The 57671-nt window shown below is 58.3% G+C and carries 52 protein-coding genes, 1 other RNA gene and 2 pseudogenes (2 of these 55 running past the window's edge); 40 read left to right on the top strand and 15 right to left on the bottom strand.

What is annotated here, in order from left to right; all coding sequences use genetic code 11:
• The 4 genes from KOSB73_RS18570 to selO form a co-directional block, all read left to right on the top strand.
• Positions 1-102 carry the final stretch of a glutathione peroxidase gene (locus tag KOSB73_RS18570; protein WP_004134072.1) on the top strand. It extends 450 nt beyond the left edge of the window, so the window shows 102 of its 552 coding nt (coding positions 451-552); its start codon lies off the left edge, out of view; its stop codon occupies positions 100-102.
• The gene (gene btuD, locus KOSB73_RS18565; RefSeq protein WP_049088741.1) at positions 102-851 is read left to right on the top strand and encodes a vitamin B12 ABC transporter ATP-binding protein BtuD; all 750 of its coding nucleotides are present in this window, start codon (positions 102-104) and stop codon (positions 849-851) included. The genes KOSB73_RS18570 and btuD overlap by 1 nt, the downstream gene beginning before the upstream one ends.
• 81 nt (positions 852-932) lie before the next feature.
• Positions 933-1397 carry an NlpC/P60 family protein gene (locus KOSB73_RS18560; protein WP_004134084.1) on the top strand — a complete coding sequence of 155 codons (465 nt, stop codon included), beginning with the start codon at positions 933-935 and terminating at the stop codon, positions 1395-1397.
• Positions 1398-1523: 126 nt separating this feature from the next.
• Positions 1524-2966, top strand: coding sequence for a protein adenylyltransferase SelO (gene selO / locus KOSB73_RS18555; protein ID WP_024357887.1), 1443 nt, complete (start codon positions 1524-1526; stop codon positions 2964-2966).
• A 34-nt stretch (positions 2967-3000) separates the two neighbouring features.
• Here selO and hemP read toward each other — a convergent pair whose 3' ends face one another.
• From hemP to ppsR, 3 genes are all read right to left on the bottom strand, one after another.
• Complete coding sequence (gene hemP, locus KOSB73_RS18550) at positions 3001-3180, bottom strand: hemin uptake protein HemP (protein WP_162685329.1); 180 nt, start codon at positions 3178-3180, stop codon at positions 3001-3003.
• Between the two features lie 165 nt (positions 3181-3345).
• Positions 3346-4392 (bottom strand): 3-deoxy-7-phosphoheptulonate synthase AroH, encoded by a 1047-nt coding sequence (gene aroH, locus KOSB73_RS18545; protein WP_098140817.1) that lies wholly within the window; start codon positions 4390-4392, stop codon positions 3346-3348.
• 154 nt (positions 4393-4546) lie between these two features.
• Positions 4547-5380, bottom strand: coding sequence for a posphoenolpyruvate synthetase regulatory kinase/phosphorylase PpsR (ppsR, locus tag KOSB73_RS18540; protein ID WP_004119141.1), 834 nt, complete (start codon positions 5378-5380; stop codon positions 4547-4549).
• 342 nt (positions 5381-5722) lie between these two features.
• On the opposite strand from ppsR, the gene ppsA reads away from it, so the two are divergent.
• Positions 5723-8101, top strand: a complete 2379-nt coding sequence (ppsA, locus tag KOSB73_RS18535; RefSeq protein ID WP_049088739.1) for a phosphoenolpyruvate synthase — start codon at positions 5723-5725, stop codon at positions 8099-8101.
• Between the two features lie 79 nt (positions 8102-8180).
• Here the strand turns inward: ppsA and rprA are convergent.
• Both rprA and ydiK read right to left on the bottom strand, forming a co-directional pair.
• Positions 8181-8288: antisense sRNA RprA (gene rprA / locus KOSB73_RS18530), an RNA gene on the bottom strand.
• Between the two features lie 213 nt (positions 8289-8501).
• Positions 8502-9623, bottom strand: a complete 1122-nt coding sequence (ydiK, locus tag KOSB73_RS18525; RefSeq protein ID WP_064342833.1) for an AI-2E family transporter YdiK — start codon at positions 9621-9623, stop codon at positions 8502-8504.
• Positions 9624-9826: 203 nt separating this feature from the next.
• Between ydiK and ydiJ the strand changes: the two genes are divergently transcribed.
• The 3 genes from ydiJ (at position 9827) to KOSB73_RS18510 (ending at position 13875) form a co-directional block, all read left to right on the top strand.
• Positions 9827-12883: a D-2-hydroxyglutarate dehydrogenase YdiJ gene (gene ydiJ / locus KOSB73_RS18520; protein WP_098140787.1), complete on the top strand. Its 3057-nt coding sequence runs from the start codon at positions 9827-9829 to the stop codon at positions 12881-12883.
• The gene (gene menI, locus KOSB73_RS18515; protein WP_064342832.1) at positions 12880-13290 is read left to right on the top strand and encodes a 1,4-dihydroxy-2-naphthoyl-CoA hydrolase; all 411 of its coding nucleotides are present in this window, start codon (positions 12880-12882) and stop codon (positions 13288-13290) included. Before ydiJ ends, menI begins: the two co-directional genes overlap by 4 nt.
• A gap of 336 nt (positions 13291-13626) precedes the next feature.
• Positions 13627-13875, top strand: coding sequence for a GlsB/YeaQ/YmgE family stress response membrane protein (locus KOSB73_RS18510; RefSeq protein WP_004102935.1), 249 nt, complete (start codon positions 13627-13629; stop codon positions 13873-13875).
• Between the two features lie 516 nt (positions 13876-14391).
• Here the strand turns inward: KOSB73_RS18510 and KOSB73_RS18505 are convergent.
• Both KOSB73_RS18505 and KOSB73_RS18500 read right to left on the bottom strand, forming a co-directional pair.
• Positions 14392-15021, bottom strand: coding sequence for a helix-turn-helix domain-containing protein (locus KOSB73_RS18505; protein ID WP_004132907.1), 630 nt, complete (start codon positions 15019-15021; stop codon positions 14392-14394).
• A 79-nt stretch (positions 15022-15100) separates the two neighbouring features.
• Positions 15101-15760 carry a winged helix-turn-helix transcriptional regulator gene (locus tag KOSB73_RS18500; protein WP_004132909.1) on the bottom strand — a complete coding sequence of 220 codons (660 nt, stop codon included), beginning with the start codon at positions 15758-15760 and terminating at the stop codon, positions 15101-15103.
• A gap of 432 nt (positions 15761-16192) precedes the next feature.
• Between KOSB73_RS18500 and KOSB73_RS18495 the strand changes: the two genes are divergently transcribed.
• The 12 genes from KOSB73_RS18495 (at position 16193) to ldtE (ending at position 28582) form a co-directional block, all read left to right on the top strand.
• On the top strand, positions 16193-16723 hold the full coding sequence (locus tag KOSB73_RS18495; RefSeq protein WP_082237049.1) for a fimbrial protein: 531 nt from the start codon (positions 16193-16195) through the stop codon (positions 16721-16723).
• A gap of 58 nt (positions 16724-16781) precedes the next feature.
• Positions 16782-17459, top strand: a complete 678-nt coding sequence (locus KOSB73_RS18490; protein ID WP_098140786.1) for a fimbrial biogenesis chaperone — start codon at positions 16782-16784, stop codon at positions 17457-17459.
• Positions 17460-17503: 44 nt separating this feature from the next.
• The gene (locus tag KOSB73_RS18485) at positions 17504-20047 is read left to right on the top strand and encodes a fimbria/pilus outer membrane usher protein (protein WP_098140784.1); all 2544 of its coding nucleotides are present in this window, start codon (positions 17504-17506) and stop codon (positions 20045-20047) included.
• 2 nt (positions 20048-20049) lie between these two features.
• Entirely contained in the window at positions 20050-20997 is a 948-nt protein-coding gene (locus KOSB73_RS18480; RefSeq protein WP_049130945.1) for a fimbrial protein, read from the top strand.
• An 11-nt stretch (positions 20998-21008) separates the two neighbouring features.
• Positions 21009-21521: a fimbrial protein gene (locus tag KOSB73_RS18475; protein ID WP_098065645.1), complete on the top strand. Its 513-nt coding sequence runs from the start codon at positions 21009-21011 to the stop codon at positions 21519-21521.
• Positions 21522-21963: 442 nt separating this feature from the next.
• Positions 21964-22341 carry a Fe-S cluster assembly scaffold SufA gene (gene sufA, locus KOSB73_RS18470; RefSeq protein WP_004119171.1) on the top strand — a complete coding sequence of 126 codons (378 nt, stop codon included), beginning with the start codon at positions 21964-21966 and terminating at the stop codon, positions 22339-22341.
• Positions 22342-22343: 2 nt separating this feature from the next.
• Entirely contained in the window at positions 22344-23831 is a 1488-nt protein-coding gene (sufB, locus tag KOSB73_RS18465; protein WP_024357897.1) for a Fe-S cluster assembly protein SufB, read from the top strand.
• Between the two features lie 16 nt (positions 23832-23847).
• Positions 23848-24594, top strand: coding sequence for a Fe-S cluster assembly ATPase SufC (sufC, locus tag KOSB73_RS18460; RefSeq protein ID WP_004132414.1), 747 nt, complete (start codon positions 23848-23850; stop codon positions 24592-24594).
• Entirely contained in the window at positions 24569-25843 is a 1275-nt protein-coding gene (gene sufD, locus KOSB73_RS18455; protein ID WP_064371817.1) for a Fe-S cluster assembly protein SufD, read from the top strand. The genes sufC and sufD overlap by 26 nt, the downstream gene beginning before the upstream one ends.
• Positions 25840-27069 (top strand): cysteine desulfurase SufS, encoded by a 1230-nt coding sequence (gene sufS, locus KOSB73_RS18450; protein WP_098140783.1) that lies wholly within the window; start codon positions 25840-25842, stop codon positions 27067-27069. Before sufD ends, sufS begins: the two co-directional genes overlap by 4 nt.
• Before the next feature lie 11 nt (positions 27070-27080).
• Entirely contained in the window at positions 27081-27497 is a 417-nt protein-coding gene (sufE, locus tag KOSB73_RS18445; RefSeq protein ID WP_098140782.1) for a cysteine desulfuration protein SufE, read from the top strand.
• Positions 27498-27598: 101 nt separating this feature from the next.
• Positions 27599-28582 carry a L,D-transpeptidase LdtE gene (gene ldtE / locus KOSB73_RS18440; protein ID WP_049086017.1) on the top strand — a complete coding sequence of 328 codons (984 nt, stop codon included), beginning with the start codon at positions 27599-27601 and terminating at the stop codon, positions 28580-28582.
• A gap of 64 nt (positions 28583-28646) precedes the next feature.
• Here ldtE and lpp read toward each other — a convergent pair whose 3' ends face one another.
• The 3 genes from lpp to ynhH form a co-directional block, all read right to left on the bottom strand.
• Complete coding sequence (lpp, locus tag KOSB73_RS18435; protein ID WP_003029373.1) at positions 28647-28883, bottom strand: murein lipoprotein Lpp; 237 nt, start codon at positions 28881-28883, stop codon at positions 28647-28649.
• A 311-nt stretch (positions 28884-29194) separates the two neighbouring features.
• A complete protein-coding gene (pykF, locus tag KOSB73_RS18430) occupies positions 29195-30607 on the bottom strand; it encodes a pyruvate kinase PykF (RefSeq protein WP_004119183.1) in 1413 nt (470 codons plus the stop codon).
• On the bottom strand, positions 30604-30804 hold the full coding sequence (ynhH, locus tag KOSB73_RS31505; protein WP_418772212.1) for a protein YnhH: 201 nt from the start codon (positions 30802-30804) through the stop codon (positions 30604-30606). The genes pykF and ynhH overlap by 4 nt, the downstream gene beginning before the upstream one ends.
• A 312-nt stretch (positions 30805-31116) precedes the next feature.
• Between ynhH and fumD the strand changes: the two genes are divergently transcribed.
• Positions 31117-31329: a fumarate hydratase FumD gene (gene fumD / locus KOSB73_RS18425; RefSeq protein WP_004132406.1), complete on the top strand. Its 213-nt coding sequence runs from the start codon at positions 31117-31119 to the stop codon at positions 31327-31329.
• A 26-nt stretch (positions 31330-31355) separates the two neighbouring features.
• Here the strand turns inward: fumD and KOSB73_RS18420 are convergent, their stop codons facing one another.
• A complete protein-coding gene (locus KOSB73_RS18420; protein ID WP_004132404.1) occupies positions 31356-31994 on the bottom strand; it encodes a TetR/AcrR family transcriptional regulator in 639 nt (212 codons plus the stop codon).
• A gap of 126 nt (positions 31995-32120) precedes the next feature.
• On the opposite strand from KOSB73_RS18420, the gene KOSB73_RS18415 reads away from it, so the two are divergent.
• The 3 genes from KOSB73_RS18415 to KOSB73_RS18405 all read left to right on the top strand — a co-directional run bounded on the left by KOSB73_RS18415 (position 32121) and on the right by KOSB73_RS18405 (position 36233).
• On the top strand, positions 32121-33974 hold the full coding sequence (locus KOSB73_RS18415; RefSeq protein WP_098140781.1) for a bifunctional sugar phosphate isomerase/epimerase/4-hydroxyphenylpyruvate dioxygenase family protein: 1854 nt from the start codon (positions 32121-32123) through the stop codon (positions 33972-33974).
• Between the two features lie 79 nt (positions 33975-34053).
• Positions 34054-35373 (top strand): MFS transporter, encoded by a 1320-nt coding sequence (locus tag KOSB73_RS18410; protein ID WP_024357903.1) that lies wholly within the window; start codon positions 34054-34056, stop codon positions 35371-35373.
• Between the two features lie 23 nt (positions 35374-35396).
• Entirely contained in the window at positions 35397-36233 is an 837-nt protein-coding gene (locus KOSB73_RS18405; protein WP_024357904.1) for a shikimate dehydrogenase family protein, read from the top strand.
• A 63-nt stretch (positions 36234-36296) separates the two neighbouring features.
• Here the strand turns inward: KOSB73_RS18405 and KOSB73_RS18400 are convergent, their stop codons facing one another.
• Positions 36297-37103 (bottom strand): DNA-binding transcriptional regulator, encoded by an 807-nt coding sequence (locus KOSB73_RS18400; RefSeq protein ID WP_098140780.1) that lies wholly within the window; start codon positions 37101-37103, stop codon positions 36297-36299.
• Positions 37104-37293: 190 nt separating this feature from the next.
• Here KOSB73_RS18400 and KOSB73_RS18395 point away from each other — a divergent pair, with 190 nt between their 5' ends.
• The 9 genes and pseudogenes from KOSB73_RS18395 to KOSB73_RS30685 form a co-directional block, all read left to right on the top strand.
• On the top strand, positions 37294-38961 hold the full coding sequence (locus KOSB73_RS18395) for a bifunctional 3-(3-hydroxy-phenyl)propionate/3-hydroxycinnamic acid hydroxylase (RefSeq protein ID WP_098140815.1): 1668 nt from the start codon (positions 37294-37296) through the stop codon (positions 38959-38961).
• Position 38962: 1 nt separating this feature from the next.
• Positions 38963-39907, top strand: a complete 945-nt coding sequence (mhpB, locus tag KOSB73_RS18390; protein WP_098140779.1) for a 2,3-dihydroxyphenylpropionate/2,3-dihydroxicinnamic acid 1,2-dioxygenase — start codon at positions 38963-38965, stop codon at positions 39905-39907.
• A 17-nt stretch (positions 39908-39924) separates the two neighbouring features.
• Complete coding sequence (mhpC, locus tag KOSB73_RS18385) at positions 39925-40791, top strand: 2-hydroxy-6-oxonona-2,4-dienedioate hydrolase (RefSeq protein ID WP_024357907.1); 867 nt, start codon at positions 39925-39927, stop codon at positions 40789-40791.
• Between the two features lie 9 nt (positions 40792-40800).
• On the top strand, positions 40801-41607 hold the full coding sequence (gene mhpD, locus KOSB73_RS18380) for a 2-keto-4-pentenoate hydratase (protein WP_098140778.1): 807 nt from the start codon (positions 40801-40803) through the stop codon (positions 41605-41607).
• The gene (gene mhpF, locus KOSB73_RS18375; protein WP_098140777.1) at positions 41600-42550 is read left to right on the top strand and encodes an acetaldehyde dehydrogenase; all 951 of its coding nucleotides are present in this window, start codon (positions 41600-41602) and stop codon (positions 42548-42550) included. Before mhpD ends, mhpF begins: the two co-directional genes overlap by 8 nt.
• A complete protein-coding gene (gene mhpE / locus KOSB73_RS18370) occupies positions 42547-43563 on the top strand; it encodes a 4-hydroxy-2-oxovalerate aldolase (protein ID WP_024357910.1) in 1017 nt (338 codons plus the stop codon). Before mhpF ends, mhpE begins: the two co-directional genes overlap by 4 nt.
• A gap of 74 nt (positions 43564-43637) precedes the next feature.
• Positions 43638-44834, top strand: a complete 1197-nt coding sequence (gene mhpT, locus KOSB73_RS18365; RefSeq protein WP_004132387.1) for a 3-(3-hydroxy-phenyl)propionate transporter MhpT — start codon at positions 43638-43640, stop codon at positions 44832-44834.
• Between the two features lie 177 nt (positions 44835-45011).
• Entirely contained in the window at positions 45012-45746 is a 735-nt protein-coding gene (locus KOSB73_RS18360) for a purine nucleoside phosphorylase YfiH/LACC1 family protein (protein WP_098140776.1), read from the top strand.
• A gap of 6 nt (positions 45747-45752) precedes the next feature.
• A pseudogene (locus KOSB73_RS30685) lies at positions 45753-46005 on the top strand (hypothetical protein); the annotation flags it as partial.
• A 259-nt stretch (positions 46006-46264) separates the two neighbouring features.
• Here the strand turns inward: KOSB73_RS30685 and KOSB73_RS18350 are convergent.
• Both KOSB73_RS18350 and KOSB73_RS18345 read right to left on the bottom strand, forming a co-directional pair.
• Positions 46265-47845 carry a rhodanese homology domain-containing protein gene (locus KOSB73_RS18350; protein ID WP_098140775.1) on the bottom strand — a complete coding sequence of 527 codons (1581 nt, stop codon included), beginning with the start codon at positions 47843-47845 and terminating at the stop codon, positions 46265-46267.
• A gap of 1 nt (position 47846) precedes the next feature.
• On the bottom strand, positions 47847-48443 hold the full coding sequence (locus KOSB73_RS18345) for a cysteine dioxygenase family protein (protein ID WP_098140774.1): 597 nt from the start codon (positions 48441-48443) through the stop codon (positions 47847-47849).
• A gap of 107 nt (positions 48444-48550) precedes the next feature.
• On the opposite strand from KOSB73_RS18345, the gene KOSB73_RS18340 reads away from it, so the two are divergent.
• From KOSB73_RS18340 to KOSB73_RS18310, 7 genes and pseudogenes are all read left to right on the top strand, one after another.
• A complete protein-coding gene (locus KOSB73_RS18340) occupies positions 48551-49444 on the top strand; it encodes a LysR family transcriptional regulator (RefSeq protein WP_004139949.1) in 894 nt (297 codons plus the stop codon).
• A 145-nt stretch (positions 49445-49589) separates the two neighbouring features.
• Positions 49590-50694, top strand: a pseudogene (locus tag KOSB73_RS18335) (LLM class flavin-dependent oxidoreductase).
• A 34-nt stretch (positions 50695-50728) separates the two neighbouring features.
• Positions 50729-51817 (top strand): acyl-CoA dehydrogenase family protein, encoded by a 1089-nt coding sequence (locus tag KOSB73_RS18330; RefSeq protein ID WP_049088745.1) that lies wholly within the window; start codon positions 50729-50731, stop codon positions 51815-51817.
• A gap of 11 nt (positions 51818-51828) precedes the next feature.
• Positions 51829-52803: an ABC transporter substrate-binding protein gene (locus tag KOSB73_RS18325; RefSeq protein WP_064342819.1), complete on the top strand. Its 975-nt coding sequence runs from the start codon at positions 51829-51831 to the stop codon at positions 52801-52803.
• Positions 52800-53837, top strand: coding sequence for an ABC transporter substrate-binding protein (locus KOSB73_RS18320; protein ID WP_004119236.1), 1038 nt, complete (start codon positions 52800-52802; stop codon positions 53835-53837). The genes KOSB73_RS18325 and KOSB73_RS18320 overlap by 4 nt, the downstream gene beginning before the upstream one ends.
• A complete protein-coding gene (locus tag KOSB73_RS18315) occupies positions 53818-54813 on the top strand; it encodes an ABC transporter permease (RefSeq protein WP_024357917.1) in 996 nt (331 codons plus the stop codon). Before KOSB73_RS18320 ends, KOSB73_RS18315 begins: the two co-directional genes overlap by 20 nt.
• Positions 54807-55595 carry an ABC transporter ATP-binding protein gene (locus KOSB73_RS18310; RefSeq protein ID WP_049088723.1) on the top strand — a complete coding sequence of 263 codons (789 nt, stop codon included), beginning with the start codon at positions 54807-54809 and terminating at the stop codon, positions 55593-55595. Before KOSB73_RS18315 ends, KOSB73_RS18310 begins: the two co-directional genes overlap by 7 nt.
• 195 nt (positions 55596-55790) lie before the next feature.
• On the opposite strand, the gene KOSB73_RS18305 is transcribed toward KOSB73_RS18310, so the two are convergent.
• Positions 55791-57671: the 3' portion of a TonB-dependent siderophore receptor gene (locus KOSB73_RS18305; protein ID WP_165775016.1), read on the bottom strand. The gene runs 141 nt beyond the window's last position; only the last 1881 of its 2022 coding nucleotides appear in the window; its start codon lies off the right edge, out of view — the gene reads right to left on this strand; the stop codon is at positions 55791-55793.

Raw genomic sequence — 57671 nt, 5'->3', positions numbered from 1 at the left:
CTCATTGGCCGGGACGGACAGGTTATCGGTCGTTTCTCACCGGATATGACGCCGGATGACCCCCAACTGGTGGCCGCCATTAAAGGAGCTTTAGCGAAATAATGCCGTTTTTGATGCAGCTACAGGACGTAGAAGAGGCGGGGCGGCTGGCGCCGTTTTCAGCGGATATCCGGCCGGGAGAGATTATTCATCTGGTGGGGCCAAACGGCGCGGGGAAAAGCACGCTGCTGGCGCGTATGGCGGGACTTTCTACCGGACCGGGGCGGGTCAAACTGAATGAACGCCCTCTGAAGGATTGGCCTGCTCAGGAGCTGGCGCGTCATCGGGCCTATTTAAGCCAACACCAGATGCCGCCTTTCGCGATGCCGGTCTGGCATTATCTGTCGCTGCATCTGCATAACGACGCGCAAAACGCCCTGCTGACGGCTATCGCGGAGAAACTGGGCTTAGGCGATAAGCTTGGGCGCCAGGTGAATCACATCTCTGGTGGGGAGTGGCAGCGCGTGCGGCTGGCGGCGGTAATACTGCAGATTCATCGGCAGGCTAATCCGGTCGGGCAATTGCTCTTGCTGGATGAACCAATGAACAGCCTGGACGTGGCGCAGCAGTCCGCGCTCGATCGCGTATTAAATGAGCTCTGCGCATCCGGGGTTGCTATTGTGATGAGCAGCCACGACCTTAATCATACCCTCCGGCATGCCCATCGCGCCTGGCTTATCTGCCGGGGGAAAACCATCGCCTGCGGTAGTACCGCTGAAGTCCTTAACGAAGAAAACTTAACCGCCGCCTACGCCATGGACTTCCAGAGAGTCGAGGTGGCTGGTCATCTTATGCTCGTTCCGTCACAGTAGCACTCAGTCAGCTTGCCAGCGAATTGATAAACAAGCTAAATTATTCTGCTAACAGGATAAGGAACAGAGGATTCGTCTGAGATGCGTTTCTGGCTCGTTTTGTGTGTTGCGTTATTTCTGGCGGGTTGTAGCAGTCACCGGGCGCCGCCGCCAAATCCACGGCTGGCTGATTCGATTACCGTTGTGGCCAACCTGAATGAGCAGTTAAGGAACTGGCGGGGAGCGCCTTATCGCTACGGCGGCATGTCGCCGCGCGGCGTTGATTGCTCCGGGTTTGTGTTAATGACCTTTCGCGATAAGTTCGCGCTGCAGCTACCGCGTGAGACACGCGAGCAGGCGGAGATCGGCACCAAAATTGATAAGAGCGAACTGCTGCCCGGCGATCTGGTCTTTTTCAAGACCGGCTCCGGAGAGAGCGGTCTGCACGTCGGTATTTACGACACGGACAACCAGTTTATCCACGCCTCCACCAGCCAGGGCGTGACGCGCTCATCGCTGGATAATGTCTACTGGCATAAAAAATTCTGGCAGGCGCGAAGGATCTAACGTCAGCCGCCACCGGGCAATGGCAGAAGCGCGCACAATCCCCGTGCGGCTTATTATGGCAATAACCCCGTACTCGCCCCGTGTTAATAATTTGTTGAAAGCACTACACTGAAGGCAGGAGGAACCATGACCCTGTCTTTTACTACCCACTGGCGTGATGAACTGCCGGATTTTTACACTGCTTTAGCCCCCACGCCGCTGGAGAATGCGCGGCTTGTCTGGCACAACGCGCCGCTGGCGCGATCGCTGGGCGTCGCCGAGTCGTTATTTAGCCCGGAGAAGGGCGCTGGCGTATGGGGCGGCGAAACGCTGCTGCCGGGAATGTCGCCGCTGGCGCAGGTCTACAGCGGCCACCAGTTCGGCTCCTGGGCCGGGCAGCTCGGCGACGGGCGCGGCATTCTGCTCGGCGAACAGCAGCTCGCGGACGGTCGTCGCTTTGACTGGCACCTGAAAGGCGCCGGGCTCACTCCCTATTCACGGATGGGGGACGGACGGGCGGTGCTGCGCTCAACGATCCGCGAGGGGCTGGCCTCGGAAGCAATGCATGCGCTGGGCATTCCCACCACTCGCGCGCTGGCGATAGTGGCCAGCGACACCCCGGTATACCGTGAAACCGTTGAACGCGGGGCGATGCTGATGCGGCTGGCGGAAAGCCACGTACGGTTTGGCCATTTTGAGCACTTCTACTACCGCCGCGAGCCGCTCAAAGTGCAGCAGCTGGCGGATTACGTGATCCGTCACCACTGGCCGCATCTGCAAAATGAAGCGGATAAGTACATTGCCTGGTACAGCGACGTGGTCGCCCGAACGGCTGAAATGATTGCCAGCTGGCAAACGGTCGGCTTTGCGCACGGGGTAATGAATACCGATAACATGTCGATCCTCGGCCTGACGATGGACTACGGTCCATACGGTTTCCTTGACGATTTCCAGCCGGGATTTATCTGTAACCATTCCGATTATCAGGGGCGCTATAGCTTTGATAATCAGCCGGCGGTAGGGCTATGGAATCTGCAACGGCTGGCGCAGACGCTGTCGCCGTTTATCAGCGCGGAGTTATTGAACGGCGCGCTGGATAGTTACCAGCACGCGCTGCTCACGGCATATGGCCGCCGCATGCGCGACAAGCTTGGCCTGTTTACCCAGCAAAAAGGGGATAACGAGCTGCTGGACGGTCTGTTTGCCTTAATGGCGCGCGAAGGCAGCGACTATACGCGGACCTTCCGAATGCTCAGCGCCAGCGAGCAAGAGAGCGCCGCTTCGCCGCTACGCGATGAGTTTATCGACCGCGAGACCTTCGATAGCTGGTTTGCCGATTATCGCGCGCGCCTGCGTGATGAACAGGTTGACGATGCGCAAAGGCAGGCGCGGATGCGCAGCGTGAATCCGGCGCTGGTGCTGCGCAACTGGCTGGCGCAGCGGGCAATTGAACTGGCGGAGCAGGGAGATATGAGCGAGCTGGAACGTCTGCATAATGCGCTATCCCAGCCTTTTATCGACAGGACGGATGATTATGTCAATCGTCCTCCTGACTGGGGAAGGCGTCTTGAGGTGAGCTGTTCCAGCTAGTCGTTATTATCCCTGCCTTAATCGGCGGGGATAATTATTTGGTCAGGATCAGCTTACCTGAATGAGTCTGGCGCAGCAGGTAGCGCTGACCGCCGTGTTCAATCACTACCCGTCCCTCGCTGCCTAATAATGTGCGGCTGCTTATCTCTCTGTCCGTTGGAACAGGGTACGGGGCATTGTCTTTAGTTTTTTCTGCTGTGGCAGTGTTATCCATACGCGTCATAGCACTAAAAATAAAAATCAAGGTAACAATGATAATCATTATCAATAATGTTGTTTTTCACGGCAAGCATTATTTATCGAAATAGCCGATTTAGCCGGTGAACGAGCGGACGAGGGCGGGAAATAACCCCGCCGCGGAGACGGCGGGGAGGGGGAACTACAGGCGAGTGGCGGTTGCGGCGGCTAATTCATCCAGCAGCCGTTCGCTATCGTCCCAGCTCAGGCAGGGATCGGTAATCGACTGCCCCCAGGTCAGCGGCTGGCCTGCGACCACCTTCTGCGTGCCTTCCTGAAGGAAACTCTCGGCCATGATCCCGGCGATAGCGGTCGAGCCGGCGCGGATCTGCTGGCAGATATCGGCGCACACCTCCAGCTGACGGCGGTGCTGTTTCTGGCAATTGCCGTGGCTAAAATCCACCACCAGCTGTTCCGGCAGGTCGAACTCAGCCAGCGCTTGACCGGCTGCGGCGATATCGGCAGCGTGGTAATTTGGTTTTTTGCCGCCGCGCATAATGATATGGCCGTACGGATTACCGCTGGTCTGATAGATCGTCATTTGCCCCTGCTTATCCGGCGACAGGAACATATGGCTGGCGCGGGAAGCGCGGATAGCGTCTACGGCGATACGGGTATTGCCATCGGTACCGTTCTTAAAGCCCACCGGGCAAGAGAGCGCCGAGGCCATTTCGCGGTGGATTTGGCTCTCGGTCGTACGCGCGCCGATAGCGCCCCAGCTTATCAAGTCGGCAATAAACTGCCCGGTCACCATATCGAGAAACTCGGTGGCGGTCGGTACGCCCAGTTCATTGACCTGCAGCAGCAGGCTACGCGCCAGCTCGAGGCCGTGATTCACCCGATAGCTGCCGTTGAGGTCGGGGTCGGAGATCAGCCCCTTCCAGCCGACCACCGTGCGCGGCTTCTCAAAATAGGTGCGCATCACGATTTCCAGCTGCGGCTGGTAACGTTCGCGCATGCCCTGCAGGCGGCGCGCATACTCCATCGCCGCATCAATGTCGTGGATGGAGCACGGACCGATCACCACCAGCAGGCGACGGTCCTCACCGTTGAGGATTCTCTCAATGCGGCGGCGCGAAGCGGAGACGTGAGCTGCTACTTCGGCAGACACAGGATGCCGTTGCGCCAGTTCCGCGGGCGTTACCAGGCTTTCAATGCGCGCGGTACGCAATTCGTCTGTTTTATTCATTGGGGTCTCAAAAATCTGTTTCTTCCGCGGCGAAAATGCCGGGAAGTGATGCGCATCACGATAAACCAATCCCCGCTTATTGCAAGAGCAGGGCATGATCCTGTATAGGCCACGGGTGATAGCATAAACAAATTTTCAATAATGTACTAGTGTGTTAGTACATCCTGCGGCTTAACCCCATAATATCCATGATTTTGGTGGCGATCTCTTCCACGGAATAGTTGGTACTGTTCAGGCAAGGTATCTTGTTTTTGCGGTAAAGCGCTTCGACTTCGGTCACTTCCATCCGGCACTGACGCATAGAAGCATAGCGGCTGTTTTCGCGTCGCTCTTCGCGGATGGCCGCCAGGCGCTCTGGATTGATCGTTAAGCCGAAGAGCTTGTGCTGTAGCGGCTTGAGGGAGGCCGGAAGAATCAGATTGTCCATATCATCGGCGATAAACGGGTAGTTGGCGGCGCGGATACCGTACTGCATCGCCAGGTACAGGCTGGTAGGGGTTTTCCCGCAGCGCGAAACGCCGAGGAGGATCACCTGGGCCTGGTCGAGGTTGCGCAGCGAAATGCCGTCATCGTGGGCAAGGGTATAATCGATAGCGGCGATGCGCGCGTCGTATTTGTTGAGGTTGCCCGGCGTCAGGCCGTGGGTTCGGTGAGCGATGGGCGTCGGGTCAAGGCGCAATTCCTGCTGCAGGGGGGCCACCAGCGCCTGAACGATATCCTGACAAAAGCCTTCGCTTTGTATGATGATGTCGCGGATTTCCGGCAGCACGATGGAGTAGAACACCAGTGGTCGAATGCCGGTCTGCTGGAAAATCGCGTCAATTTGCTCCTTCACGGCGCGCGCGCGGCTGATATTTTCGACAAACGGCAGGGTTACGCTGCTGGTGGCGACCGGGAATTGCGACATGACCGCATGACCCAGAACTTCCGCCGTAATAGCGGTACCGTCGGAAATATAAAAGACGTGGCGATCTACAGCACTTTCCATTTTGACCATCCGGTATAATGAGTTTAATTGTCTGAAAGCTGATATTAAATTTAAGCATAACGCTCCAGGCTTTGTCTCATATTTAAAAAATGAAACGCTATTTTTATTTTTAATGAAAAGGTGAGTTCATTTTTCGCAACCGCGTATCTTTTGTATCAAATTTCATCAGATTTCTGAAGAATCATTAGCTTAGCTATATCTGGCAAAGAATCCTAAAAACGAAAAAATAATTTGCTTGAACGATTCACCGTTTCTTTCAGCTGGATAAATATGTCAGGATAAATCTCGTAGTCGATCGTGAATTATTTATCACTGGTATTAAATCACAAAAGGATTGTCTCGATGTCCAACAATGGCTCGTCACCGCTGGTGCTTTGGTATAACCAACTCGGCATGAATGATGTAGACAGGGTTGGGGGCAAAAATGCCTCCCTTGGTGAAATGATTACAAATCTGTCGGGTATGGGCGTTTCCGTACCGAACGGGTTTGCCACCACCGCTGATGCCTTTAATCAGTTTTTGGACCAAAGCGGTGTTAACCAGCGCATTTATGAACTGCTGGATGAAACCGACATTGACGACGTTTCCGCATTAGCGAAAGCGGGCGCACAGATCCGTCAGTGGATCATCGATACGCCGTTCCAGAGCGAACTGGAAAATGCGATTCGTGATGCCTATACCCAGCTCTCCGCCGATGACGCTGAGGCCTCTTTTGCCGTGCGCTCCTCGGCGACGGCGGAAGATATGCCGGACGCTTCCTTCGCCGGTCAGCAAGAGACATTCCTTAACGTGCAGGGCTTTGACGCCGTGCTCGTCGCGGTGAAGCACGTGTTTGCTTCGCTGTTTAACGATCGCGCCATTTCCTACCGCGTGCATCAGGGGTACGATCATCGCGGGGTGGCGCTTTCCGCCGGGGTGCAGAGGATGGTCCGTTCCGATCTGGCCTCGTCCGGCGTGATGTTCTCCATCGATACCGAATCCGGTTTTGACCAGGTGGTGTTTATCACCTCCGCCTGGGGACTCGGCGAAATGGTGGTGCAGGGGGCGGTCAACCCCGATGAGTTCTACGTCCATAAACCGACGCTGGAAGCGGGCCGTCCGGCCATCGTCCGCCGCACCATGGGGTCGAAAAAGATCCGCATGGTTTACGCCCCTACCCAGGAGCACGGCAAGCAGGTGCGTATCGAAGACGTGCCGCAGGCGCAGCGCGACGTTTTCTCGTTGACCGATGCGGAAGTGCAGGAGCTGGCGCAGCAGGCGCTACAAATCGAAAAACACTACAACCGCCCAATGGATATCGAGTGGGCGAAGGATGGTCATACCGGTAAGCTATTTATCGTGCAGGCCCGTCCAGAAACCGTCCGTTCGCGCGGCCAGGTCATGGAGCGTTATACCCTCCATGCGCAAGGACAGATTATTTCGGAAGGGCGCGCTATCGGCCATCGCATCGGCGCGGGTCCGGTAAAGGTCATTCACGATATCAGCGAAATGAACCGCATCGAGCCCGGCGACGTGCTGGTGACCGACATGACCGACCCGGACTGGGAACCGATCATGAAAAAAGCGGCGGCGATCGTCACCAACCGCGGCGGGCGTACCTGTCATGCGGCGATTATCGCGCGTGAGCTGGGGATCCCGGCGGTGGTTGGCTGCGGCAACGCCACCGATCGCATCCAGGAAAACCAGAACGTGACCGTCTCCTGCGCGGAAGGTGATACCGGCTACGTGTATGCCGAAATCCTCGACTTCAGCGTGAAGAGCTCCAGCGTTGGCACGATGCCGGATCTGCCGCTGAAGATCATGATGAACGTCGGCAACCCGGACCGCGCCTTTGACTTTGCCTGCCTGCCGAACGAAGGCGTAGGCCTGGCGCGACTGGAGTTCATCATCAACCGTATGATCGGCGTCCACCCGCGCGCGTTGCTGGAGTTTGACGATCAGGAGCCGGGTTTGCAGAACGAAATCCGCGAGCTGATGAAAGGCTACGACTCGCCGAGAGAGTTTTACGTCGGTCGCCTGACGGAAGGGATCTCGACGCTGGGCGCGGCATTCTTCCCGAAACGAGTGATTGTGCGTCTTTCCGACTTTAAATCTAACGAATACGCCAATCTGGTCGGCGGCGAACGTTATGAGCCGGAAGAGGAGAACCCGATGCTGGGCTTCCGCGGGGCCGGCCGCTATGTGTCCGAAAGCTTCCGCGACTGCTTCGCGTTGGAATGTGAAGCGGTTAAACGGGTGCGTAACGACATGGGGCTGACCAACGTCGAAATCATGGTGCCGTTTGTCCGCACCGTCGCGCAGGCAAAAGCGGTAGTTGAAGAGCTGGAACGCCAGGGCCTCAAGCGCGGCGAAAACGGCCTGAAGCTGATTATGATGTGTGAAATCCCATCGAATGCGCTGCTGGCTGAACAGTTCCTCGAATACTTCGACGGCTTCTCTATCGGATCTAACGATATGACGCAGCTGGCGCTGGGCCTGGACCGTGACTCCGGCGTGGTCTCCGAACTGTTCGATGAGCGTAACGATGCGGTGAAAGCGCTGCTGTCGATGGCCATTCGCGCGGCGAAGAAACAGGGCAAATATGTCGGTATCTGCGGGCAGGGTCCGTCCGACCACGAAGATTTTGCCGCCTGGCTGATGGAAGAGGGGATCGATAGCCTGTCTCTGAACCCGGATACGGTCGTGCAAACCTGGCTCGGCCTGGCGGAATTGAATAAGTAAGTTCGCGCCGGATTCTCGCTAAAAAGACCATCCCCGTCAGCAGTGGCGGGGATTTTTTTTGGGGGGGAGCAGAAAACGGACAAAAAAAAGCCCATCGTGGGAGATGGGCAAAGACTACACACAGCAATTCGTTGTTTCACTCAGGGGATTTCCATGCTTATAAATCAATATGTTGATTTATAACCGTGAGCTAATACTAGGCACTGAGGCTTTTTGCGTCGATCGGATTCCTCTCAATAGTTAAATTAAGGTAAAGAATCTGTGCAGAAAATAGGGTTAGCAGGCAGAGGAATGCGGGATGCGGTGAGAGATAGATTAGTATTTCTTAATATTTTAGATTGTCCCGCTCGATGGCTATCACGGGCGCAATGGGGAAAGGCGGGTTTCCCCGCCTTTTCGCTTACTTCTCCTGCGAGGCTCGCGTATTCAGCTCGCTCAGTTCTTCAAGCACCAGATCGGGGTCTTTCGGCGGCGGCGGCGCTTCGTTAACCCACGCATCGTACAGCCGCCAGGAGACCGCCAGCAGTACCGGACCGATAAACAGTCCTATCATGCCGAACGCCACCAGACCGCCGATAACGCCGGAAAGAATCAGAATCATCGGCAGGTCGGCGCCCATGCGAATCAGCAGCGGACGAATAAAGTTATCCATGGTGCCGACGACGCAGCTCCAGACCAGCAGCACGGTGCCCCAGGTGGTATCGCCGCTCCAGTACAGCCAGATAATTGACGGTACCAGGACCAGCAGGGGTCCCAGCTGTACGAGGCAGGTGAAGATCATCACCACGGTGAGCAGCGCGGCGTAGGGCACGCCGCTGACTGCAAGGCCAATACCGCCAAGCACCGCCTGGGCCAGCGCGGTAACGACCACCCCCAGCGCTACGGCGCGAATCGCCTGTCCAGCGAGGATCACCGCCGCGTCGCCGCGTTTGGACGCCAGGCGGGTGGCAAAATGACGGAAGCCATAGGCGACCTGTTCGCCGCGCCAGTACAGCAGGGCGCTGAACAGCAGCATCAGTCCGCAATAGACCAACAGCTTGCCGATATGCGCCGCCTGGCCGACAAACCACGTGGTGGTGGTGCCAAGATAGGGGCGAATTTTGACCATAATCGCCGTTCCCCCCATCTCCAGTAAGTTATGCCAGCCGGTATACAGCTTATCGCCGATTAGCGGAACGCTATTTAGCCACGCCAGGTCCGGCGGCGTAAAGTTGCCGCTGGTAATCACTTTTATTAATGGCGTGCTGTTATCGACCAGGCTATTGACCAGCAGCGCAATGGGGATAACGAACAGTAAAAAGAGCAGTAGCGTCATCACCAGCACCGCCAGGGCGCGCTTGCCGAACAGCAGGCGCTGCAGGCGCAAAAGTACCGGCCAGGTGGCGATAACCACGGTACCGGCCCAGGCGAATGACAGGATAAAAGGCTGCACGACCCACAGACAGGAAATAATAATCAGGGACAAAAACAGCACCGACAGCAGAACTTGCGGTATGTCCCGGGGCTGATTGGGGTTAATCATAGTGAAGTTTTACCTTTGCAGTCGCGTCAAAAGGCTGACGCAGCGTAATTCCATGTACTGATAATAATATCAATATGTTCGCGCGCCTGATTTTGCCCTTAATTCTGGCGGGCGCATATGAAAAAAATGTGATAAAAAGTTGAGGGCACTACGCAAACGTTTAATCACTTACAACACAACATAGTCAGGCAGGGTCGAGCGTCATGATCCCACAGATTTCTCAAGCGCCAGGTGTCGTTCAACTGGTGCTGAATTTTTTGCAGGTACTGGAGCAACAAGGTTTTACCGGGGATACCGCCACCAGCTATGCCGACAGGCTAACGATGGCGACTGATAACAGTGTATATCAACTGTTGCCGGATGCGATTATATTCCCTCGTTCCACGGCGGACGTGGCTCTGCTGGCCAGGCTGGCGGCGGAAGAACGTTTTAAATCACTGATCTTTACCCCGCGCGGGGGCGGTACCGGCACCAACGGTCAGGCGCTGAACGCCGGGATCATCGTCGATATGTCCCGCTATATGAACCGCATTATAGAAATCAACCCGGAAGAAGGGTGGGTGCGGGTGGAAGCCGGGGTCATTAAAGACCAGCTTAATCAATTCCTTAAGCCATACGGTTACTTTTTCGCGCCGGAGCTGTCGACCAGCAACCGCGCCACGCTTGGCGGGATGATCAACACCGATGCTTCCGGGCAGGGCTCGCTGGTCTACGGCAAAACGTCCGACCACGTGCTGGGGGTGCGCTCGGTGCTGATCGGCGGCGACATTCTTGATACCCAGCCGATTCCGGTAGCGTTGGCGGAAACGCTAAGCGCTCAGCAGTCGGCTATCGGGCGTATTTACCGCACTGTCTATCAGCGCTGCAAAGCGCAGCGCCAGCTGGTTATCGATAAATTTCCCAAACTCAACCGCTTCCTCACGGGCTACGATCTGCGCCACGTCTTTAATGACGAGATGAGCGAATTCGATCTCACCCGCATTCTGACCGGTTCCGAAGGGACGCTGGCGTTTATCACCGAAGCGCGGCTGGATATCACCCGTTTGCCGAAAGTGCGTCGACTGGTCAACGTGAAGTACGACTCCTTTAACTCCGCGCTGCGTAACGCGCCGTTTATGGTTGAAGCCAGGGCGCTCTCGGTCGAAACCGTCGACTCGAAAGTGCTTAATCTGGCGCGCGAAGATATCGTCTGGCATTCGGTCAACGAGCTCATTACCGACGTGGCGGATAAAGAGATGCTGGGGCTGAATATCGTCGAATTCGCCGGTGACGACGTCGAGCTGATTGATAGCCAGGTGACGGCGCTGTGCCAGCGTCTGGATGAGTTGATATCGCGCAACGAAGCGGGCGTCATCGGCTGGCAGGTTTGTCACGATCTCGACGGCGTGGAGCGCATCTACGCGATGCGTAAAAAAGCGGTCGGCCTGCTGGGTAATGCCAAAGGGGCCGCCAAGCCGATACCGTTCGCCGAAGATACCTGCGTGCCGCCGGAGCATCTGGCCGACTATATTGCGGAATTTCGCGCGCTGCTCGACGGCCACGGGCTGAGCTACGGCATGTTTGGCCATGTGGATGCCGGCGTGCTGCACGTGCGTCCGGCGCTGGATATGTGCGATCCTCAGCAGGAGATGCTGATGAAGCGGATCTCCGATGACGTCGTAGCGTTAACCGCTAAGTATGGCGGCCTGCTGTGGGGGGAACACGGGAAAGGCTTCCGCGCCGAATATAGTCCGGCGTTCTTTGGCGAAGCGTTATTTGGCGAGTTGCGCAAGATTAAAGCCGCCTTTGACCCGGATAACCGCCTTAACCCGGGTAAAATCTGCCCGCCTGAAGGCGTTGACGCGCCGATGATGAAGGTGGATGCGGTTAAGCGCGGCACATTCGATCGGCAGATTCCCATCGCTGTGCGCAGCTCATGGCGCGGGGCGATGGAGTGTAACGGCAACGGCCTGTGCTTCAACTTTGATGCCAAAAGCCCGATGTGTCCGTCGATGAAGGTCAGCAATCACCGTATCCACTCGCCGAAAGGCCGGGCTACGCTGGTGCGCGAATGGCTGCGGCTGCTGGCGGACCGCGGTATCGACCCCAATCAGCTGGAAAAAGACCTGCCGGAAAAGCGCGCCAGCCTGCGTACCCTGGTGGAACGTACCCGCAATAGCTGGCACGCGCGGAAGGGAGAGTACGATTTCTCTCATGAGGTTAAGGAGGCGATGTCCGGCTGTTTGGCCTGTAAAGCCTGCTCGACCCAATGCCCGATTAAAATTGACGTCCCGGAGTTTCGTTCGCGTTTCCTCCAGCTTTACCACAGCCGCTATTTGCGCCCGGTCCGCGACCATCTGGTGGCGACGGTTGAATCCTACGCGCCGCTGATGGCGCATGCGCCGAAGACCTTTAACTTCTTTATTAACCAGCCGTGGATGCGCAAGCTGTCGGAAAAGCATATCGGTATGGTCGATCTCCCGCTGCTCTCCGTGCCGTCGCTGAAGCAGCAGATGGTTGGCCACCGTTCGGCGAATACCACGCTGGAGCAGTTGGAAGAACTGAGCGCAGAGCAGAAAGCGAAAATGGTGCTGGTAGTTCAGGATCCGTTTACCAGCTACTACGATGCGCAGGTGGTCGCCGATTTTGTTCGCCTGGTTGAGAAGGTGGGCTACCAGCCGGTATTGCTGCCGTTTTCGCCAAACGGTAAGGCGCAGCATATTAAGGGCTTCCTGACGCGATTCGCGCGCACCGCGCAGAAAACCGCCGATTTCCTTAACCGGGTGGCCGAGCTCGGCATGCCGATGGTGGGGGTCGATCCGGCGCTGGTGCTCTGCTACCGCGATGAATATAACCAGGTCCTCGGCGACAAGCGCGGCGATTTCCGCGTCATGCTGGTGCACGAGTGGCTGCCTCAGGCGCTGTCGGAAACCGCGGCCCAGGATAAAGGCGGCGAGTCGTGGTATCTGTTTGGCCACTGTACCGAGGTGACGGCGCTTCCCGCGTCCACCCGGCAGTGGGCGGATATCTTCGCCCGCTTTGGCGCGAAGCTGGAAAACGTTAGCGTGGGCTGCTGCGGCATGGCAGGTACCTACGGTCATGAAGTGAAGAACCACGCCAACTCGCTGGCGATCTACGCGCTCTCGTGGCAGCAGGCGATGGAGCGGTTGCCGCGCAATCGCTGCCTGGTCACCGGCTACTCCTGTCGTAGCCAGGTGAAGCGTATTGAAGGCAGCGGCGTACGCCACCCGCTGCAGGCGCTACTGGAGATTATGGGATGATTTGGAAACGTCACAGCACCCTGGAACAGCTGAACGCGATGGGCGAGGGGAACATGGTCGGTCTGCTGGATATCCGCTTCGAGGCGATAACCGACGACGCCATCATTGCCACCATGCCGGTAGATAGCCGCACCCATCAGCCGTTTGGCTTGTTGCACGGCGGCGCGTCGGTGGTTTTAGCGGAAACGTTAGGTTCGGTCGCGGGCTATCTGTGCAGCGAAGGCGAGCAGAAGGTGGTGGGGCTGGAGGTGAACGCCAACCACATTCGTTCGGTGCGCAGCGGCAGGGTTCGCGGCGTGTGCCGGGCGCTGCATATTGGCGCCCGTCACCAGGTGTGGCAAATCGAAATCTCTGATCAACAGGGGCGCCTTTGCTGTTCGTCACGGCTAACCACCGCCGTGATCTAAGTTAACCAGGGGGGATTCCCCCCCTTACAGCTTTTGTATCCCCGGAACAACTATCATCGAAACGCCCGGACGTTTTTACTAAGCCTCATTGCGTTGCCACTTCAACTATTCATACGAAAATTCCTGGTATATCTCCGTTCCGCGCAAGTTTAATAGCCCGCGGCGCGATGCCTACGCGTGCTGCTTATTTGGCCGCCACGCTCGCAGGGCGTAGACCATTATCTCTTCGATGGCAAGTATATAAATATCAAATATAAATTTCTCAAACATCACTAATAATTATGCTAATCTTTTATATACCAGAGATTTACAAGTAACGAGAGGATGGAGTTAGCTATGGGTATCATTTCATGGATCATTTTTGGCCTTATTGCCGGTATTTTAGCCAAGTGGATTATGCCGGGGAAAGACGGCGGCGGATTTATCGTTACCGTAATTCTCGGTGTCATCGGTGCAGTTGTCGGGGGTTGGATTAGTACTTTCTTCGGCTTTGGCCGTGTAGATGGTTTTAATTTCGGCAGCTTTGTCGTGGCGGTGATTGGCGCGCTGGTGGTCCTGTTTATCTACAGGAAGATCAGGAGCTAATTCGCGCACCGTATCAGCTATGCCATAAAGTGAAGAGGCTGCCGCCATTGTCGGCAGCCTTTTTAATATCCTGCCAATGCCTGTCCGGGCAATATCGCCTCTCTGAATCCTTGACCCAATATGCGCTCACCGGCCCGGTACGACGTCGGCCAGGGCCTGTTCCTTTATCAATATAAAGATCTGTCCGGCGACGGCGAGGCTCACGGATTTTTCGAGGGAAGAGGTTAATCGAGCAAAACGCTAATAATTAACAATACGACCATACACATCGACATGACATCTGTTTCTATTTCCATAATTCAGTACTACACAGGTTCCCGAACGGTCGCCGTTGCGACATTGCGTTAAAAGATGAAGGAAATTTAGCAGCGCATTCTACATGAGCCAGCCAGCAGTGAATAAATCTTTATTTTTGTGAAACGACAATACTTATAATGAAAACGAATAGAATTCGTTTCATGAATGCATTGGGCTGGCGACCGGATTGAGAGAAGAGCGCACGCTCAATCCTGTTAATCAGTACTTAGCAGGAAGCTTGTTGATTTTTATCAGTTTTCCCTCTTCCATTTCGATGAAGCCGCCGGTTTTTAGATCGGCCAGAATGCGCATAACGCCGCTACGGGAAAGCTGGGTTTTCTCCCGGATATAACGTTCAGCCGTCACGCTGTGCCGATAATCCGCTTCTTCCTCCATTAGCCTGAGCAACTGCTGGCGAATCATCTCGTAGGCCGTTGGCGCCCCCTGGGGCATGACGTTGTGATAGAGGCGGTTATAGACAAACATCAGCTGTTTAGAAAGTAATCCCCATAGCGCCTTCTCTTTAATAATTTCCTCGACGCGATCGGTGGTAAGAACGCCAATCAGGCACGGCGTGACGGTTTTAAAATAATCATTGAAGTAAATGTCCGTCAGGTTAGCGAGGCCGAAAATCGCGGGGCTGCGCGAAGTGGAAAGCATCATATCGTCACTTCTGCGGTATAACGCTATTGTCCCTTCAAGAATGAGATAACACATCCCTTGACCCTTCACCTGAAGGTCAAATCGCTCACCACGCCCTGTACTGTACGGAGTGCAGTATGGCTGTAAATGAGAAATAAACTCCTGTGCGTAAGGTGAGCCGCGAAATGCTTGCTTTGCCGATGACATAGTCAGAAATTCCTGAAGAGGATCGGACTTATTATAACCTTGCGCTTATCTCTTGCCACCCCCGCAGTTAATGGCACAATCAGTATTTCCGCGGTAGGTGGTGGATGTCGATCAGTACGCCGCGTTCCATCGTTATGTATTTACCCGTTCTTAGCTCCGCCAGAATGCGCATCACGCCGCTGCGGGAAAGATAGGTTCGGCTTTTGATATAGGCCGCCGCGGTGGTATTTTTCCTGATAGCTTCGGGCTCTTGCATTAATTCAACAAGTTGAAAGCGGATGATATCGTAGGCCGACATTTGCGATATCTGGGCGCAATGTTCATAGACCCGTGATGCGGTATAGATCAGCAGCTTTGAAAAATGCTCCCATAGATTTTGCTGCGCCACCACGCGATTAAAACAGTCCAGCGAAACGGCCGCGATTTCCGATGTTTCCAGAACTCTGACATACAGGCGTTCGGAGGAAAACTGGCTACATACGCCGAGAAGAAAGGGCGATGACTCGGAGTTTAAAACAATACCATCGCCACGACGATGCAAAGCAACGCTGCCGTGGATAAGTAAAAAACACTGCCGAACTTCATTATCGTAATAATGGACGATATCGCCTTTTGATACAATTCGCCTCTCGGCATGCGGCAGAATATTATCGATTAACCTTTCAATGTGCTTAAAGGGTTTTATACTCAGAACCTCAGCAGGCTCATTGCAGAGTTCAGGAATAATTCGCGTATTCATAAGATACCTCACTAACTTATGCGATCGTTTTTTGATCGATGCTGGGAATTATCTTAAAAAACATCATTTCAGGGAATGTTTACGTCAGGTCTATTAATAGACCGATCATGAATTCTCTCTTAACTAATTGATTTAATTGTTTTTGTGTTTTGGTCCAAAAATAGACTGGGAGACGTTTGATTAAGGAGTTCCTTAATTTAATTGTTTTATTTTTGTTAACTTTGAGTCTACGGGTAGACCGCGAAATAGATTGTGTGCTGAAAAATAGTTGTATAAATTTTGTCTCGTCGGCAGGGGTAATCCGGTTTGAATAAAGCGTTTCAGTGGTGAGTGATATACCACTGGTTCCCTGCAATATATTAAAGCAATGGCAAGATGCGGACATTAAGTGTTTTGCCTGAATGTCAATAAAGTAAAACAGGATATGGCGTTATGAAAAAGACAATTGTTATTGCTATGCTTGCAGCAGGTTCTGCATTATCTATGAGTCATGCTTTCGCAGCAGCGGGTACCGTTAATTTTAATGGCAATATTTTGGATGCCGCCTGCGACATCGATGTCGCGTCTAAAAATCAGGTCGTGGTGTTGGGCGATTATTATAAAACTGAATTCCCGGCAGCCGGTTCCAGAACCGCCGCGACGAAATTCGATATTATTTTGAAAAACTGTCCGGCAACTGTTATCAATGCCAAAGTGCGCTTCGATGGAACCCCCGATTTAAGCAATTCCAGCCTGCTGGCAATTGATTCGTCGGTTCCTGGCGCTGCCACCGGCGTCGCAATTAACCTAATGACGGCGGATAAAGCCGACCTGCCTCTGCACGGCAGCAACGGTTATTCTTATACTCTCAGCAGCACCGCTGATAATACGCTGAATTTTTATGCTCAGTATCAATCGACTAATGCGGCGGTGGTCGCCGGTCCAGCTAACTCGGTCGCTAACTTCTCCGTAGTTTATAACTAAGTTTTTTGCAGTAATCAGTAGGGGGCCGGCCCGGCCCCTTTGTTTTAAGAGGTATAAAATGCGTTTTATCAGAACATTTGGCCTGGCGATGACAATATTAACGCTGATGCAGGCGAGCGCTATCGCCGGAGTTATTATTGGCGGCACGCGGATCATTTTCGATGGTGCGAAAAAAGAAGCCTCCATCAGCGTTAATAATCCTGACCCGACGCCTTATTTAATTCAATCATGGATAGATGAGCGAGACGGGGGGGCTGGTAAAACGCCTTTTATTATTACGCCTCCGCTGTACCGTCTGGATAGCGGACAAAAAAATAATGAACGAATTGTCGCGACAGGTTCACTGCCTCAAACGCAAGAAAGCTTGTTCTGGGTGAATATTAAAGCAATTCCCTCGGCATCAAAGCAGATGAACTCCTTGCAAATTGCCGTGAAAACACGGATCAAACTGATTTACCGACCCGTCACTCTTCGTGGGTCAACGCCGGAAGAACAGGCGAATAAGCTCACCTGGCAAAGAAGCGGCGATGAACTTCAGGTGAATAACCCAACGCCTTACGTCATTAACTTCAATGAAATTAGCGTGGGCGGGAAAGCGCTGGCGCAGGTGTCGTATGTTTTGCCTGCTTCGACAGCCCGGTTCCCATTGCCGGAGGGGGCCGCCGGTAATGCCCTGACATTTAAAATCATTAATGACTATGGTAGCCCCGGAGCATCACATCAAGCCAACTTGTAACCCCTGAACACATGGCCCGTCCTGCGTTAAATAGGTTAATAGTGATGACAATAAAAAATAATAAATTGCGACCTGCGCGTCTGGCGACGCTTATCGCCTTCGCGTTTACCGGTATTTCACAGGAGCTGTATGCCAGTGATTCGTTTAATACGGCGCTGGTAGAACTGGATAACCCCGGGGTGGGCAAAGCGGATTTATCGGCTTTCGAGTCTGGCTCCCAGGCGCCGGGAACATACCACGTGGATATTATTCTTGATGACCAGCTAATGGATACCCGGGATATTCCATTTGCGATGGCAAAGACCGCTGACGGTAGTGAAGCATTACAGCCCTGTTTGAGCATTGAACTCTTAAAACAGTGGGGCGTGAAAACCGATCTTTTTCCCCAGTTGGCGGTAGAAGAAAGTGATTGCGCCAATCTCCAGGCGATTCCGCAGGCCAGCGCCGATTTTCAGTTTGGCGCCCAGCGGCTGGTCATCAGCATTCCCCAGGCGGCGATCGACCTGCCGGCAAGGGGCTATGTGCCGCCGGAAATGTGGGATGAGGGGATTACTGCGGCCATGCTCAATTACAGCCTGAGCGGAGCAAACAATTGGGCGAAAACGGGTCAAGGCGCCAGCAGCGACAGCCAGTATGCGAACCTGCGTCCGGGTATCAATATCGGGCCGTGGCGTTTTCGCAACTACACCACCTGGTCACGGGAATCCTCCGGCCAGGATAAATGGGATACCGTTTATACCTACGCACAGCGCGCCATTATTCCGCTGAAAGGCCAGCTTACCGTCGGGGACAGCTCCGCGCCTGCCGATGTGTTTGACAGTATGCCGTTTCGCGGCGGCCAGCTGGCGTCAGATGACGATATGTTACCGGATTCTCTTAAGGGCTATGCGCCCGTGGTGCGCGGTATTGCTCGAACCAATGCGCAGGTCGTGGTGCGCCAGAACGGCTATCAGATCTACCAAAGCTACGTTGCGCCGGGGGCGTTTGAGATTAGGGATATGTATCCCACCGGCGGCGCGGGCGACCTCGACGTGACGATTAAAGAAGCCGATGGCAGCGAACAGCACTTCACGCTGCCCTACGCCTCGCTGCCGGTATTGCAGCGGGAAGGGCGCTTAAAATACGCCATCACCGGCGGGCAATACCGCTCCTATAACAGCAGCGTGGATAAGATTCCTTTCGGGCAAGCCACCGCAATTTATGGTCTGCAGCACGGCATTACCCTCTATGGCGGCCTGCAAGAGTCAAGCAAATACCAGTCGCTTGCCTTTGGCGTGGGCAAAAATATGGGAGCGTTAGGCGCTATCTCCGCCGACGTTACTCAGGGCTGGTCAACGCCGGATAAAACGGAAAAATCACAGGGCCAATCCTGGCGAGCGCGTTATAGCAAAAACTTCGCCGGGACCGGGACCCACTTTTCCATTGCGGGCTACCGCTATTCGACCAGCGGCTATTACGGGATGCAGGAAGTCCTCGATTCATATGGCGACAGCAGCGCGCTGCAGGAGCGCAGGCGCAACCGCGCGGAGCTGACGATGAGCCAGACGCTGAGTCGTGAGCTGGGGTCGCTTACCCTCAGCGCGGCGCGGGAAGACTACTGGAATTCCGCCAGGTCGATGGCTTCCTGGAGCGTCGGATACAACAACTACTGGCGCAATATTAGCTACGGCCTGACCTGGACATACAGCAGAAATGGCAGCGCTGCGTCATACGACGGCGGGCGCGGGCGAAACAGCGACCATGACCAGCAGTTGGCGTTTAACGTCAGCGTACCGCTGGAGAAATTCCTCCCGCAAACGTGGGCCAGCTATGGCATGAACGCCAGCAAGAATAACGGAACGACGCACAACATCGGCATCAACGGCGTCGCGCTGGAAAACAACTCGCTGAACTGGAACGTACAGCAGGGTTACGGTACGAATGGCGTGGGTTACATCGGCAATATGAACGGTGACTATAAAGCCACGTACGGCGAAGTGACGGCGGGCTATAGCTACGACAGAAATAGCGAGCGGCTTAATTATGGTCTGCAGGGCGGCGTTATCGCCCACGCCGACGGCATCACGCTTTCTCAACCGCTCGGTGAAACCAACGTCTTAATCAAAGCTCCCGGCGCGTACGGCGTGAATATTCGCAATCAACCCGGCGCGCGCACCGACTACCGGGGATATACGGTGGTCAGCAATATTTCCGTCTATCGGAAAAACGACCTGACGCTCGACCCGCAAAGTATGCCTGATGATGTCGAGCTGGAGATCAACACCGATACGGTCACGCCGACGCGAGGCGCGGTGGTGAGGGCCGATTACCTTGCAAAAGTGGGGCGCCGGGTACTCATGACCTTAACGGACAATAACCACTTTGTGCCGTTTGGCGCCGTGGTGACGCTTGCTGATGGTAATCAAAGCAGCTTTATCGTCGGCGATCGCGGCCAGGTTTTTTTAAGCGGAATGCCCGAACAGGGGGCGATAGTCGCAACATGGGGCCGCCAGTCCAGCCAACAGTGCCGTGCTGATTTCAGCCTGCCGCAACAATCAACCTACGCTGGAATAACCGAAGTTAGCGCCAGTTGTCATCAGGAACGTTAAAAATGAGATTGATTTATTCTGTTATTTTGCTCGGCTTAATGGCCGGATGGAATAGCGCGCGTGCCGGAACCTGCACGACAATTATCCCGCAGCTCTCCACGCTGTCTGTGGGAACCCTTACCGTACAGCGTGATGCGCCGGTCGGAACGGTTATTTTTTCTCGTAACGCGACGATAACCAGCTCTTATTTAACCGGATGCACCAACCCATTAATGCTTGGGTTTAGCATGCGCTACCTTAGCGCGACGCCGAGTAGCTACGGTAATCATGTTTACGCCACCAATGTCGCGGGGATTGGTATTCGCTTCTCTTCCGGGAATTACTTTGAAAACCCGAGTAATACCTTTTCTTATGAAGCGCAGTCCTCCTACGTGGAGTGGTGGGGCGGTAAAATTGAGCTGGTGGTCACCGGCCAGGTGTCGTCGGGCGCATTAACGCCGGGAACGATCGGCGTGGTGACGCTACAGGGCAGCGACGGCGTCTACCGTGACGGCCTGACCACCAAACTCACCGATGGGACCATTAACGCGCTGGCCTGCAATATCACGACGTCTCAACTGACCTTCCCGATTGGCGATATTTCAGCGGCAACGTTCGGCTCGGCCGTCGGCACCACGCCTGCGGGCGCGCAGAATACGCAGAATCTGGGATTAAGCTGCAGCGCCGGAACCAATATTAATGTATCGCTGAGCGGCGTACAGCATCCGGACGTTGCCGATACCAGCGTCATGGCATTAACGGGGCAGGGCAGCGCCGGGACGGCAAAAGGCGTGGGAGTCCAGCTTTTATATAACGGCGCTCCGTTGGCTATCAATAGCCCGCTGTTATTAAAACGCTCTGCGGGCGGCCAGGAAACGCTGCCGTTGACGGCCCGTTATTACCAGACCTTAACGTCCGTTGAGTCAGGCTCGGCAAACGCGACCGCCACGCTGAATTTGACGTACCAGTAACAGGTGAAAAAATGAAAATACCCCACAAAAAAATGCTTCTTCTGGCTTTTCTGTGCTGGAAAGCGTTTTCTGCCGACAGCGTGAGCGTAGGCGTAACGGGAAATATTGTTGCCTCGCCCTGTATATTTAATGGCGGAAATAGCAACCTCAATGTCAATCTTGGCGATATTCAGGCAACAAATATGGTTACGCCAGGGTCATCCTCCGACCCGGTGGCCTTTAATTTGCTGTTTACCAACTGCCCGGCGGGAACGCGCAGCGTAACGGCCTCCTTCACCGGAAACCCGGATCCGGTTGCCGGCCCTGACTATTATATGAATAGCGGTACCGCAACAAACGTGGCGATCGCGATGAGCGAGGCGGGCAGCGGCGCGCTAAAGGGGACGGGTTCCAGTATTATGCGCAACATCGCGGCAGACAGAACCGCCACCCTGGCCATGCAGGCCTCGGTTAAATCGATGTCAGGGGGCGCGACGCCCGGCAGCGTGAGTGCCGTTGTGGTCATGACGCTACAGTACAATTAAACCGGCAACCGTGTCAGCGCGACGCCGGTTACGTATTTTTTTATGCAATCGTCGTGACGCTGCGTCGTTCTATTCCCGCCGTTAGTCAGGCCTTTTCGGCCTCATAGCCGGTAAAGCTCCCACTTTTCTACCCGTAATAGGCGACGGTAAGTCTGTTGCCTTCCACGGCGGGTTGTATGCAAGGCAAATCATCTATCTCAAAAATAGGTATTTTCGATGCATATTTTAATTTTCCAGCAACTTCTGCCTTCCACCCCATGAAATACATTATTAATCAAAGTATTGAACAATTTATTCCATCTCCGATATCTCTCCTGTCAGGGTCTATGCTTATAAAAAGAGCCTGATGGGGGAATACCCCTTCTTCGGATGGGTTGAAGTGATAATCATTATCACTAACATAGCGGTATGTCCCGATGGCGTCAACCTATGAGGTAGAGCGATGAATTCACATGCAGGAACTTTCAATCCCGAAGATTTTAGCTGGCGTGGGCTGGTCATGACTCCAGCCGCCGCCGCCCATATTCGCGATCTGGTCCGCAAACAGCCTGATATGCAGGGGCTGCGCCTGGGGGTTAAAACCAGCGGCTGCGCCGGTTTTGGCTACGTTCTCGAATTAATCGCTGAACCGGCGAAAGACGACCTGCTCTTTGAGCGCGACGGCGCGAAGCTATGGGCGCCGCTGCAGGCCATGCCGTTTATTGATGGCACCGAACTCGATTACGTTCGCGAAGGCTTAAATCAAATCTTCAAATTCCATAATCCAAAAGCCCAGCACGAATGCGGCTGCGGCGAAAGTTTTGGCGTTCAGGCGGAGTAACTATGTCTCGTAATACTGAAGCAACCGACGATGTCAAAACCTGGAGCGGCGGGCCACTCAACTATAAAGAAGGCTTTTTCACGCAGCTGCAGACCGATGAGCTGGCGAAAGGCATAAACGAAGAGGTGGTTCGGGCGATTTCCGCGCGCCGCAATGAGCCGGAATGGATGCTGGAGTTTCGTCTGAACGCGTTTAAGGCCTGGCAGGCGATGGAAGAGCCGCACTGGCTGAAGGCGCACTACGACAAGCTGAACTATCAGGATTACAGCTATTACTCGGCGCCCTCCTGCGGCAACTGCGATGACGCCTGCGCCTCTGAGCCTGGCGCTTTGCAGCAGACGGGCTCCAGCGCGTTTTTGACCAATGAAGTTGAAGAGGCGTTCAATCTCCTCGGCGTGCCGGTGCGCGAGGGGCGGGAAGTGGCGGTCGACGCCATTTTTGACTCGGTTTCCGTCGCCACCACCTATCGCGAAAAGCTGGCGGAGCAGGGGATTATCTTCTGTTCGTTCGGCGAGGCGATCCACGAGCACCCGGAACTGGTGCAGAAATACCTCGGCACCGTGGTGCCGGGCAACGACAACTTCTTTGCCGCCCTCAACGCGGCGGTGGCCTCCGACGGGACCTTTATCTATGTTCCTAAAGGCGTACGCTGCCCGATGGAGCTGTCGACCTATTTCCGCATCAACGCGGAAAAAACCGGCCAGTTCGAGCGCACCATTCTGGTCGCCGACGAAGGCAGCTATGTAAGCTACATTGAAGGCTGCTCGGCGCCGGTACGCGATAGCTACCAGCTGCACGCGGCGGTGGTTGAAGTGATCATTCATAAGGATGCCGAGGTGAAGTACTCCACGGTGCAAAACTGGTTCCCCGGCGACAACAACACCGGCGGGATCCTTAACTTCGTCACCAAGCGCGCGCTGTGCGAGGGCGAGAACAGCAAAATGTCGTGGACCCAGTCGGAAACCGGCTCGGCGATCACCTGGAAATATCCAAGCTGTATTCTGCGCGGGGATAACTCCATCGGCGAGTTCTTCTCGGTGGCGCTGACCAGCGGCCATCAGCAGGCGGATACGGGGACCAAGATGATCCATATCGGTAAAAACACCCGCTCGACGATTATCTCGAAGGGGATTTCTGCCGGCCACAGCCAGAACAGCTATCGCGGGCTGGTCAAAATTATGCCCACCGCAACCAACGCGCGCAACTTCACCCAGTGTGATTCGATGCTGATTGGTCCGGACAGCGGGGCGCATACCTTCCCTTACGTGGAATGCCGGAACAACAGCGCGCAGCTGGAGCATGAAGCGACCACGTCGCGGATCGGCGAAGATCAGCTGTTTTACTGCCTGCAGCGCGGCATCAGCGAGGATGATGCGATTTCGATGATCGTCAACGGTTTCTGTAAGGACGTTTTCTCAGAGCTGCCGCTGGAGTTTGCCGTAGAAGCGCAGAAATTACTGGCGATTAGTCTTGAACACAGCGTCGGCTGATAACAAAGGAAATAAGATGTTAAGTATTAAAAATTTGCAGGTCGCCGTCGAAGACAAAGAGATCCTGCGCGGACTGAATCTGGACGTTCGCCCCGGCGAAGTGCACGCCATTATGGGGCCGAACGGCTCCGGGAAAAGTACGCTCTCCGCCACCCTGGCCGGACGCGAAGACTATGAAGTGACCGGCGGTAGCGTGGCGTTTAAAGGCAAAGATCTGCTGGAGCTCGCCCCGGAGGATCGCGCCGGCGAAGGCATCTTTATGGCCTTCCAGTATCCGGTGGAAATTCCCGGCGTCAGCAATCAGTTTTTCCTGCAAACCGCGCTCAACGCCGTGCGCCGCTACCGCGGCCAGGAGCAGCTTGACCGCTTTGACTTCCAGGACCTGATGGAAGAGAAAATTAAGCTGCTGAAAATGCCCGAGGATCTGCTGACCCGTTCGGTTAACGTCGGCTTCTCCGGCGGCGAGAAAAAGCGCAACGATATCCTGCAGATGGCGGTACTGGAACCGGAGCTGTGCATCCTCGACGAGTCCGACTCCGGGCTGGATATCGACGCGCTGAAGATTGTCTCTGACGGCGTTAACGCCCTGCGCGACGGCAAGCGCGCGTTTATTATCGTCACCCACTATCAGCGCATTCTCGACTATATCAAGCCGGATTACGTCCACGTGCTGTACCAGGGGCGGATCGTCAAATCCGGCGACTTTACTCTGGTCAAACAACTGGAGGAGCAGGGCTATGGCTGGCTTACCGAACAGCAGTAACGCGCTGCAGCAGTGGCACCATCTGTTTGAGTCGCAAAGCGGGCAGCGCAGCCCGCAGGCGCATCAGCATCTGCAACAGCTGCTGCGGCTGGGCCTGCCGACGCGTAAAAATGAAAACTGGAAATATACGCCGCTGGACGCGTTACTGAATCAGACCTTTGTCGCCGCTCAGCCGCAGGCGCTGACGGCGGCCCAGCGAGACGCGCAGGCGCTAACGGTGGAGGCATGGCGCCTGGTGTTTGTCGACGGTCAGTTTAGCGACAGCCTGAGCGACGATCTGGCCGCCAGCGGCTATGAAGTGCAGGTGGATAACGAGCGTCAGCATCTGCCTGACGCCGTTCAGCCCGAAGTCTTTCTGCATTTGACCGAAAGCCTGGCAACCACCGTCACCCACATCCGGGTCAGGCGCAACCAGCGCCCGCAAAAACCGCTGCTGATTATGCACCTGACGCGCGGGCTGGCGAGCGATGAAATGAATACCGCCCACTATCGCCATCATCTGGAGCTGGAGAGCGGCGCGCAGGCGACCATCATCGAACACTATCTGAGCCTCAACGACCAGCGCCACTTTACCGGCGCAAGGCTGACGATGACCGTGGCGGATAACGCCCACCTGCAGCATATCAAGCTGGCGTTTGAGAATGCGCAAAGCTACCACTTTGCCCACAACGACCTGGCGCTCGGGCGCGACAGCTCCGCCTTCAGCAGCAGTTTTCTCCTCGGGAGCGCGGTGCTCCGCCACCACACCAGCACGCGGCTGAACGGAGAAAACAGCAACCTGCGGATTAACTCGCTGGCGATGCCGGTCAACGGCGAAGTCTGCGACAGCCGCACCTGGCTCGATCATAAAGTCGGATACTGCAACAGCCGCCAGCTGCATAAAACCATCGTCAACGACAAAGGGCGGGCGGTATTTAACGGCCTGATAAACGTCGCGCCGCATGCGATCAAAACCGATGGCCAGATGACCAACAACAACCTGCTGCTTGGCCGCTTATCGGAAGTGGATACCAAACCGCAGCTGGAGATTTACGCTGATGACGTGAAGTGCAGCCACGGCGCGACCATTGGGCGCATCGATGATGAACAGCTGTTTTATCTGCGCTCGCGCGGCATTACGCAGCAGGCGGCGCAGCAGATGATTCTTTACGCCTTTGCCGCCGAGCTCACCGAAGCGATCGATGATGAGGCGCTCAGGCAGCAGATACTGGCGCGTATCGGCCAGCGTCTGCCGGGAGGCAACCTATGACATTTTCAGTGCAACGCGTGCGCGCGGATTTTCCGCTACTCCACCGCGAGGTGAACGGCCAGCCGCTAGCCTATCTCGATAGCGCCGCCAGCGCGCAGAAGCCGGAAGCGGTGATTAACGCCGAGGCGGGATTTTACCGCCACGGCTATGCGGCGGTGCATCGCGGCATTCATACGCTCAGCGCGGAAGCCACGGCGCGAATGGAGCAGGTGCGCCAGCAGGCGGCGACGTTCCTCAACGCCAGCTCGGCGGAAGAGGTAGTGTTTGTTCGCGGCACCACGGAAGGCATTAACCTCGTGGCCAACAGCTGGGGGAACGCCAACGTCGGCGCCGGCGACAATATCATCGTCAGCGCGATGGAACATCACGCTAATATTGTGCCATGGCAGATGCTGTGCGCCAGAGTAGGCGCGCAGCTGAGGGTGATCCCGCTGAATCAGGACGGTACCCTGCAGCTGGATGCGATCCCCGGCCTGTTTGACGATCGCACCCGCCTGCTGGCCATCACCCAGGTGTCTAACGTGCTGGGAACCGAAAACCCGATCGCCGCCCTGGCCGCTTTAGCCCATCAGCATGGCGCGAAGGTGCTGGTGGACGGCGCGCAGGCGGTCATGCACCATCCGGTTGATGTTCAGGCGCTGGACTGCGATTTTTACGCCTTCTCCGCGCACAAGCTGTATGGCCCCACCGGGATCGGCGTACTCTACGTCAAACAGGACATTTTGCAGGCGATGCCGCCGTGGGAAGGGGGCGGATCGATGATCGCCACCGTCAGCCTGACGGAAGGCACCACCTGGGCAAAAGCGCCGTGGCGCTTCGAGGCGGGAACGCCGAATACCGGCGGCATCATTGGACTGGGCGCGGCGCTGGATTACGTCAGCGCGCTGGGGCTGACGCAAATCGCGGAATATGAACAAACTCTGATGCGCTACGCGCTGCAGGCGCTGCAGGCGCTGGAGAGCGTGGCGGATTTAACCCTGTACGGCCCGCCAAATCGCCTGGGAGTGATTGCCTTTAATCTCGGCAAACATCATGCCTACGATGTCGGCAGCTTCCTGGATAACTACGGCATCGCGGTGCGGACCGGGCACCACTGCGCCATGCCGCTCATGGCGTTCTACGGCGTCCCTGCCATGTGCCGGGCATCGCTGGCGATGTACAATATCACGGAAGAGGTGGACCGGCTGGTAGCGGGCCTGCAGCGGATCCACAAATTATTAAGCTAAAGGAAGTGACTATGGCGGCGTTACCGGACAGAGACAAACTGCTGCGCAACTTTAGCCGTTGCGCGAACTGGGAAGAGAAATATCTCTATATTATTGAACTGGGACAGCGCCTGGCGCCGCTGAGCCCGGAGGAACACAGCGCGCAGAACATCATTCAGGGCTGCCAGAGTCAGGTGTGGATCGTGATGGCGCAGGAGCCGGGTGGGGCTATTGCGCTTCGCGGCGACAGCGACGCGGCCATCGTGAAAGGACTTATCGCGGTGGTATTTATCCTTTATGACCAGATGACGGCTAAGGATATGACCGCTTTTGACGTGCGCCCGTGGTTTGAAAAAATGGCCTTGACGCAGCATCTTACCCCCTCGCGCTCGCAAGGACTGGAAGCCATGATCCGCGCAATTCGCGCGAAAGCTGCAAATCTTAGCTAGAATAAAACAGTAGATTTCATTCTGTTATGCACGACGGGAGGCTAGCCTCCCGTCGTGCATAACAGGCCTGGCGTTTTATCAGCGAAAGAAGGAATCTCAGTATGAAACGCGCTTCTCTTATCACCCTGGCTCTTCTGAGCGCCCTCAGCGCGTCACACGCAGCCTGGGCCGTTGATTACCCCCTTCCTCCTGCCAATAGTCGTCTGATTGGTGAGAACCAGTTCTGGACGGTACAGGAGGGCGACCGCAACCTGCAGGCGATTGCCCGTCGTTTTGATACGGCGGCGATGCTGATCCTCGAAGCGAACGATACCATTGCGCCGGTGCAGCCTAAACCGGGTACACAGGTGCTGATACCCTCGCAGATGCTGCTACCGGACGTGCCGCGTGAGGGCATCGTCGTCAACCTGGCGGAACTGCGCCTCTACTACTTCCCGCCGGGAATGAATCAGGTGCAGGTTTATCCCCTGGGGATTGGTCAGCAGGGGCTGGAGACGCCGGAGATGACCACCCGTATCGGGCAGAAAATCCCGAACCCCACCTGGACGCCGACGGCGGGCATCCGCGCCCGCTCGCTGGAGAAGGGGATTAAACTGCCGCCGGTGGTGCCCGCAGGGCCGAATAACCCGCTAGGTCGCTATGCGCTGCGTCTGGCGTACGGCAACGGTGAATATCTTATTCATGGCACCAGCGCGCCGGACAGCGTCGGTCTGCGCGTAAGCTCCGGCTGCATGCGCATGAACGCGGCGGACATCCAGGCGTTATTCAATCAGGTGAAAAGCGGCACCCCGGTGCGGATAATCAACCAGCCGGTCAAATTCGCCGTGGAGCCGGACGGTAAGCGCTATGTTGAAGTTCATCGCCCGCTGACGCCGGATGAGAGCAGCAACGCGCAGACCATGGCCTATACGCTTCCGGCGGAGTTTCATCAGTTTGCGGGGGATAAAGCGGTTGATGAGGCGCAGCTTAAACGCGCGCTGACCAGACGAGCAGGCTATCCGGTGGCGATCTCCGCGGGTGAAAGCGCCGCGTCGGGCCTGTCGGTACAGAATACGCCGCTGGATGAAGCGAAAAGCGTGCAGTAGGCGGGGATGCGGAAGACAAAAAAAATGGCGCACAATGTGCGCCATTTTTATTACACAGATACTATTACTTACGGTATTTAGTAGCTGCGTTGTCCAGACGCTGGTTAGCGCGAGCTGCGTCATCTTTAGCAGCCTGAACGTCGGAACGCATTGCGTTCACGTCGTTGCTCAGCTGGTCAACTTTAGCGTTCAGAGTCTGAACGTCAGAAGACAGCTGATCGATTTTAGCATTGCTGGAGCAACCAGCCAGCAGAGTAGAACCCAGGATTACCGCGCCCAGTACCAGTTTAGTACGATTCATTATTAATACCCTCTAGATTGAGTTAATCTCCATGTAGCGTTACAAGTATTACACAAACTTTTTTGTGATGAGAATATTTTTTTACCTGAATACGCTTATTTTTGATCGTTCGCTCAAAGAAGCATCGAAATCATCACGTAACTTTAAAAAGGCGAGTGAAAACAGCGCGCTTCCATCGGATTCATCTTAGATAATCTCGCGTTAAATAGTAAATTCCGATTTGCATTTTTATTAATAGCGGCTAGTGCCGGAATAAAAAAAAGCGCCCCGAGAGGCGCTTTTAAAGGAAATACTAATTAACCTGTAAATTATTACAGCACGTGCACGGAAGCGGTATTGGTGGTTCCGCTCGGGACTAACGCGCCGGAAACCATAACAACCACGTCGCCTTTACGCGCCAGACCGCTCTGCAGCGCCAGTTCTTTACCCTGGATGTAGAACGCATCGGTAGAGGAGATATCTTCAACCAGCTGTGCCACAACGCCTTTGCTCAGCACCAGCTGACGCGCGGTGGTTTCGTTGGTGGTCAGCGCCAGGATAGTGGCATCCGGGAAGTATTTACGTACGGCGCGCGCGGATTTACCGCCCTGGGTTGCCACAACGATCAGCGGCGCTTCCAGTTTTTCAGCCGTTTCTACCGCACCGCGGCACACCGCTTCGGTGATGCGCAGCTTACGGTTGTCGTTGTTGTACTCAAGACGGCTGGTCATGACGCGGTCGGTACGTTCGCAGATGGTCGCCATGATGGTGACCGCTTCCAGCGGGTATTTACCTTTCGCGGATTCGCCGGACAGCATAACTGCGTCGGTGCCGTCGAGGATGGCGTTGGCCACGTCGCCTGCTTCCGCACGGGTCGGACGCGGGTTTTTGATCATGGAATCCAGCATCTGGGTCGCGGTGATAACGACTTTACGCGCGCGGATACATTTCTCGATCATCATCTTCTGCGCGAAGATAACTTCTTCAACCGGGATTTCAACGCCCAGGTCGCCACGGGCTACCATGATGCCGTCAGAGGCTTCGAGGATTTCGTCGAAGTTGTTCAGGCCTTCCTGGTTTTCGATTTTGGAGATGATCTGGATCTTCTCGCCGCCGTGGGCTTTCAGGTGCTCACGGATTTCAACAACGTCAGAACGCTTACGGATAAAGGATGCCGCAACAAAGTCAACGCCCTGTTCGCAACCGAAGATCAGGTCCTGTTTGTCTTTTTCAGCCAGCGCCGGCAGCGCGATAGATACGCCCGGCAGGTTAACGCCTTTGTTCTCGCCGAGGTCGCCGTTGTTCAGCACTTTACAAACAACTTTGTTGCCTTCGATAGCGGTCACTTCCATACCGATCAGACCATCGTCAACCAGTACCGTGTTGCCAACGCTCAGGTCGCTGGTGAAGCCTTCATAGGTCACCGCAACGATTTCGTTATTACCGACAACGGATTTATCGGTGGTGAAGGTGAAGGTCTGGCCTGCTTTCAGGGAGACGTCGTTGCCGCCTTCCAGCTTAATGGTACGGATTTCCGGACCTTTGGTGTCCAGCAGGATTGCCGCTTTCTTACCGGTTTTACTCATCACATTGCGCAGATTCTGGATGCGCTGACCGTGTTCCGCATAGTCACCGTGAGAGAAGTTCAGACGCATAACGTTCATGCCCGCGTCCAGCATTTTGGTCAACATCTCTTCGGATTCGGTTTTCGGACCGATGGTGCAAACAATTTTGGTCTTTTTCATGACAGTTTAATCTTTAAGTTGTGAAGGATAGGGATGGGGAATCTGACTCCGTGGGCGCACTGCCGCAGAGTTAAACCTGTATTACGAAAGTTGCTATGCCACGCTCTAAGGATAGGTGACAACAAAAGAGCGTGCAGAAGAATGTGTGCTGGCGGTTCAGCCCATGAAAAGAGGCAACGTGTTATGCGTTTAGTCATGCAATCCAATGCGCTGAAACCATTCAATAAGAATTTGTTGGGCATTATACGTTGCCCAATCCAAAAAAGAAAATGAAAACCATGTTTCATTTCTATAGTTACATACTTAACAAAATGCAAACTAATCCTATGCTTATGCGCAACACATTTTTTCATCACCTGACAAGATAAAGAGGGTGGAAACGCGGGTTTATTCACAAGTTTGGCCGGGAAAAGCGGTCTCTGAGGCGAAAACGGCGCGCTGGTTTGCTTTAAGCGGGAAATATATCAATAATGATTTGATTGATAATGAAAATTTGAGAGCGGAATACGATGGGAAACACAGCCAAAGATGAGGCGTTGTATCAGGAAATGTGCCGGGTGGTCGGTAAAGTCGTGCTGGAGATGCGCGACCTGGGCCAGGAGCCGAAGCATATCGTTATCGCCGGCGTGGTGCGTACCGCCCTCGCGAACCCAAAGGTCAAACGTTCCGCCCTGACGCAGGAAGCGATGGAGAAGGTGGTCCACGCGCTTTCCGGAAGCTAGCCGCCTCAGGGCACTACCCGCGCGCTTCAGGAAATCACGAAGCGGATCACCGCTTTTACCGCTATATCGCAGTGGTGGGCGACCATGGCCTCATCATCGATCGCCGGCATCGGATCGTCCAGGTACAGGCTGCTAAAGGTATAAAAGTTCGACACCTGATAGAAGCTAAAGCTGCTGATCAATCGATGCACATCGCGCGCTTCCAGCCCCGCCTGAAACACGCCTTGCCGCTGACCGCGCTGAAGAATATCTTCCAGAATCGACAGGGCGGTGCGGTTTAGCGGTTTCAGCTGGCCCGAGCTTTTCAGCCACTTCCCGCGCTGCATGTTTTCCATACAGATGACCCGCATATAGTCGGCGTGGGTGGCGTGATAGCGCACGCTCCACTTCACCAGCTGCACCAGCGCCTCGACCGGCGGCACGTTTTCCAGCCCAAGCTGCTGCTCGGTTTCGCGGATCCTTGCGTAGACGTGCTGCAGCACGGCCTGATAAAGCTGCTCTTTGGTCTTGAAGTAATAGACCACCATGCGTTTGGTGGTCTGCGCTTCGGTGGCGATTTGCTCCATCCGCGCCCCCGACAGTCCATGCTCGGCGAAAACGGTAATGGCGGCGGCGAAGATCCGCTCTTTCAGAGACTGCGCTTCATCATGAGCAACGACGGACATAACGGCTCCTTTTCTTGAGATGCAAAAAATACACATATTGATCACAATTTAGCAACCAACCATGGCGCGATTGAACCAAATGATACATATTCAGGTCATTACCTCAGCCAATGACCCGAGGACACTATGTTGCGCTCCATCGCCACCGTCTCGATCTCCGGTACCTTACCCGAAAAGCTCCATGCCATCGCGGCGGCAGGCTATCAGGGCGTCGAAATCTTCGAAAACGATCTGCTCTATTATACCGGTACCCCGGCTGATATCCGCCACCTGGCGGCAGATTTAGGGCTAAAAATCACGCTTTTTCAACCGTTTCGTGATTTTGAAGGCGCCAGCCGCAGCCAGTTCGCCGCCAATATGGAACGCGCCAGGCGCAAATTTGCGCTTATGCATGAGCTGGGCTGCGACACTATACTGCTGTGCAGCAACGTTCAGCCGGACTGTTCCGCCGACGTCGAGCTGCAGATCGCGGATTTGCGCGCCCTGGCTGAACTGGCGGAGCAGGAACAAATCCGCATCGGCTACGAGGCGCTGGCCTGGGGCACCCACGTCAACCGTTGGCATCAGGCCTGGTCACGGGTCAAAAGCGTCAACAGTCCGGCGCTGGGCATTGTGCTCGATAGCTTCCACGTGCTGGCGCGCGGCGACACGCTGCAGCGGCTAGGGGAAGTACCGCCGGAGAAAATCACCTTTGTGCAGATGGCCGATGCGCCGCTGATGAAAATGGATATTCTGGAGTGGAGCCGGCACTTCCGCTGCTTTCCCGCTCAGGGGCAGCTGCCGCTGGTGGATTTTGCCTGCGATCTTACCCGCTGCGGCTATCGCGGTCCCTGGTCGCTGGAAATTTTCAACGACAGCTTCCGGGCGTCGCCCAACGGCGCGACGGCGAAAGATGGCTATCGCTCGCTGCTGTGGTTGGAAGAGCAGGTCCGTCAGCGGCTACCGGAAAGCCGGGCGCCGCTTTTTGCTCCCGTTGAACTGCCCCTCTACGCCGGGCTGGAGTTTATCGAGTTTGCCGCCGCGCCGGCGCAGGCGGGCGAGCTCGGACAAACGCTGGCGCAGCTCGGCTTTGCCGAGGAGGGGAGCCATCGCTCAAAACGGGTCTCCCTCTGGCGCAACGGCGGGGCGCGGGTGGTAGTCAACGCCCAGCCGCACAGCTGGGCCGACCATTTTCACCAGCGTCACGGGGTTTCCCTCTGCGCCATGGCGCTGCGCGTCAGCCAGAGCGCGGCGATCGTGGAACGCGCCCGCGCATACGGCTACGCCACCTGGCAGGGCGATGCCGGGCCGAATGAAAGCCCGATCCCGGCGGTTTGCGCGCCGGACGGCAGCCTTATTTATCTGATTGAGGTGGGGGATGACATCTATACTCGCGATTTTCATCTGCGCGCGAACCTCACGCCGCGCGACGATTATCAGGGTATCGATCATCTGGCTCTCGGCATGGAAGCGGACAGCCGCGATAACTGGATCATTTTTTTCCGCAGCGTTTTCGGCTTTATCCTCGAGCATGAACAAACGCTACCCGATCCGTACGGGCTGGTGCGCAGCCTGGCGGTACGCAGTCCGCAGGGCGACATTCGCCTCGCGCTCAATATTTCGCAAAGCCGCGCCACGCAAATTGCCCGTTCGGTCGCCTGTTATCAGGGCGCCGGTTTACAGCACGCGGCGTTTGCCTGCCGCGATTTACCCGCCACGCTCGCCAGCCTGCCGCAGATTGCGGTCGAGGCGCTGCCCATCCCGGCGAACTATTATGACGATCTGCTGGCCCGTTTTGGCGAAGACGCTCAGGTTAACCTTTTGAAGAATCATCAGATTCTTTATGACCGCGATGGAGACGGCGGGGAGTTCCTGCATCTTTATACCCGCCCATTTTCTGCCGGACGCTTTTTCTTTGAATTGACCGAGCGGCGCAACGGTTACGCACTTTATGGTGCTGTAAATGCAGCTGTACGCTTGTCAGCAATGCAGTACACCTAGTAATGTAGCAGATGGTTCACAACCCAACGTCGCAAACACAATAACAACATCCGGCTGTACCCTATGACAGGAAACGACTATGAACTCTTATAGCCATAATCAGACGACGGCGGCCTCCGCGTCCGGCGCGCGGCCTTCCCGGCGGCGTATCGGTATCCTTGCGCTGCTGGCGGTCGGCACCATGATCAACTATCTCGACCGCACGGTGCTGGGTATCGCCGCGCCGCAGCTGACCGCAGAGCTGGGGATTGATGCCGCGATGATGGGCATCGTATTCTCCGCCTTCGCCTGGACCTACGCGCTGGCGCAGATCCCCGGCGGCATCTTCCTTGACCGCTTTGGTAATAAAGTCACCTATTTTCTGGCGCTGACCCTGTGGTCGTTATTCACCCTGTTCCACGGCATGGCGGTTGGCCTGAAAAGTCTGCTGCTGTGCCGCTTTGGCCTCGGCGTCAGCGAAGCGCCCTGTTTCCCGGTAAACAGCCGGGTAGTGAGCGCCTGGTTTCCGCAGCAGGAGCGCGCCAAGGCGACGGCGGTCTATACCGTCGGCGAATACCTCGGGCTGGCCTGCTTTGCGCCGCTGCTGTTCTGGATAATGGGCAGCTTCGGCTGGCGAGCGCTGTTTATTAGCGTCGGCGCCGCCGGGGTGTTGTTTGCGCTGGTGTGGTGGCGCTGCTACCGCGAGCCGCATGAGGATAAACATCTCAATCAGCTGGAGCGCGAGCACATTATCAACGGTGGCGGAATGTCCACCGGCGCGGAGCAGCATACCGCCTTTAGCTGGCCGCTGGTTCGCCAGCTGCTGGCTAAACGGCAGATCCTCGGCGCCAGCATCGGGCAGTTCGCCGGTAATACGGTGCTGGTCTTCTTCCTCACCTGGTTCCCGACCTATCTGGCCACCGAGCGCCATATGCCGTGGATCAAAGTCGGCTTCTTCGCCATCATGCCGTTTCTCGCGGCGGCGGGCGGCGTCATGTTCGGCGGCTGGGTCTCGGATAAGCTGCTGAAGGCCACCGGCTCGGCAAACCTCGGGCGTAAGCTGCCGATTATCGCCGGTCTGCTGATGGCGAGCACCATTATCGCCGCCAACTGGCTGACCAGCGATCTGGCGGTGATCCTGGTGATGTCGTTCGCCTTCTTTGGTCAGGGGATGGTTGGACTGGGCTGGACGTTAATCTCCGATATCGCGCCGAAGGGCCTTGGCGGACTGACCGGCGGCCTGTTTAACTTCTGCGCTAACCTTGCCGGGATCCTGACGCCGCTGATTATCGGTTTTATCGTTGCGGCCTCCGGCAACTTCTTTTACGCGCTGATTTATATCGGCGGCGCCGCGCTGCTGGGCGTAGCGGCCTATCTGTTTATTCTCGGCGATGTTAAACGTATCGAACTTTCGCAGTAGCGCAGTAGCAAAAGGAGCAGTAAATGGTGATTAGTGGAAATACGCGGCTGATAGCGCATCTTGGCTACCCGACCGCGAAGTTTAAAGCGCCGATGATTTACAACCCGTGGCTGGTTCATCAGCAGGTTGACGCCAAAGTGGTGCCGATGGGCGTGAAGCCTGAGGATTATGCCGCCTTTGTGCCGATGCTGTTTAAGATGACCAATATTATTGGCGCGCTGGTCACCATGCCGCACAAAATCGCCACCTGCGGGCTGGTGCAGCGTCTGAGCCCGACGGCGGCGATAGCGGGGGCGTGCAACGCGATTCGTGCCGAAGCCGACGGTACGCTGAGCGGCGATATGTTTGACGGCGAAGGCTTTGTCCTCGGTATTAAACGTAAAGGTTTCCAGACGCGAGGGGCGCGGGCGCTGGTGGTGGGCAGCGGCGGCGTTGGCTCGGCTATTGCCGCTTCGCTGGCGGCGGCGGGCGTCAGCGCGCTGACGTTGTACGACGTCCGTTCGCAGACGGCTGAAGCGCTGGCCGGGCGTCTGCTTCAGCACTATCCTCGGCTGGATATTACGCTGATGCGGCGCGATCCGCAGGGGCACGATCTGGTGGTCAACGCCACGCCGCTGGGGATGAAAGAGGGCGATCCGCTGCCGTTAGATCCGCAGCGCCTGACGCCGGGCACCTTTGTCGGCGAAGTGGTCATGGCCCAGGAGTTCACCCCGTTACTGCAGGCGGCGCGGGCGGCGGGCTGCCCCATACAGCGCGGCACCGACATGCTGTTTGAGATGATCCCCGCTTACCTTCGTTTCTTCAATCTGCCGGTGGCGACGCCGGAACAGCTGCGCGAGCTGGCGGAAATTCGCTACTGAAGCCGGAACTGCGCCAGGCCTGCCGGAGATATCTGCCAGGCCTGGGTTCCTTTCAGAACCAGCCTATCCGTAAAAAACCTCTTCATCGGACATCCGTTCCTCAATCTGACCGGCGACCTTTTGCAACGAGGCGAGGTACTTTTGCGCCGCCTGGTCGATAGTCATGGCCTGGGCCATATACACCAGGTTCAGGCAGCCGATAACCCGCAGCTGGCGGCGAATGGGGACGGCAATGGAGGCGATTTTCTCCTCCTGCTGCCAGCCGCGAAAGTTTTCACCGTAGCCGTTTTGCCGGGTGCGTTCGAGGATGGCGGCCAGCTTCTCCGGCTCGCGCGCCAGCTGATACTCCGCTTCCGGCCGGGCGGCCAGCATCTCAACGATCGGGCTTCGTTCATGCTCCGGGGCGAAGGCCAGCCAGGTTAATCCGGAGGCGGTCAGCAGCAGCGGCAGTCGGCGGCCGACCATCGCCCGGTGGAAGGAGAGGCGGCTGAAGCGATGGGTGGTTTCGCGCACGACCATCGCATCGACGTCGAGAGTCGTGATATCGGTAGGCCATAAAACCTCCCGCAACAGCTCGCCAAGCAGCGGCGTGGCGAGGGCAGAAATCCAATGTTCGTCACGAAATCCCTCACTTAACTGACGCACTTTAATCGTCAACCGGAAGCTGTCATCGGAGCGGCTGCGGCGCACATATCCCTCATCCTGTAGCGTTTCCAGTAGCCGCCTGACGGTGGTGCGGTGCAGGCCGCTAAACTCGGCCAGGGTGCCAACCGTCGCGCCTCCGTCGAATTTATTTAACAAATTTAATAACAATAAGCCGCGGCTTAAACCGCGTACCGTTTTGTAATCCGCCGACGCGTCTTTGTCCATGCTGCCTCAATAAACATCAAATTAAACAATGATGTGCACCTGGTGCACGTTAGGTGATGTTTTGATTGTAGCGCAAATCACCGCCCCTATACTGACCTCACTATAAAAATAAATTCACATTTAGTTAACAAATTACCGCGTTGATTTTTCTGCAATGTTGGTAATGCGTCCGAAGCGTGAGGTTTTGAAAATGACAACATCTAATCCTGATATTCAACCGGCCGTACAGCACACCGCCCAGGTTGCGATTGTCGGCGCCGGTCCGGTGGGCCTGGCGATCGCCAACTACCTCGGGCAAATGGGCGTGAGCGTCCTGCTGATTGAGAAGCTCGAGTCGCTGATCGACTATCCCCGCGCCATCGGTATTGACGATGAGTCGCTGCGGGCAATGCAGGCGGTGGGGCTGGTGGACAAGGTGTTGCCGCACACCACGCCGTGGCACGCGATGCGCTTCATGACGCCGAAAGGGCGCTGCTTTGCCGATATCCAGCCGATGACCGACGAGTTTGGCTGGTCGCGGCGTAACGCGTTTATTCAGCCGCAGGTTGATGGGGTGCTGTACGAAGGCCTGAGCCGCTTCCCCAACGTGCGTTGCCTGTTTTCCCGTGAAGTGGAGGCTTTTAGCCAGAATGGTGACAACGTCACGTTAAATCTCAAAGGCAGCGCTGGCGAACATGAAACCGTACGCGCCGACTGGCTGGTGGCCTGCGACGGTGGAGCGAGCCTGATTCGCCGCACGCTCAATATCCCCTTCGAAGGGAAAACCGCGCCGAATCAGTGGATTGTTATCGATATCGCCAACGACCCGCTGGCGACGCCGCACGTCTATCTGTGCTGCGATCCGGTGCGCCCGTACGTGTCAGCCGCGCTGCCGCACGGGGTACGGCGCTTTGAATTTATGGTGATGCCCGGCGAAACCGAGGCCCAGCTCAGCGAGCCGCACAACATGCGCCTGCTGCTGAGCAAGGTGCTGCCGGACCCGGACAACGTCGAACCGATCCGCCAGCGCGTCTACACCCATAACGCGCGTATCGCCGAACGCTTTCGCGTCGATCGCGTGCTGCTGGCGGGCGACGCCGCGCACATCATGCCGGTCTGGCAGGGGCAAGGCTATAACAGCGGCATGCGCGACGCCTTTAACCTGGCGTGGAAGCTGGCGCTGGTGGTGAACGGCAAAGCTGGCGAAGCGCTGCTCGACAGCTACCAGCAGGAGCGGCGCGATCACGCCAAAGCGATGATCGACCTGTCGGTGACCGCCGGCAACGTGCTGGCGCCGCCGAAACGCTGGCACGGCACGGTGCGCGACGGCATTTCGTGGCTGCTCAACTATCTGCCGCCGGTCAAACGCTACTTCCTGGAAATGCGTTTCAAGCCGATGCCGCAGTATCGCGAAGGCGCACTGCTGGTGGAAGGCGAAGGCAAAACGTCCCCGGTAGGCAAAATGTTTATCCAGCCGAAGGTCACGCTAGAGGACGGTCAGGTGACGTTGCTGGATGAGGTGATTGGCGCGAACTTTGCCATCATCGCCTGGGGCTGCAACCCGCTATGGGGGCTTAACGACGAGCAGATAGCCCGCTGGCGCGCCGTCGGCGTGCGGTTTATCCAGGTGGTGCCGGAGGTGCAGATTCATTGCGATCAGGACAACGTACCCGGCGTCATCCGCCTTGGCGATACGCAAAACCGCCTGAAAAGCTGGTTCGCGCAGCACGATACCGCCATCGCAGTGGTGCGTCCGGACCGCTTTGTCGCCACCGTGGCCATCCCGCAAACCCTGAGCAAAAAGCTCGACGCGCTGGCAAGCAAGATGCGGCTGGCGGCCTCCGCGCAGGCGGCAACGACGATTGAACAGGTGGCCTGATATGAACGTGTATCTTCATTGCCTCTCGCATACCCCGCTGGTGGGCTACGTTGACCCGGAACAGGCGGTGCTGGACGAAGTGAACGGCACCATCGCCGACGCGCGGGCGCGCATTGCCGCCTTCGACCCAGAGCTGGTGGTGCTGTTTGCCCCCGATCACTACAACGGCTTTTTCTACGATGTGATGCCGCCGTTTTGTTTAGGCATCGGGGCGACCTCTATCGGCGACTTCAGCAGCGCCAGCGGCGTTTTGCCGGTGCCGACGGCGCTGGCGGAGGCCTGCGCCCACGCGGTGATCAAGGACGGTATCGATCTGGCGGTTTCCTACTGCATGCAGGTGGACCACGGCTTTGCGCAGCCGCTGGAGTTCCTGCTCGGCGGGCTCGACAGGCTGCCGGTTCTGCCGGTGTTTATCAACGGCGTCGCCTCGCCGCTGCCGGGCTTTCAGCGCACCCGCATGCTGGGCGAAGCCATCGGCCGCTTTCTGACCACCCTCAATAAGCGGGTATTAATTCTCGGCTCCGGCGGCCTGTCGCATCAGCCGCCGGTACCGGAGCTGGCGAAGGCCGATGCCCCTATGCGCGACCGGCTGCTGGGCAGCGGCAGGCAGCTGCCGCCGGACGAGCGTGAACTGCGCCAGCAGCGGGTGATTAGCGCGGCGAAACGGTTTATCGAGGACCAGCACTCGCTCTATCCGCTCAACCCTGTCTGGGATAACCGCTTTATGAGCCTGCTGGAGCAGGGGCGGCTGACGGAGCTGGACGCCATCAGTAACGAAGAGCTGTCGGCGATGGCCGGGAAATCAACGCACGAAATTAAAACCTGGGTGGCCGCTTTTGCCGCGCTATCCGCATTTGGCCGCTGGCGCTGCGAAGGCCGCTATTACCGACCAATCCCCGAGTGGATTGCCGGGTTTGGCTCGCTGAGCGCCGCCGCGCAGAACTGAATTAACGGGAGAAGATGATGAGCTACCAACCGCAAACCGAAGCCGCCACCAGCCGTTTCCTCAACGTTGAGGAGAACGGAGAGACATTACGCATCCATTTTAACGACTGCGGGCAGGGGGATGAAACCGTGGTCCTGCTGCACGGTTCAGGTCCTGGCGCCACCGGCTGGGCCAACTTTAGCCGCAATATAGACCCGCTGGTGGAGGCGGGCTACCGGGTCATTTTGCTGGACTGCCCCGGCTGGGGAAAAAGCGATTCAATCGTCAATAGCGGCTCGCGTTCCGACCTGAATGCCCGGGTGCTGAAAAGCGTCGTCGACCAGCTGGATATCAGCAAAGTACATCTGCTGGGCAACTCGATGGGCGGCCACAGCGCGGTGGCTTTCACCCTGACCTGGCCGGAGCGCGTCGGCAAACTGGTGCTGATGGGCGGCGGAACCGGCGGCATGAGCCTGTTTACGCCGATGCCGACGGAAGGCATCAAGCTGCTGAACGGCCTGTACCGTGAGCCGACCATCGAAAACCTGAAAAAGATGATGAACATCTTTGTCTTCGATACCCGCGATTTGACCGACGCGCTGTTTGCAGCGCGCCTCAACAATATGCTGTCGCGCCGGGAGCATCTGGATAACTTCGTCAAAAGCCTGGAAGCCAACCCGAAGCAGTTCCCGGATTTTAGCCCGCGTCTCGGCGAAATCCGCGCGCAGACCCTGATCGTCTGGGGGCGTAACGATCGCTTTGTACCGATGGACGCCGGGCTGCGCCTGCTGGCGGGCATTAACGGTTCCGAGCTGCATATCTATCGCGACTGCGGCCACTGGGCCCAGTGGGAGCACGCGGAGAGCTTTAACCAGCTGGTGCTCGATTTTCTGGCGCGTCCCTGAGGAATCCTGATGACAACTTTATCTCTTGAACAACTGGCGCAGCGGCTGCGCGATGCCGAAACGCGCGGCCAGGCCATTGAACCGCTGCGCGATACGCTCGGCGTTGACAACGCGGAAGCGGCCTACGCCATCCAGCGGATGAACGTGCAGCACCACGTGGCAAACGGCCGCCGGGTGGTGGGGCGCAAGGTGGGACTGACCCACCCGAAAGTGCAGCAACAGCTGGGCGTTGACCAGCCGGACTTCGGCACCCTGTTTGCCGATATGTGCTACGGCGATAACGCCGAGGTCCCGTTCTCCCGGGTGCTGCAGCCGAAGGTGGAGGCCGAAATCGCCCTGCTGCTGAAGCGGGATCTGCCGCATGCCGATACCACCTTTGATGAGCTGTACGCCGCCATCGACTGGGTACTGCCGGCGCTGGAAGTGGTCGGCAGCCGTATTCGCGACTGGTCGATTGGCTTCGTCGATACGGTCGCCGATAACGCCTCCTGCGGCGTTTACGTGCTGGGCAGCCCGGCGCGGCGCCCGGACGGGCTGGACCTGAAAAACTGCGCGATGCGCATGACCCGTAACGAGGAAGAGGTCTCCAGCGGGCGGGGCAGCGAATGTCTCGGTCATCCGCTGAACGCGGCGGTGTGGCTGGCGCGCAAAATGGCCAGCCTCGGCGAGCCGCTGCGGGCGGGCGATATCGTGCTCACCGGGGCATTAGGCCCGATGGTGGCGATTAACGCCGGCGATCGCTTTGCCGCCCATATCGACGGTTTAGGTTCAGTGGCGGCGACCTTTTTCGCCAAAGAGGAAGAGAGTGATGAGTAAACGTAAAGTCGCCATTATCGGCTCCGGTAATATCGGCACCGATTTAATGATCAAAATTCTGCGCCACGGGCAGCATCTGGAGATGGCGGTAATGGTCGGCATCGACCCGGAATCCGACGGCCTGGCCCGCGCCCGGCGCATGGGCGTCGCCACCACGCACCAGGGGGTGGGCGGCCTGATGCAGATGGCCGAATTCGCCGATATCGATTTTGTTTTTGATGCCACCAGCGCCGGGGCGCATGTGAAAAACGACGCCGCGCTGCGCGAAGCTAAACCGGGGATCCGGGTGATCGACCTGACCCCGGCGGCCATCGGCCCGTACTGTGTGCCGGTGGTCAACCTCGAGGCCAACCTTGCGGAGGGTAACGTCAATATGGTCACCTGCGGCGGCCAGGCGACGATCCCGATGGTGGCGGCGGTCTCCCGGGTGGCAAAAGTGCACTATGCGGAGATCATCGCCTCGATTGCCAGCAAATCCGTCGGGCCGGGGACGCGCGCCAATATAGATGAGTTCACCGAGACCACCTCGCAGGCCATCGAGAAAGTCGGCGGGGCGGCGAAAGGCAAAGCGATTATCGTGCTGAACCCGGCGGAACCGCCGCTGATGATGCGCGATACCGTTTATGTTCTGAGCGAAGCGGCATCACAGCAGGACATTGCCGCTTCGATCGCCGAGATGGCGGCGGCGGTGCAGGCTTATGTGCCGGGGTATCGCCTGAAGCAGCAGGTGCAGTTTGAGGTGATCCCGGAAGATAAACCGGTAAACCTGCCGGGCGTCGGCCGCTTCTCCGGCCTGAAAACGGCGGTTTACCTTGAGGTCGAAGGGGCGGCGCACTATCTGCCAGCCTACGCGGGCAACCTCGATATTATGACGTCGGCGGCGCTGGCGACGGCGGAGAAAATGGCCCAGGCGATGAACGACGCGGCGGGAGAAGCAGCATGAACGGTAAAAAACTCTATATCTCGGACGTGACCCTACGCGACGGAATGCACGCGATTCGCCATCAGTACTCGCTCGACAATGTGCGCCAGATTGCCCGCGCGCTGGACAGCGCGGGCGTTGATTCGATAGAAGTGGCCCACGGCGACGGGCTGCAGGGCTCCAGCTTTAACTACGGCTTCGGCGCGCACAGCGACCTGGAGTGGATTGAAGCGGCGGCGGAGTCGGTCAGCCAGGCGAAAATCGCCACCTTATTGTTGCCCGGCATTGGCACGCTGCACGATCTGAAAAACGCCTATCAGGCCGGGGCGCGGGTGGTGCGGGTGGCGACCCACTGCACCGAGGCAGATGTCTCGGCGCAGCATATCGCCTTCGCCCGCGAGCTGGGCATGGACACCGTCGGCTTTCTGATGATGAGCCATATGACCGCCCCGGAGCAGCTGGCGCAGCAGGCGCTGAAGATGGAGTCCTACGGCGCGACCTGTATCTACGTGGTCGATTCCGGGGGGGCGATGAATATGCGCGATATCCGCGATCGCTTTCGCGCCCTCAAGGCGGTGCTGAAGCCGGAAACCGCCACCGGGATGCACGCGCACCATAATCTGAGCCTCGGCGTCGCCAACTCGATCGCCGCGGTGGAAGAGGGCTGCGACCGTATCGACGCCAGCCTGGCGGGAATGGGGGCCGGGGCGGGCAACGCGCCGCTGGAGGTGTTTATCGCCGCCGCCGACAAGCTCGGCTGGAATCACGGTACCGATCTGTATGCGCTGATGAACGCCGCCGATGAGCTGGTGCGCCCGCTGCAGGATCGCCCGGTGCGGGTTGACCGCGAAACCCTGGCGCTGGGCTACGCCGGGGTTTACTCCAGCTTTCTGCGCCACAGCGAAGCGGCCGCCGGGCGCTACGGCCTGAGCGCGGTGGATATTCTCGTCGAACTCGGCAAGCGGCGGATGGTGGGCGGTCAGGAAGATATGATCGTCGACGTCGCGCTGGATCTGCTTAAGCGTAAAAAATAAAAGCAACGCGCGGCTGGCAACGTATCAGCCGCCATGCACCTGCTCCGCTTGTCCGGATATCGCAAAGGAACCCTATGACCCAAACAACGACTGCAAGCAATTCGCGCCTGATGGTAACCGTCGGGCTCTGTTTTATGGTGGCCCTGATGGAAGGGCTGGATCTGCAGGCGGCGGGGATTGCCGCCGTGGGCATGGCGCAGGCGTTCGCGCTGGATAAAATGCAGATGGGCTGGATTTTCAGCGCCGGGATCCTCGGCCTGCTGCCCGGCGCGCTGGCGGGCGGCATGCTGGCGGATCGCTACGGCCGCAAGCGTATTCTGCTGGGCTCGGTGCTGCTCTTCGGCCTGTTCTCGATCGCCACCGCGCTGGCGTGGAACTATCCGACGCTGCTGCTGGCGCGACTGCTGACCGGCGTCGGGCTGGGCGCGGCGCTGCCGAATCTGATTGCGCTCACCTCCGAGGCCGCTGGTCCACGCTTTCGCGGCAGGGCGGTCAGCCTGATGTACTGCGGCGTGCCCATTGGCGCGGCGCTGGCGGCGGCGCTGGGCTTTTTCGGCCTCGCCGCCGCCTGGCAAACGGTATTCTGGGTCGGCGGTATCGTTCCGCTGCTGCTGGTGCCGTTGCTGCTGCGCTGGCTGCCTGAATCGCCGGTTTTTCAGCGCAGCGCGCAGGGTGTGCCGCTACGCGCGCTTCTCGCGCCGGGCAACGCTACCGCCACGCTGCTGCTGTGGCTGTGCTACTTCTTCACGCTGCTGGTGGTCTATATGCTGATCAACTGGCTGCCGATGCTGTTGGTCGGCCAGGGATTCAGCGCCAGCGAGGCGGCGGGGGTGATGTTTGTCCTGCAGTTTGGTGCCGCCTGCGGCACGCTGCTGCTGGGGGCGCTGATGGATAAGCTCAGCCCGCTATGGATGTCGCTGCTGATCTACAGCGGTATGCTGGCGTCGCTGCTGGCGCTGGGCACCGCGACCTCCCTCGCCGCGATGCTCTTTTCCGGCTTCGTCGCCGGGCTGTTTGCCACCGGCGGGCAGAGCGTGCTTTACGCGCTGGCTCCGCTGTTCTATCGCACCGAAATTCGCGCCACCGGCGTGGGGACGGCGGTGGCGATCGGTCGTCTCGGCGCGATGAGCGGCCCGCTGCTGGCGGGCAAAATGCTGGCGTTGGGCACCGGCACGGTTGGCGTGATGGCAGCTTCCGCGCCCGGCATTTTGCTGGCAGGCGTGGCGGTGTTCTGGCTGATGAACCGCCAAAAGCGCGCCGCGCTGGCCTGAGCATTTTCGTTTATTCCCGGGGGCGGCGCGGTAAACCCGCGCCTTGCCCGGGCTACCGGCCCGCAGAAGCTTGTTGCTTGTAGCCCGGCTACGCGTAGCGCGAGCCGGGGAGCCGCCTTGCGCATCTCTCCACTTTGGCATACGTTAAATCATCATCCACTGATTCTTCCGGGCATCATGTCTTTTACCTCCCGTTTATTAAGCGATATCCCCGGCATCCGCTACGCCTTCCTCGACGTGCATGAAACCGCCGCCTTTCCCTATAGCGAAATGGCGCCGGTTAAACTGGTTCACGGCAATATCGTGCATGAGTATCGCGCGCCGCAGGTGGAGCGACCCCACGCCGATGCGATGTTTACCGCCGTCAGCGGGCAGAAGGTGGGCGTGGTGACCGCCGACTGCCTGCCGCTGCTGATGGCGTCGCGCGACGGGCGCTATATCTGCAGCGTCCACGCAGGCTGGCGCGGCGCGGCCAGCGGGATTATCGAAAATAGCCTTGCGCTGTTTCAGCGTTATCACGTCGATCCGCAAGATATGGTGGTGGTGAGCGGGCCGCATATTCATGCCTGCTGCTATGAAGTCACCGGCGACTTCTACCCGGCGCTGCTGGCGATGCCCGCCGGCGAACTGGCGAAACGCCATCGGCAACAGCTTTTCCTGCCCCAGCAGGCGGCGTCCGTGGGACAACAGGCGAAAGCGAGCGGTGACGACAATTTTTGGTTCGATCTGCGGGCCTTTGCGCGTCTCCTGCTGCGCGGGGCGGGCGTGCCAGATGAAAATATGGAGTGGCTGGGGAGCTGTACCTACTGTACGCCCCAACTGCTGGGGTCGTTTCGCCGGCGTACGCATTTTCCGGCGCCGAAGTCATTTCAGTATTCATGGATCATGCGCGAGCCTGATGAGACGAAATGATGTTTGATGATGTGTAACATCGGCGGTCGTTGGCTATCAGACCTCCCGGAAACCACCAGCGATAACAAAGCCGATAGCTCCGCCTACTGGGCGCCGTCGCTGAAGCTGCCGGCTGGACTGGCGAAACCTACTATCAGACAAGCAAAGTGGAACAGCATCCGCTGCAAGCGTTCCCGGCGGGTCTCAAACTACGTGCGGGCGACCATCGCGGTTCGGTCTCCCGCTAACGGAATACGGTTTTTGCGCCAACGGCAAAGGTAATGGACGGCGACAAGCGTCAAGAGCGCTGGGGCATTATTGATACCGCCCCGGAAACCTGGCGGTCAGCGATAACGCCGCAACTTGCCCGGGCTAGCGGATCGTAGATGGCGGTGGGCTTGTAGCCCGGGTAGGCGCTTTGCGCCGCCCCCGGGAGTGAGGGTATTTCCCGGTGGCGATGCTGCGTACCTGCCCAGGCGACCGGATCGCAGATGTCGGTGGACCCGTAGCCCCGCTAAGCGCAGCGCGAGCGGGGGAATTTACAACACCGTAAACCCGTGCGTGCCATCGCGCTTGAGCTGTTCAACCAGGCCGAACTCCCAGTCGAGGTAGGCCTGCATTGCCGCGGGGGAGTTATCGGTGCCTTCATACGGGCGTTGATAGCGATCGCTGCGCGGCGTCGCCAGATGCGTCTCGCCGTGCTCCAGCGCCAGCCCGGCGTCAATCCACGCCAGGGTGCCGCCGCTCAGCAGCCGCACCGGTTTACCGGTTAACGCCGCCACCTCAGGCGCCGCGTAGCGGGCCAGCAGGCTGCTGCCGCAGGTGACAACGTAACGTTCGGCGGAAGGGATAACCTCCAGCGCCTGGCGCAGCTGCGAACGTATCAGCCAGTAAGCGCCGGGAATGTGCCGGGCGACATAGTTGGCGCTGGTGGTGAAATCCAGCACTACGGTCCCCGGTTCTCGCAGCTGTTGCGCCAGCTGCGGCGCAGAGATCTCCTCCACCTGCGAACCCGGCGGTACGCGGCCCGCTGGGGTTCCGCGCTCGCTAAAATCTTCCGCGCGCGCATCGCGCAAGACCGCCACCTCCCAGCCCATCTGCGCCAGCCAGGACGCCGTTATCGGCGCGCGAATCTCGTCATCGGCAACCAGCACAATACGCGCCCCGCGCACGCTGGCGAAATGGTCGGTCTCCTGCACCAGCTGCCCGCCGGGCGCGCTGACGCTCTGTGGCAGATGGCCCGCGGCGTACTCTTCCGGACTCCGGACGTCGAACAGATAGGTGGTGCGTGCGGGCTGCCGCAGCCAGCGCTGGAGGGTGGGGCTACCGATAAAGGCGACTCCGGCGCGCTCCGCTACCTGTCTCACCGTCGCCGCGCGTTCGGCTGGGGCGCGAAAATCGGCGTCGTAGCGCCGCTGCTGGCCGCGCTCAAGGTCAAACCCGGCTAAGGTCCAGCCGATGGTGCCATTGCGTAGCGCATAGACCGGATTGGGCAAACCGGCATTGCGCAGCGACTGCGTACCGATAATGCTGCGCGTGCGCCCGGCGCAGTTGACGATCACCGTCGCCTGCGATGATGGAACCAGCCCCTCAATGCGCAGCGCCAACTCCCCGCCGGGCACGCTGATGCTGCCGGGAATATTCATGGTTTGATACTCATCGAAACGGCGCGCATCGACCACCACCACCTCCTGTGAGCTATCGAGCAGCGCTTTCACTTCCCCGGCGCTCAGCGAAGGGGTATGCCGCTCGCTCTCCACCAGCTCGCCGAACGCTTTGCTCGGCGAATTGACGTCCTGAAACAGTTCCCCGCCGCTGCGCTGCCAGCCCGACAGGCCGCCTTCCAGCAGGGCGACATCTTCGTAGCCCCAGCTCTGCAGGCGTTCAACGGCCCGCTCCGCCAGGCCTTCGCCGCCGTCATAGACGGTAATCGGCGTCGTCAGGCGCGGTACGCGCCGAAAAATGTCCAGCTCCAGCTTGCTGAGCGGCAGATTGGCGGCAAACAGCGGATGGCTGCGGGCAAAGTCGGCCTCTTCGCGAACATCGATCAGCGCCAGCTCCGCGCCGTCAAGCAGCGCCTGGCGCAGCTGCGCGGCCGGACGATAAGAACAGGTGGGCATATTAATTATCCTTTGAGAGATCCCAGATATTGGGTAAGTGGCGGTTGGAGTAACCGGAGACAAAAGGTTTGACGAGGCCTTCCGGGGTATAAACCGCGCGCCTGACGCCGCCGATATTGCCGCCGTAAACGTGGATACTGATCGAGACCCGGTCCGCCAGGGCGTTGCTCACCCGGTGAATATCGCCGTCGCGGGAAGAGACTTTTTCCACTTCGCCGGGGGAGAGGCGTTCGGCAACGCCGCTAACCACCGGCAGGCCGCGCTCGTCCAGGCGGTAGCGCTGATTCTCCTCCGCGCCGCGCAGCATGCCGATGGCGCCCCACACCCGATGGTCGTGAATCGGCGTCGATTGCCCCGGTCCCCAGACGAAGCTGACGATGGAGAAACGCTGTCCGGAGTCAACATGCAGCAGGTACTGCTGATAGTGATGGGGATGCGGCAGGGTGTACTCTTCCGGCAGCCAGTCATCTTTTTTCACCAGCGCGGCCAGGCGCAGAGCTACGGCGTCGAGCAGGGCCGTCTCGTCGGCAAACTCGCGATGCAGGGCATCAAGGTCTTGAATAAACTGGCGTAATTTTTCCATTCGCGGTGCGGTCATGGTCGCTTCCTGTTGTCGGGACTGGTCTTTACGCTAGCAAAGGCGTTAATATAATTAAAATGCAATTTCCGCATATATTAATATGCAAAAATCACATTAAGGACGCTATGCGCATTGACGACATCGACGCACTGCTGGCCACCGTGCAGTTTTCCTCGCTTAACCAGGCCGCGGAATATCTTGGTATTACCCAATCGGCGATTACCCGTCGTCTGCAGCGTCTGGAACACACCCTCGACGTGACGCTGCTGGAGCGTCAGACCCGGCCGCTCACCCTGACCGCCGCCGGGCACCGGGTTTACGAGCAGTGTTTGAGCATCAAGCGGGAGACCAAAAAGCTGTACGGCCTGCTCGACCCCGAAGCGGAGCCGCACGGTATTCTGCGTCTCGGCGTGCCGCAGAGCGTGGCGGAAATAGCCCTGCAGCCGGCGCTGACCGCGCTGCGCCAGCAGTTTCCCGCCCTCCAACCTCAGGTAACCTGCGGCTGGAGCGGTCTGCTGCAAAAGCGCCTCGAGAGCGTCGAGCTGGACGGGGTGCTGGCGATGGGGCCTGAGCAGCAACGCTTTGCCGAAGGCTACGGCGGACGGCTGCTGTGCCCGCTGGATATCGTGGTGATAGCGGCAAAAAGCTGGCGCCTGCACGCCGGGGCGCTGCGCGACTGCGCGGAAAAAGGCTGGGTGCTCAATCCCGACGGCTGCGGCCTGCGGGCGGGGCTGATCCGCGAGCTGCAGTCCCAGGGGCTGCGCTTAGCGCTGAATGTCGAGACCGCGGGCGCCCAGCTGCAAATCAGCCTCGTGGCGCAGGGGCTGGGGCTTGGCCTGGTGCCGCGCGCCGCGCTGGCCGCCAGCCCGTGGCGCGATGACGTCGCCGTGCTGACCCTCGCTGACTTCCAGCCCGCGGTGCATCTGTGGTTGGTTCACGCGCAGAATCTGGCTAATCTGAGCCAGCCGCTGACTTTTTTCGCCGGCAAAGTCGTTCAGCAGCTAAACGTATCTGACTGAAACCTAAATACAATTTTTATTAATGCTTATCTCGCATATTAAGATATGACAAAAATGCATTTTGTTCATTAAGAGCCCGTGTATAGGGTAATGAAAACGCGCCGCCGCGGCGGTCCACTCATTATCCTGCTACAAGGAGTTCTGCATGAGCATTCAGTTTCTCGGCATGATCGGCCACCGCCTGTCGTCGGAAACCATCGCCCCGGTCGGCCCGATTTTTGACCGTGATTACATCGTGCGTTTCGCGCAAACCCACGAGGCTGCCGGGTTTGACCGCCTGCTGGTGGGCCACTGGTCCGATCAACCCGACGGCTTTCTGGTGACCGCGCTGGCGGGGCTGTCGACGCAACATATCGGCTTCCTGCTGGCTCATCGTCCCGGTTTTGTCTCGCCGACCCTCGCCGCGCGTAAGTTCGCCACCCTTGAACATCTGCTGGGCGGCCGCCTGGCGGTACATATCATCAGCGGCGGCAATGACGCCGAGCAGCGCCGCGACGGCGATTATCTCGATCACGACCAGCGCTACGCGCGAACCGATGCCTTCCTTGAGACCGTCCGCAAGGTGTGGACCGCCGAACAGCCGGTGGATATCGCCAACGATTTTTATCAGGCTGAACAGGCGTGGTCGGCGATTCGCCCGCTGCAAAAGCCGCATATTCCCCTCTACTTCGGCGGTTCCTCGGAAGCGGCCATCGCCGTGGCCGGTAAACATGCCAACGTTTTCGCCCTGTGGGGGGAGTCGCTGGCGCAAACCGCGGAAACCATCCAGCGCGTGCGGGCCGAGGCGGCGAAACATCAGCGTGAAATCGGCTTTAGCGTCTCGTTCCGGCCGATTATCGCCGCCAGCGAAGCCGAGGCCTGGGAGAAAGCCGAGCATATCCTGCACGTCGCCACCGAGCGGGCGGCGCAGAGCGGGGGCGGTTTCAAAGCCAAGCCCGACAGCGTCGGGGCGCAGCGTCTGCGGGCCACGGCGGCGCAGGGCAAGGTGGTGGATAAACGCCTGTGGACCGGGATCGCGCAGCTGGTGGGCGGCGGCCATAACTCCACCGCGCTGGTGGGCACCCCGGAACAGGTCGCCGACGCGCTGCTCGACTACTACGACCTCGGCGTGCGCAACTTCCTGATCCGTGGGTTCGATCCGCTCAACGATGCTCAGGAGTACGGTAAGGCCCTGCTGCCGATAACCCGCGAAAAAGCCGCCCTGCGCGCCGTCGCGGAGCGCGCATCGTGACCGGGCAAGCCACCGATGACTGGACGCGGCGGCTGACGGAGATCCGCCAGCTGATGGCGGAGCAGGCGGCCAGCCTTGACGCCAGCGGCGACTTTCCCCGCCACAATATCGCGCATCTGCGCCAGCGCGGCTTTTTGTGCCTCGCCGTGCCGCAGCAGTACGGCGGAGCGGGGGCCGGTTTAGCCGAACTTCAGCAGGCGGTCGCCGCCATCGCCTGGGGCGAACCGGCGACCGCACTCATTGTTTGCATGCAGTATCTGCATCATCTGCGACTGGTGGAAAACGTTGGCTGGGCCGAGCCGCTGCGTCAGCGGGTTTTTCACGATGCCGTCGAGCGGGGCGGGCTGATCAACAGCCTGCGGGTGGAGCCGGAGCTCGGCTCACCGGCGCGCGGCGGCCTGCCGCAAACCGTGGCGACCCGCCGCACCGGGGGCTGGCAAATTAACGGTCACAAAATCTATACCACCGGCATTGAGGGGCTGAGCTGGCTGGCCGTCTGGGGACGCAGCGACGACGCTCGTCCACTGGTCGGCACCTGGCTGGTTCCAGCCGACAGCGAGGGCGTCTGCGTGGTGAAAAGCTGGGATCACGCCGGAATGCGGGCAACCGGCAGCCACGAAGTGGTGCTCAACAATGTGCGGGTGGCCGATGAGTACGCGGTGGACGTGTGGGCGGCCGATGCGCCTCCCGCGCCGGACGCCGAGCAGTTTCGTCTGTTTGCCAATCGCCATACGGCGCTGCTGGCGGCGATCTACGACAGCGTGGCGCGCGCGGCCCGCGACTGGCTGGTGACGTGGCTGGGTACGCGTATTCCGGGCAGCCTTGGGCAACCGCTTTCCAGCCTGCCGCGGGTGCAGGAAAAAGTTGGCCAGATGGACGGATGGCTGCTGGTCAACCGCAGCCTGCTGGAAAAGGCCGCGCAGCTGGGCTTTTCCGCCATTGAGGCCAATCTGGCGAAAGTCACCATTACCGATAACGCCATTCAGGCGGTAAACCTGGCGCTGGAGCTGACCGGCAACCATGGCCTGAGCCGGCAAAATCCTCTGGAACGCCACTATCGCAACGTCCTGTGCGGGCGGGTACATACCCCGCAGAACGACAGCGCGTGGCTGGCGGCAGGCAAATACGCTTTTCAAAAATAAGGATAATTCATATGCGCAAACTTCATTTTACCCGTGTAGCCGGGGCGCTGATGCTGCTGGCGCTGAGCGGCTATACGGCGGCCCAGGAGCAAATCACCCTGCGAATCGCCGATCAAAAGGGCGGCATGCGCTCGCAGCTGGAAGCCGCCAACGCCCTGCGGGATCTCCCCTACGAGATTAAATGGGCCGAGTTTCCGGCCGCCGCGCCGCTGGCGGAAGCGCTTAACGCCGGGGCGGTGGATGCGGGGATTATCGGCGATGCGCCGCTACTGTTCGCGCTGGCTAACGGCGCGCCGGTCAAAGCCATCGCCGTCGATAAAAGCAACCCGGCCGGCACCGCGGTGCTGGTCTCGCCCGACAGCGCATTGAAGAGCGCCGCGGATTTAAAAGGCAAACGCATCGCTACCGGTAAAGGATCGATTGGCCACTTTGTGGCGCTGAAAGCGCTGGAGCAGGCGGGAATTTCGCCGAAAGAGGTGCAGTGGGTGTTTCTCGGCCCGGTGGACGCCAAAGTGGCGCTGCTCAACGGTTCGGTGGACGCCTGGGCGACCTGGGAGCCCTATACCACGCAGCTGGTGAAGACCGCGGAAGGAAAGATTCTGGTCAGCGGTAAAGGGCTACTGCCGGGCAACACCTTCCTGGCGGCAACCGATGATGCCCTGAAAGACCCGCAAAAACGCGCGGCGCTGCAGGATTACCTTACCCGCCTGGCCGGCGCCGAACGCTGGGCCTACGCCAACCTTGATAGCTACGGTAAAACGCTGGGGGAGATTATTCGTTTCCCGGCGGATATCGCCCGCGCGCAGTTTGCCAATCGCCAGTCGCAGTGGCAGCCTCTGGACGCGCAGACGGTCGCTCAGCAGCAGTCGACGGCGAATTTTTACCTCGCCAACGGACTCATCCGCGCAAAGCTGGACGTGACGCCGACCTTTGATAACGGCTTTAGCGTGCCCGCCGCCCAGGCCCATGCGGAGGTGGCGCCATGATGAAAGCCGCTTTTTCCCGACGTCGTTTCTTACGCTTGACCGGCGGTCTCGCGCTGGCGGGAGCATCCCTGCCGCTTTGGGCTCACGATATGGCGGCCATGGCGAGCGGGGAAGAACACCCGGCGCTGCGCCTGGCGCAGCCGTATAAAATCAAGCTGGCGATCAACAAAAGCGCGGTGTGCCTGGCGCCGGTTGCCGTCGCCGAGCAGCAGAAGATCTTCAGTAAATACAATCTCGACGTGGAGTTCGTTAACTTCGGCAACTCGACGGACGTGCTGCTGGAGGCGATTGCCACCGGCAAGGCCGACGCCGGCGTCGGGATGGCGCTGCGCTGGCTGAAGGCGCTGGAGCAGGGTTTCGACGTGAAGCTCACCGCCGGAACCCACGGCGGCTGCCTGAACCTGCTGACGGCGAAAAACTCGCCGTTCGGCGGACTGGAGAGCCTGAAAGGGCAAACCATCGGCGTCACCGATATGGCCGGGCCAGATAAAAACTTCTTCGCCATCTTGCTCAAGCGCCACGGCATCGACCCGATCAGCGATGTGCAGTGGAAAGTCTATCCGGCGGATCTGCTCAGCGTGGCGCTGGATAAACGCGAAATCGCCGCCATCAGCGGCAGCGAGCCCTTTAGCTATCGCCTGCTGGCAACCGGCAAGTATCAGCTTATCGCCAGCAATATGACCGGCGATTACGCCAACCTGAGTTGCTGCGTACTGGGCGTCAGCGGTAGCCTGGCACGCGATCATAAACCGGCCGCCGCCGCGCTCACTCAGGCGATTCTTGAGGCGCACAGCTATGCCGCCGCGCACCCGGAAAGCGTGGCGCAATCCTTCCTCGCCCATGCGCTGAATACCAATGAGGCGGAGGTCAGCGGCATTCTCCACGGCCAGGGGCACGGCCATCACGCGGTGGGCGAGGCGTTTGTCAAAGAGCTGACCCAGTACGCCGTGGATCTTCAGCGGGTGCAGGTCATTAAGCCGGGCACCGATCCCCATCAGTTTGCGGAGAGCATTTATGTCAACGTTTTCGCCTGAACGGGCGCTGGCGCGTACGACAAGCGGCAGGCCGCTGTGGACGGAAGGCCTGCTTGCCGCCGCGCTATGGCTGCTGGGGGGCCTGTTTACGCTGGCCTGGCCCGATGCCGGGCGGCGCTGGCCGTTTAGCGAAGGGTGGGCGCTGGCGCAGTTCACCCTCGGCGGCGGGCTCTTGCTGCTGGCGCTGAGCTACCGCTACTGGCGGCAGCGCGGGGCTCGCCTGCAGCATGCCGGAAAGTGGCTGGCGCTGCTGCCGGTACTCTTTGCGCTGTGGGAGGGGCTGACGGCAAAGACGGCCTTTCTGCCGGTGCCGTTTTTCGCACCGCCGCAGGCGCTGATTGAGGTACTGCACGATGACTGGCCGCGCCTGCTCGATAGCCTTCTGCATTCGCTGGGGCTGCTCGGGCTCGGGGTGCTTCTGGGCACCAGCTGCGGCTTTATCAGCGGGCTGGCGATCGGCTGGTCCCAGCGGATCGGCTACTGGGTGCATCCGGTGTTGCGTCTGCTGGGGCCGGTGCCGTCCACCGCGCTGCTGCCGCTGTGCCTGTTTATTTTCCCTTCCAGCTTCGGCGCCAGCGTGTTCCTGATCGCGCTCAGCACCTGGTTCCCGGTGACCGTGCTGACCTGGTCCGGAGTGATCGGCATCGATAAGGCATGGTATGACGTCGCGCGGACCCTGGGCGCCAGCCAGCGCTTCCTGATCCTGCGCGTGGCGATCCCCGCCGCGCTGCCGAACGTCTTTGTCGGCCTGTTTATGGGGCTGGGCGCATCGTTTTCGGTGCTGATCGTCGCCGAAATGGTCGGGGTGAAATCGGGTATTGGCTTTTATCTGCAGTGGGCGCAGGGCTGGGCCGCCTACCCCAATATGTACGCGGCGCTGCTGGTGATGGCGCTGCTCTGCTCCGGCCTGATTAGCGGACTGTTTATGGTCCGCGACCGGCTGCTGAGCTGGCAGCGGGGAGGCATGCAATGGTAACCGCGAACGCAAGACCTCAGGCGGTTTCGGCCGGAGCGGCGGTGTCGATAAGCCACCTGCATCATGCTTTTAGCCTTGGCAAACAGATGGTGCCGGTGCTGGAGAATATTAGCCTGCAGCTGCGGCCCGGAGAGAGCGTCGCGCTGCTCGGCCCCTCGGGATGCGGTAAATCCACACTGCTGCGGCTGCTGGCGGGACTGGAGCCGCAGCAGGCCGGACAAATTCAGATTGATGAGGCGGCGATGGGCGGACCGGGGCCCGAACGGATACTGGTGTTTCAGGATCCGACCCTTTATCCGTGGCTGACGGTGCGGCAAAACGTGCTGCTGGGGCCGCAGGCGCAGGGGAAAAAGGGGCTTGAGCCCAAGGCCGACGCGCTGATTTCACGCATCGGGCTGCAGGGGTTTAGCGAGGCGTGGCCGCGCCAGCTCTCCGGCGGCATGGCGCAGCGTGCGGCGCTGGCGCGCGCGCTGCTGAACGAACCGCGCCTGCTGCTGCTCGATGAGCCGCTGGGCAAGCTGGATTCGCTTACCCGCATCAGCATGCAGCGGGAGCTGATCGCCCTGTGGCAGCAGCAGGGCTATACCAGCCTGCTGGTCACCCACGATATTGAAGAGGCGCTGCTGCTCTGCGAGCGGGTGCTGGTCATGTCGCCGCGTCCGGGGCGGATTATCGCCGAATTTGCGCTTCCGCTGGCGTTTCCCCGCCATCGCGACAATCCGCTGCTGGTGCAGCATCGGCAGGATATTTTGCGCATTCTGGGACAGGAAGAGGATTGGTAAAGCATCGCGCTAACCGGGGGCTGCTGGACGGCCTGCGTTTGACGGAGCGCCGGGATATTCCCGGGGGCGGCGCGGTAGGGCCGCGCCTTGCCCGGGCTACAGGGAGCGCGCTGATTCTTGCCCGGATGACAAGGAGTGAGGGGGCTGTAGCCCGGATAAGGCGCAGCGCGCCGCGATCCGGGACAGGGATAAGGCTTAAAAATCCATCTTCAGCGTAAACTGCACTTCCCGCGGGTCGCCGATCTGGTTACCGAGGTTGTTGGTGCCGATGGAGGAGGTGTAATAGGTCTTATCAAACAGATTCTTCACGTTAACCTGTAGCGTCACCGGATATTGCAGCTTCATCTTATAGGCCGCAAACACATCCGCCACCGCATAGCCCTGCAGATAATAATCCGCGCCGTTGGTACCGGAACGTTTGCTTACCGCGCGACCGCCGCCGCCCACCGTCAGGGTATTGCTGTCGTAGACGTTATGAATGTCGTAGCTCAGGAACAGAGAGCCGGTGTGTTTCGGCACGTTCGGCAGCGGTTTGCCCTTGTAATCCGGATCGTCGGTGACTTTCGCATCGGTATAGCCGTAGCTGGCGATGACGCTCAGGTTATCGGTCAACGATCCGGCCACGTCCACTTCGACGCCGCGGGAGCGCACCTTACCGGCGGTTTTCGCTACGGTTTCATCGCCCACCGATTCGGTATAGAGGACGTTGCGCTTATCAATATCAAACAGCGCGATATTGGCGGTAACGCCGTTGAAGAGCTCGAACTTCGCGCCCAGCTCGTAAGAGGTTGACTCTTCCGGCGGCAGATTGCCGATATAGCTGGCGATGGAGGACTGCGGCATAAACGACTGCGCCACGTTACCAAACAGCGAGACGGACGGCGTCAGCTTATACACCAGGCCCGCTTTCGGCGTCCATTTCTGGTCGCTGCTGTCGGTATTGACGTTAAACGGGCGGCCTTTCCCGGCGTACTGGGTGTAATACTGATAGCGCACCCCGGCAATGGCGATCCACTTATCGCTAAGATAGAGCGCGTCCTGGACGTAGCCCGCATAGCTCTCCTGCTGAGTACGCTGATCGCTATCGGATGCCGAAACGCTGGAGCATTTGTCGAGCGTACCGTAGACCGGGTTATAGATATTAAATCCCTTGATGTTCTTACAGCGGATCATATCGGTACGCAGCAGATCGTAGTTCTCGTAAGCCAGGCCGGTGAGGATCTCATTGTAGAAGCCGCCAATGACCACGTTACCCTGTAAATCCGCCCGCGTAGCGTGCATTTTCTGGGTTGAACCGTGGGTGGCGTCGACGCGGCGGGTCAGGTTGCCGGTCGCCGAATCGTAGGCCATTACCCGGGCCTGATCGTCGTTGTAATGATCCTGGCTGTAGCTGTAGTCGAAGCGGGCGGTCCAGGCGTCGCTGAGCCGGTATTCGGCATTCAGCTGCGCGAGGTCGGAATAACCGTCGGTAATATTAAACGGTTCATCAAAACGCGTTTTGCGATCGACATTCACCGCATGACCGGTGTTCAGATCGAAGATGGTGCCGCGATCGAATGGGGTACTGTAGTTACGGTGCGAATAGGAGACGTTCACCGTTGCCCGCTCGCCGAACCAGGTCAGGGAAGGGTTGATAAAGCTGTTCTTCTGTTTGCCGAAATTACGCCAGTAATCTTCATGCTGATATTCGCCAATCACCCGATACGCCAGCGGCGTCCCGTCGATGGGGCCGGTGACGTCGAACTGCCCGCTACCGCCGCCAAAGCTGGTGGAGGTGGCGGAGACGGAGCCGCCGAAGCTGCGCTCCGGGCGTTTGGTGACGACGTTGATTAATCCGCCGGGGTCGAGAATGCCGTACAGCGTTGAGGCCGGGCCTTTGAGCACTTCAACGCGTTCGGTGGCAGCGGTAAAGCTGCGCGGCAGCACGGTGCGCAGGCCGTTGGTCATGATCGAGCCGTCGCGGTTGGCGCCGAAGCCGCGGCGGCTAAAGGCGTCCTGGGTTCCGCCGAGGGTATTGGTTTGTACCACGTTGGCGACGTTATACAGCGCTTCGTCGAGGTTCGTCGCATGCTGATC

Origin of the sequence: Klebsiella grimontii (assembly GCF_900200035.1) — a bacterium.
Taxonomy (GTDB): domain Bacteria; phylum Pseudomonadota; class Gammaproteobacteria; order Enterobacterales; family Enterobacteriaceae; genus Klebsiella; species Klebsiella grimontii.
Note: the sequence above shows the minus strand (reverse complement) of the source record. Positions and strands in the feature narration are given on the sequence as shown.

Coding starts and splice junctions, on each gene's coding strand:
- KOSB73_RS18325 (WP_064342819.1), top strand. CDS start 51,829: ATGCGCAAACTTCATTTTACCCGTGTAGCCGGGGCGCTGATGCTGCTG.
- mhpC (WP_024357907.1), top strand. CDS start 39,925: ATGAGCTACCAACCGCAAACCGAAGCCGCCACCAGCCGTTTCCTCAAC.
- hemP (WP_162685329.1), bottom strand. CDS start 3,180: ATGGATAACACTGCCACAGCAGAAAAAACTAAAGACAATGCCCCGTAC.
- sufD (WP_064371817.1), top strand. CDS start 24,569: ATGGCTGGCTTACCGAACAGCAGTAACGCGCTGCAGCAGTGGCACCAT.
- sufB (WP_024357897.1), top strand. CDS start 22,344: ATGTCTCGTAATACTGAAGCAACCGACGATGTCAAAACCTGGAGCGGC.
- mhpB (WP_098140779.1), top strand. CDS start 38,963: ATGAACGTGTATCTTCATTGCCTCTCGCATACCCCGCTGGTGGGCTAC.
- mhpE (WP_024357910.1), top strand. CDS start 42,547: ATGAACGGTAAAAAACTCTATATCTCGGACGTGACCCTACGCGACGGA.
- ldtE (WP_049086017.1), top strand. CDS start 27,599: ATGAAACGCGCTTCTCTTATCACCCTGGCTCTTCTGAGCGCCCTCAGC.
- KOSB73_RS18510 (WP_004102935.1), top strand. CDS start 13,627: ATGGGTATCATTTCATGGATCATTTTTGGCCTTATTGCCGGTATTTTA.
- KOSB73_RS18405 (WP_024357904.1), top strand. CDS start 35,397: ATGGTGATTAGTGGAAATACGCGGCTGATAGCGCATCTTGGCTACCCG.
- KOSB73_RS18485 (WP_098140784.1), top strand. CDS start 17,504: ATGACAATAAAAAATAATAAATTGCGACCTGCGCGTCTGGCGACGCTT.
- KOSB73_RS18415 (WP_098140781.1), top strand. CDS start 32,121: ATGTTGCGCTCCATCGCCACCGTCTCGATCTCCGGTACCTTACCCGAA.
- KOSB73_RS18560 (WP_004134084.1), top strand. CDS start 933: ATGCGTTTCTGGCTCGTTTTGTGTGTTGCGTTATTTCTGGCGGGTTGT.
- KOSB73_RS18360 (WP_098140776.1), top strand. CDS start 45,012: ATGTCTTTTACCTCCCGTTTATTAAGCGATATCCCCGGCATCCGCTAC.
- KOSB73_RS18490 (WP_098140786.1), top strand. CDS start 16,782: ATGCGTTTTATCAGAACATTTGGCCTGGCGATGACAATATTAACGCTG.
- KOSB73_RS18320 (WP_004119236.1), top strand. CDS start 52,800: ATGATGAAAGCCGCTTTTTCCCGACGTCGTTTCTTACGCTTGACCGGC.
- sufA (WP_004119171.1), top strand. CDS start 21,964: ATGAATTCACATGCAGGAACTTTCAATCCCGAAGATTTTAGCTGGCGT.
- KOSB73_RS18505 (WP_004132907.1), bottom strand. CDS start 15,021: ATGTCATCGGCAAAGCAAGCATTTCGCGGCTCACCTTACGCACAGGAG.
- ppsA (WP_049088739.1), top strand. CDS start 5,723: ATGTCCAACAATGGCTCGTCACCGCTGGTGCTTTGGTATAACCAACTC.
- mhpF (WP_098140777.1), top strand. CDS start 41,600: ATGAGTAAACGTAAAGTCGCCATTATCGGCTCCGGTAATATCGGCACC.
- KOSB73_RS18420 (WP_004132404.1), bottom strand. CDS start 31,994: ATGTCCGTCGTTGCTCATGATGAAGCGCAGTCTCTGAAAGAGCGGATC.
- KOSB73_RS18350 (WP_098140775.1), bottom strand. CDS start 47,845: ATGCCCACCTGTTCTTATCGTCCGGCCGCGCAGCTGCGCCAGGCGCTG.
- KOSB73_RS18500 (WP_004132909.1), bottom strand. CDS start 15,760: ATGAATACGCGAATTATTCCTGAACTCTGCAATGAGCCTGCTGAGGTT.
- ynhH (WP_418772212.1), bottom strand. CDS start 30,804: ATGACTAAACGCATAACACGTTGCCTCTTTTCATGGGCTGAACCGCCA.
- btuD (WP_049088741.1), top strand. CDS start 102: ATGCCGTTTTTGATGCAGCTACAGGACGTAGAAGAGGCGGGGCGGCTG.
- fumD (WP_004132406.1), top strand. CDS start 31,117: ATGGGAAACACAGCCAAAGATGAGGCGTTGTATCAGGAAATGTGCCGG.
- ppsR (WP_004119141.1), bottom strand. CDS start 5,380: ATGGAAAGTGCTGTAGATCGCCACGTCTTTTATATTTCCGACGGTACC.
- ydiJ (WP_098140787.1), top strand. CDS start 9,827: ATGATCCCACAGATTTCTCAAGCGCCAGGTGTCGTTCAACTGGTGCTG.
- mhpT (WP_004132387.1), top strand. CDS start 43,638: ATGACCCAAACAACGACTGCAAGCAATTCGCGCCTGATGGTAACCGTC.
- KOSB73_RS18310 (WP_049088723.1), top strand. CDS start 54,807: ATGGTAACCGCGAACGCAAGACCTCAGGCGGTTTCGGCCGGAGCGGCG.
- sufE (WP_098140782.1), top strand. CDS start 27,081: ATGGCGGCGTTACCGGACAGAGACAAACTGCTGCGCAACTTTAGCCGT.
- KOSB73_RS18495 (WP_082237049.1), top strand. CDS start 16,193: ATGAAAAAGACAATTGTTATTGCTATGCTTGCAGCAGGTTCTGCATTA.
- mhpD (WP_098140778.1), top strand. CDS start 40,801: ATGACAACTTTATCTCTTGAACAACTGGCGCAGCGGCTGCGCGATGCC.
- sufC (WP_004132414.1), top strand. CDS start 23,848: ATGTTAAGTATTAAAAATTTGCAGGTCGCCGTCGAAGACAAAGAGATC.
- lpp (WP_003029373.1), bottom strand. CDS start 28,883: ATGAATCGTACTAAACTGGTACTGGGCGCGGTAATCCTGGGTTCTACT.
- KOSB73_RS18410 (WP_024357903.1), top strand. CDS start 34,054: ATGAACTCTTATAGCCATAATCAGACGACGGCGGCCTCCGCGTCCGGC.
- KOSB73_RS18475 (WP_098065645.1), top strand. CDS start 21,009: ATGAAAATACCCCACAAAAAAATGCTTCTTCTGGCTTTTCTGTGCTGG.
- KOSB73_RS18395 (WP_098140815.1), top strand. CDS start 37,294: ATGACAACATCTAATCCTGATATTCAACCGGCCGTACAGCACACCGCC.
- selO (WP_024357887.1), top strand. CDS start 1,524: ATGACCCTGTCTTTTACTACCCACTGGCGTGATGAACTGCCGGATTTT.
- ydiK (WP_064342833.1), bottom strand. CDS start 9,623: ATGATTAACCCCAATCAGCCCCGGGACATACCGCAAGTTCTGCTGTCG.
- KOSB73_RS18340 (WP_004139949.1), top strand. CDS start 48,551: ATGCGCATTGACGACATCGACGCACTGCTGGCCACCGTGCAGTTTTCC.
- menI (WP_064342832.1), top strand. CDS start 12,880: ATGATTTGGAAACGTCACAGCACCCTGGAACAGCTGAACGCGATGGGC.
- sufS (WP_098140783.1), top strand. CDS start 25,840: ATGACATTTTCAGTGCAACGCGTGCGCGCGGATTTTCCGCTACTCCAC.
- KOSB73_RS18480 (WP_049130945.1), top strand. CDS start 20,050: ATGAGATTGATTTATTCTGTTATTTTGCTCGGCTTAATGGCCGGATGG.
- KOSB73_RS18330 (WP_049088745.1), top strand. CDS start 50,729: ATGGCGGAGCAGGCGGCCAGCCTTGACGCCAGCGGCGACTTTCCCCGC.
- KOSB73_RS18315 (WP_024357917.1), top strand. CDS start 53,818: ATGTCAACGTTTTCGCCTGAACGGGCGCTGGCGCGTACGACAAGCGGC.
- KOSB73_RS18345 (WP_098140774.1), bottom strand. CDS start 48,443: ATGACCGCACCGCGAATGGAAAAATTACGCCAGTTTATTCAAGACCTT.
- pykF (WP_004119183.1), bottom strand. CDS start 30,607: ATGAAAAAGACCAAAATTGTTTGCACCATCGGTCCGAAAACCGAATCC.
- KOSB73_RS18400 (WP_098140780.1), bottom strand. CDS start 37,103: ATGGACAAAGACGCGTCGGCGGATTACAAAACGGTACGCGGTTTAAGC.
- aroH (WP_098140817.1), bottom strand. CDS start 4,392: ATGAATAAAACAGACGAATTGCGTACCGCGCGCATTGAAAGCCTGGTA.